This window comes from Streptomyces sp. NPDC059455, from assembly GCF_042750115.1.
Lineage (GTDB): Bacteria > Actinomycetota > Actinomycetes > Streptomycetales > Streptomycetaceae > Streptomyces > Streptomyces endocoffeicus.
Genome location: NZ_JBHYVB010000049.1, coordinates 13,271 through 59,394 on the forward strand (window position 1 = coordinate 13,271; position 46,124 = coordinate 59,394).

32 protein-coding genes are annotated in these 46,124 nt (G+C 68.4%); 26 read left to right on the forward strand and 6 right to left on the reverse strand.

Annotated features, from left to right (window positions below; translation table 11 throughout):
• The first annotated feature begins 57 nt into the window (after positions 1 to 57).
• From ACFXB5_RS19450 to ACFXB5_RS19480, 7 genes are all read left to right on the forward strand, one after another.
• Complete coding sequence (locus tag ACFXB5_RS19450; RefSeq protein ID WP_385209285.1) at positions 58 to 540, forward strand: hypothetical protein; 483 nt, start codon at positions 58 to 60, stop codon at positions 538 to 540.
• A gap of 22 nt (positions 541 to 562) precedes the next feature.
• Positions 563 to 2,095 carry a hypothetical protein gene (locus ACFXB5_RS19455; RefSeq protein ID WP_385209287.1) on the forward strand — a complete coding sequence of 511 codons (1,533 nt, stop codon included), beginning with the start codon at positions 563 to 565 and terminating at the stop codon, positions 2,093 to 2,095.
• Positions 2,096 to 2,147: 52 nt separating this feature from the next.
• Complete coding sequence (gene mycP / locus ACFXB5_RS19460; protein ID WP_385209289.1) at positions 2,148 to 3,392, forward strand: type VII secretion-associated serine protease mycosin; 1,245 nt, start codon at positions 2,148 to 2,150, stop codon at positions 3,390 to 3,392.
• A gap of 258 nt (positions 3,393 to 3,650) precedes the next feature.
• On the forward strand, positions 3,651 to 4,406 hold the full coding sequence (locus ACFXB5_RS19465) for a YbaB/EbfC family nucleoid-associated protein (protein WP_385209292.1): 756 nt from the start codon (positions 3,651 to 3,653) through the stop codon (positions 4,404 to 4,406).
• A gap of 37 nt (positions 4,407 to 4,443) precedes the next feature.
• On the forward strand, positions 4,444 to 4,743 hold the full coding sequence (locus tag ACFXB5_RS19470) for a hypothetical protein (protein WP_385209296.1): 300 nt from the start codon (positions 4,444 to 4,446) through the stop codon (positions 4,741 to 4,743).
• 34 nt (positions 4,744 to 4,777) lie between these two features.
• Positions 4,778 to 5,515, forward strand: a complete 738-nt coding sequence (locus tag ACFXB5_RS19475) for a hypothetical protein (RefSeq protein WP_385209300.1) — start codon at positions 4,778 to 4,780, stop codon at positions 5,513 to 5,515.
• A 31-nt stretch (positions 5,516 to 5,546) separates the two neighbouring features.
• Positions 5,547 to 5,903: a hypothetical protein gene (locus ACFXB5_RS19480; RefSeq protein WP_385209302.1), complete on the forward strand. Its 357-nt coding sequence runs from the start codon at positions 5,547 to 5,549 to the stop codon at positions 5,901 to 5,903.
• Between the two features lie 107 nt (positions 5,904 to 6,010).
• Here ACFXB5_RS19480 and eccCa (ACFXB5_RS19485) read toward each other — a convergent pair whose 3' ends face one another.
• Positions 6,011 to 9,976 carry a type VII secretion protein EccCa gene (gene eccCa, locus ACFXB5_RS19485; RefSeq protein ID WP_385209305.1) on the reverse strand — a complete coding sequence of 1,322 codons (3,966 nt, stop codon included), beginning with the start codon at positions 9,974 to 9,976 and terminating at the stop codon, positions 6,011 to 6,013.
• Positions 9,977 to 10,194: 218 nt separating this feature from the next.
• Between eccCa (ACFXB5_RS19485) and eccD the strand changes: the two genes are divergently transcribed.
• The 6 genes from eccD (at position 10,195) to ACFXB5_RS19515 (ending at position 18,708) form a co-directional block, all read left to right on the forward strand.
• Positions 10,195 to 11,682 (forward strand): type VII secretion integral membrane protein EccD, encoded by a 1,488-nt coding sequence (gene eccD / locus ACFXB5_RS19490; protein WP_385209308.1) that lies wholly within the window; start codon positions 10,195 to 10,197, stop codon positions 11,680 to 11,682.
• Positions 11,683 to 11,976: 294 nt separating this feature from the next.
• A complete protein-coding gene (locus tag ACFXB5_RS19495) occupies positions 11,977 to 12,474 on the forward strand; it encodes a hypothetical protein (RefSeq protein ID WP_385209311.1) in 498 nt (165 codons plus the stop codon).
• A gap of 1,616 nt (positions 12,475 to 14,090) precedes the next feature.
• Positions 14,091 to 15,287: a S8 family serine peptidase gene (locus ACFXB5_RS19500; protein ID WP_385209314.1), complete on the forward strand. Its 1,197-nt coding sequence runs from the start codon at positions 14,091 to 14,093 to the stop codon at positions 15,285 to 15,287.
• A 610-nt stretch (positions 15,288 to 15,897) separates the two neighbouring features.
• Positions 15,898 to 16,458, forward strand: coding sequence for a hypothetical protein (locus ACFXB5_RS19505; protein WP_385209317.1), 561 nt, complete (start codon positions 15,898 to 15,900; stop codon positions 16,456 to 16,458).
• Positions 16,458 to 17,852: a putative T7SS-secreted protein gene (locus tag ACFXB5_RS19510; RefSeq protein ID WP_385209320.1), complete on the forward strand. Its 1,395-nt coding sequence runs from the start codon at positions 16,458 to 16,460 to the stop codon at positions 17,850 to 17,852. The genes ACFXB5_RS19505 and ACFXB5_RS19510 overlap by 1 nt, the downstream gene beginning before the upstream one ends.
• Positions 17,853 to 17,871: 19 nt before the next feature.
• Complete coding sequence (locus ACFXB5_RS19515; RefSeq protein WP_385209323.1) at positions 17,872 to 18,708, forward strand: hypothetical protein; 837 nt, start codon at positions 17,872 to 17,874, stop codon at positions 18,706 to 18,708.
• A 40-nt stretch (positions 18,709 to 18,748) separates the two neighbouring features.
• Here ACFXB5_RS19515 and ACFXB5_RS19520 read toward each other — a convergent pair whose 3' ends face one another.
• Together ACFXB5_RS19520 and eccCa (ACFXB5_RS19525) are read right to left on the reverse strand one after the other, a co-directional pair.
• The gene (locus tag ACFXB5_RS19520) at positions 18,749 to 19,405 is read right to left on the reverse strand and encodes a hypothetical protein (RefSeq protein WP_385209326.1); all 657 of its coding nucleotides are present in this window, start codon (positions 19,403 to 19,405) and stop codon (positions 18,749 to 18,751) included.
• Between the two features lie 67 nt (positions 19,406 to 19,472).
• A complete protein-coding gene (gene eccCa / locus ACFXB5_RS19525; RefSeq protein ID WP_385209330.1) occupies positions 19,473 to 23,582 on the reverse strand; it encodes a type VII secretion protein EccCa in 4,110 nt (1,369 codons plus the stop codon).
• 583 nt (positions 23,583 to 24,165) lie between these two features.
• Between eccCa (ACFXB5_RS19525) and ACFXB5_RS19530 the strand changes: the two genes are divergently transcribed.
• Positions 24,166 to 25,743: a PQQ-binding-like beta-propeller repeat protein gene (locus ACFXB5_RS19530; protein WP_385209333.1), complete on the forward strand. Its 1,578-nt coding sequence runs from the start codon at positions 24,166 to 24,168 to the stop codon at positions 25,741 to 25,743.
• Between the two features lie 87 nt (positions 25,744 to 25,830).
• On the opposite strand, the gene ACFXB5_RS19535 is transcribed toward ACFXB5_RS19530, so the two are convergent.
• Positions 25,831 to 26,061, reverse strand: a complete 231-nt coding sequence (locus tag ACFXB5_RS19535) for a DUF397 domain-containing protein (RefSeq protein WP_059147033.1) — start codon at positions 26,059 to 26,061, stop codon at positions 25,831 to 25,833.
• A gap of 318 nt (positions 26,062 to 26,379) precedes the next feature.
• Between ACFXB5_RS19535 and ACFXB5_RS19540 the strand changes: the two genes are divergently transcribed.
• The 9 genes from ACFXB5_RS19540 to ACFXB5_RS19580 all read left to right on the forward strand — a co-directional run bounded on the left by ACFXB5_RS19540 (position 26,380) and on the right by ACFXB5_RS19580 (position 41,244).
• On the forward strand, positions 26,380 to 28,866 hold the full coding sequence (locus ACFXB5_RS19540) for a PQQ-binding-like beta-propeller repeat protein (protein WP_385209336.1): 2,487 nt from the start codon (positions 26,380 to 26,382) through the stop codon (positions 28,864 to 28,866).
• Positions 28,867 to 28,875: 9 nt separating this feature from the next.
• Entirely contained in the window at positions 28,876 to 31,089 is a 2,214-nt protein-coding gene (locus tag ACFXB5_RS19545) for a PQQ-binding-like beta-propeller repeat protein (protein ID WP_385209339.1), read from the forward strand.
• Between the two features lie 5 nt (positions 31,090 to 31,094).
• A complete protein-coding gene (locus ACFXB5_RS19550) occupies positions 31,095 to 33,275 on the forward strand; it encodes a PQQ-binding-like beta-propeller repeat protein (protein ID WP_385209342.1) in 2,181 nt (726 codons plus the stop codon).
• 53 nt (positions 33,276 to 33,328) lie between these two features.
• Positions 33,329 to 35,386, forward strand: a complete 2,058-nt coding sequence (locus ACFXB5_RS19555; protein ID WP_385209345.1) for a serine/threonine-protein kinase — start codon at positions 33,329 to 33,331, stop codon at positions 35,384 to 35,386.
• Positions 35,387 to 35,593: 207 nt separating this feature from the next.
• The gene (gene rpsO / locus ACFXB5_RS19560; protein WP_014055308.1) at positions 35,594 to 35,881 is read left to right on the forward strand and encodes a 30S ribosomal protein S15; all 288 of its coding nucleotides are present in this window, start codon (positions 35,594 to 35,596) and stop codon (positions 35,879 to 35,881) included.
• A 405-nt stretch (positions 35,882 to 36,286) separates the two neighbouring features.
• Positions 36,287 to 38,536, forward strand: a complete 2,250-nt coding sequence (locus ACFXB5_RS19565) for a polyribonucleotide nucleotidyltransferase (protein ID WP_385209348.1) — start codon at positions 36,287 to 36,289, stop codon at positions 38,534 to 38,536.
• Entirely contained in the window at positions 38,533 to 39,912 is a 1,380-nt protein-coding gene (locus tag ACFXB5_RS19570; RefSeq protein WP_385209350.1) for a M16 family metallopeptidase, read from the forward strand. The genes ACFXB5_RS19565 and ACFXB5_RS19570 overlap by 4 nt, the downstream gene beginning before the upstream one ends.
• A 107-nt stretch (positions 39,913 to 40,019) precedes the next feature.
• Entirely contained in the window at positions 40,020 to 40,772 is a 753-nt protein-coding gene (dapB, locus tag ACFXB5_RS19575) for a 4-hydroxy-tetrahydrodipicolinate reductase (RefSeq protein WP_385209353.1), read from the forward strand.
• Between the two features lie 10 nt (positions 40,773 to 40,782).
• The gene (locus ACFXB5_RS19580; RefSeq protein WP_385209355.1) at positions 40,783 to 41,244 is read left to right on the forward strand and encodes a hypothetical protein; all 462 of its coding nucleotides are present in this window, start codon (positions 40,783 to 40,785) and stop codon (positions 41,242 to 41,244) included.
• 99 nt (positions 41,245 to 41,343) lie between these two features.
• On the opposite strand, the gene ACFXB5_RS19585 is transcribed toward ACFXB5_RS19580, so the two are convergent.
• On the reverse strand, positions 41,344 to 41,895 hold the full coding sequence (locus ACFXB5_RS19585) for a PH domain-containing protein (RefSeq protein ID WP_385209358.1): 552 nt from the start codon (positions 41,893 to 41,895) through the stop codon (positions 41,344 to 41,346).
• A gap of 65 nt (positions 41,896 to 41,960) precedes the next feature.
• Complete coding sequence (locus ACFXB5_RS19590) at positions 41,961 to 42,203, reverse strand: hypothetical protein (RefSeq protein WP_201857904.1); 243 nt, start codon at positions 42,201 to 42,203, stop codon at positions 41,961 to 41,963.
• A gap of 178 nt (positions 42,204 to 42,381) precedes the next feature.
• On the opposite strand from ACFXB5_RS19590, the gene thyX reads away from it, so the two are divergent.
• From thyX to ACFXB5_RS19605, 3 genes are all read left to right on the forward strand, one after another.
• On the forward strand, positions 42,382 to 43,122 hold the full coding sequence (thyX, locus tag ACFXB5_RS19595; RefSeq protein WP_385209361.1) for an FAD-dependent thymidylate synthase: 741 nt from the start codon (positions 42,382 to 42,384) through the stop codon (positions 43,120 to 43,122).
• A 207-nt stretch (positions 43,123 to 43,329) separates the two neighbouring features.
• Positions 43,330 to 44,229: a 4-hydroxy-tetrahydrodipicolinate synthase gene (gene dapA, locus ACFXB5_RS19600; RefSeq protein ID WP_201857906.1), complete on the forward strand. Its 900-nt coding sequence runs from the start codon at positions 43,330 to 43,332 to the stop codon at positions 44,227 to 44,229.
• A gap of 124 nt (positions 44,230 to 44,353) precedes the next feature.
• On the forward strand, positions 44,354 to 46,039 hold the full coding sequence (locus ACFXB5_RS19605; RefSeq protein WP_385209365.1) for a ribonuclease J: 1,686 nt from the start codon (positions 44,354 to 44,356) through the stop codon (positions 46,037 to 46,039).
• Positions 46,040 to 46,124: the final 85 nt, after the last annotated feature.

Below are 46,124 nucleotides of genomic sequence, written 5' to 3' on the forward strand. Positions count from 1 at the left end.
GGCCGAGTGTCCCCGCACCCACAAGCGCTGCCATCCAGGTATTGAAGGAGGTGCTTCATGGCTGAGTTGGCACCGGACGGGGGTGGCTCCGCTAAGTCCCCTTCTTCGCCGGACCTCGACGCTCCCACCGAGTCTCTACAGGAATTCAAGAAGCGTGTTGACAGACTTCTGACCGATCTCGACAAGTCGGACGCGGCGCACGGCAAGATCTCCCAACAGACGGTGACCACCGCCGCCTACGGGCAGAATTTTCCCGAGGCGCTGTCGCTGGCGAGCGCGTACGAGCTGGTGCACGGACGGTTGCAGCTGCTCTCCCGGACCCTGGGCGAGCAACTGGAGGCGATGGGCATGACGGTGGGCGCGGCCGATGGCGACTACCAGACGGTGGACCACGAGCACGCGCAGCGCCTGAAGGCCATTCAGGAGCGCACCCAGAACTACTACGAGCAGTATCAGAAACAGCACGAACCGAAGGGCCACGACAAGCCGGACGCCCCCAAGACGGGCGGCGGTAAGAGCAGTGGCCACGACGGCATGTGACGGGTGAACGGGGGATTGGATCGTGGGCGATTCCAGCAAGCTGCCGCCGCTCAAGATGTGCTACAACGTCACCAGTTTCGAGCATGCCTCATTTGAGGACATGCTCGCCATGGTCGAAGGTACGGATGAGCAGGAGATCATTCGTCGCGGCAATGCCCTGACGAAGGCGCAGTCCGAGATCGAGAAGATCGGCGACGAGCTCAAGAAGCGGGTCGGTCGGGTCACCTGGAAGGGCGAGGGCGGTGACGCGTTCCGGAACTGGGGCGATGACTTCGCCAACCAGGCACTGAAGCTGGCGGGCTTCGCCGGATCCGTCGGTACCGCGATGGAAACCGCGGGCCAGGCGCTGAGCGAGGTCAAGAAGTCGATGCCGGAGCGTCCGGCGGGTTCGCAGGTGTGCTACGCGGACCAGGAGAAGGAAAAGAAGCGCCTGGAAGGTCTGGACAAGGCCCGTGACGAGGCTCTTCCGCAGATGTACAAGCTGGCTTCGTACTACCGGATGTCGCAGGAGACCATCGCGGGGTCCCAGCAGGATGAGCCGGTCTTCAAGCCGCTGCCGGCCTCGGCTCTGCCGAGGACTCAGGACGGGAGCGGGCAGGAGAGCTATAGCTCGTCCAGTGTTTCCACGGGCAGCGTCCACACGACACCCGACTCTGTCAGGACGACGCATCCGGCGGTCGATCCGTCCACGGTGAATCCGGGTTCGCCGGCGCATGTCTCGCCTACGCAGGTCTCACCGGGGCATGTCACCCCTCCGTCGATCCCGGAGAACCCGGGGCATGTCACCGTTCCGGACGCGACGCACACCAACATCGACACGGTGAAGTCGTCGCCGCCCACCACCACCGCACCGCAGCTCCCGACCAGTGGTGGGCCTCCGGTGTCTCCGGTCACTGACGGGCCCGGGCCCGTGGGTCTGCCCGCGTCACCCCCGCCGACGGTCGGGCCCACAACCGGTGTGGGCAAGATCGGTCCCACCGTGGGCAAGGTCAACCCCACTGTGGGGACGGGCGGCACCAAGGGCCCCGTCACCACCCCCAGGCTGCCGAACGGACCGACCGAGCAGATCACTGGCCGGGCCACCAACCCGGTCCGCGCCGACAGGAGCATCGTCGGCGGCATGCAAAACCATCAGGCGGGCACGAACCAGGGCACCCGGCAGAGCCGGGGGACGGTCATCGGCAGGGAGTCGGCCGGGCCTGTGGGCCGCGCAGGTCCCGGCGCGAGTCCTGGCCTCCCCGCGGCCGGGCGGCCCGGAGGTGTCATCGGCGCCGGTCCGAACCGGGGAGCTTCGGCGTCGGCCCGGGGCGAGGGTACGGCGCGTCGCGCAAGCGAGCTGCGGACCGGCGGTGAGTTCACCCCCGGTGGGAGCGGACTGGTCCGGGGGCAGGCCGAAGGGCGGGGCCCCGGCGCGCCGGGAGCGGCGGCATCGGGACGCGGTGAGGGCCAGAAGAGGCAGCGCGAAGAAGACCGGGAGACGCCCGGTCAGCTGACCGAGGACGAAGAGACCTGGAACGAGGGCCGGCGCGGCACCGTGCCTCCCGTGATTGGGTAAAACCCTTCCGCAGAGGCCGCGGATGATGGCGAGCACAGGACGAACAGGCGATATGGAAACAACGCTCAACCAGGTCCGGAGCAGGACGACAGTGATCATCTCGCTGCTCGCGTCCTTGCTCGCCATCATGGGGCTGATCGCCCCTGCCGCCACGGCGGAGTCCATGCGGGAGCGCCAGTGGTATCTGGACCGCATGCAGGCGGAGAGCATGTGGAAGGTCAGCACCGGTAAGGGCATCACGGTCGCGGTCCTCGACGGCGGGGTTGACGCGTCCGCTCCGGAACTGCGGGGGAGGGTCCTCAAGGGCGAGAACTTCAAGGAGCCGGGCAAGGACGCCCGTAAGGATCCGGACGGCCATGGAACGGCCATGGCGATGCTCATCGCGGGAAATGGTCGCGATGGTCAGGGCGTCAAGGGCGTTTCGCCGGATGCGCGCATTCTTCCGATCACCGTCTTCGGGGCCACGAAGGAATCCGGAACCAACAGCGTCCCGGCCCTCGCGAAGGCCATCCGCTATGCGGCCGACAGTGATGCGCAGATCATCAACATGTCGCTCGGTTTCCAGGAATACATGGTCAAAGGCGCTGCGGACAGCCAGCTTCGGCAAGCGGTGGAATACGCGATCAAGCGCGGCAAGCTGCTGTTGGCCAGTACCGGGAACGACGGGGAATCGGGGAACTACGTCTCCTATCCGGCGGCCATCGACGGAGTGGCCGGCGTGGCAGCCGTGGATCAGAGCCTGAGCCGGACCAAGTTCTCGACTTCCGGGCCCGATGTGGCGCTGGCCGCCCCCGGGCAGGACATCCCGATCCGTTGCACCAATGGAAAGCCGGGATATTGCCGCAGTTGGGGCACCAGCCAGGCCACGGCGATCGCCTCCGGCGCCGCCGCGCTCATCTGGGCCAAGCACCCCACATGGAACGGCAATCAGGTGCTCCGCGTGATGATGGACACCGCCGGAAAGCCCACCGAGGGCAAGATTCCCAGTCGCTACATCGGCTACGGCACGATCCGCCCCCGCTACAACGTCCTGGAGAATCGGGGTAAGCCGGGCCCGGCCGACGCCAACCCCCTGGTGCCCGCGCAGGCGGGCGGCTCCCCGCCCCCCTCCTCACCGCAGAGCCAATCCCCGTCCCCGGCCAAGGGGGACTCCCCGGTCGGCGACACCGCCGCCGAGAGCGGCAGCGGCGATGGCGGCAGCGGCGTCCTCCCGTGGATCCTGGGCGCGGCCGGCATCCTCGCCGCAGCCTGTCTCGCGCTGTTTGTGGTCCGCCGCCGGGCGGCTTCGCCGCGATGACGAGCGGCTCCAAGAACCGCGCTTCCCCATGCACCCTGGCCATGGAATCTGTAAAGAAAAGCGTCCGTTTCGGATGTGCTGATGGTGTTCCGAATTCGCCACAGGAACGGTTCACCATCGGTAATTGCCGTTACGGGAGGTACGCCAACTGCACGGCCGTGCTAGCGTGCCAAGCAAAGGGTAGGCAACACACCTGCGCTTCTGGTCATTTGTTCACAAAAGCGCGATGGCTCCGCGATTGGCCAGTAAGGGGGAAGCGTGAGCGAGGACTTCATCCGCGAGCTGCAACAGTTCCAGCAGTATGCGGAGAATCTGCAACACCTGATGTCGGACATGCGCGACCAAGTGCCCCGGAGTTCCGAGGGAACGGACGCGCAGGGGGCCGTCTCCGTGACCTTGGGTGCGGATGGGCTTCCGGAGTCGATCAAGCTCGCGTCCGACTGGCAGCGCCGACGGCCCGCTGAGGACCTCGGCGGCGCCGTCGTCGAGGCGTTCGAGTCCGCCATGAGTGACCGTATGGAGCGCTGGTCACGGTCGCTTGAGTCGTCCGGCTGGGAAGAGCGGGCCGAGCAACTCGGCGACGGCCGCGCATCGTCCGCGTCGACGACGCCGTCCCGTCCGGCCCCTGAAATCTCCGACCACGACGTGCGCCACGTCCTCTACAGGCCCGTGGACGAATCGATCGAGGACGTCCTCACGGCATTCGACGCCGTCGACCAGCTGGACGCAGATTCGTTTCTGCCGCCGCAGGTCAAGGGGGAATCCGCCGCGCGCCGAGTCGCCATCAGCCTCACCGCACATGCCCTGGTCTCCTGCGAAGTGGACCCTCAGTGGGCTGCCGGGCAGTCAGTCGTCCGGCTCAATCAGGCACTGAACGAGGCTTTGAACAACGCTCGCGAAAAGGTGAGCAGCGCCGAGAGCCCCGGGGCGGCCGGCGTCGCGAACCTGCATGTGGGCGGTCTGATGAACGAGTTTCTGGCCATCATCAAGAACCCCCAGCGCTTCGTGGACTGATACGGAAAAGAACTGATACGGAAAAGGAGGGAGGCCCATGAGCAAGCTCAAGGTCATCACAGACGCCATACGCGCTGACGCCAGAACGTGGGATGAGCAGGCGAAAGCGATCGGCGGTGTCGGGACCAATATCAGCGGGTTGCGCCGCGATCGGCTTGAGCTGGGCATGTACCAGATGTTTTTCGGTGCCTACGGGGATGCCATCGATCATCTTTCAGGCCGGTGTTCCGAAGGGCAGAAGCGGATGTCGGAAATCGCTGACGCACTGGTCAAGAACGCCAAAGCATACGACGATCACGAAGTGGAAACCACGAAGTCCGTGGAAGACGCCTACTAGCAACCGGTGGTGCGCCGGAGAGACGGGGAAGGCGATGGCATTCAGTCAGACGCAGTTCGAAACACTCATCGAAAAGATCAATGACAAGCTCGAGAAGCTCACGAAAGATCTCGTTACCTTTGGCAACAAGATCAACGGGGCGGTGGACCATTGGTACGTTCCCGGCCCCGTGGCGAAAGCGGTAGTCGCCGCGGCGAACAAGCTCATCGAGTTCGTGAACTGGATCCTCACCAAGATCGGCCATTTGCTCGAGGGTGTCGTGGCCCCGGTGATCTTGTTCATCGACGCCAACAGCTGGAAGGCAAAAGGCATCCACGGCGACGCGACCACCGCCTCGTCCAGCACCCAGAAGTTCAACCTCCAGGCCCCCAAGGAGTGGAAGGGCGAGGGCGCTGACGCGTACACCAACGCCGTCTTCCCGCAGTCGGGCGCGGCCGCCCAGGTCGCGACCAACGCGAATTCGATCGCGGACATCCTGCTCACCGCCGCTATCGCGGGAGTGGCATTCTACGGAGCGATCGCTGCTTTCTTGATCCAGTTCATTCCCGCCATGGCCGCCGCGATCGCCGCGGGGGCGACCGTCGTCGGTGCCGTTCCGGCCGCGATCGCCGCCTTGGGTGAAGGGGTGGCCGGTTGGCTCGTCATAGCGGGCGCCGTGACCACTCTGCTGGGCGTGCTGGGTGACCAGGCCAAGGCTATGGCCGACCTGAAGAGCAATGCCAACGACAACAGCGCGTTTCCGAAGGGCCATTGGCCGGTGGGCACGGCCTGACGTGCCCGACATGACGATATGAGGAGAGCCTGTGTACGGACCGCGCGTCGCCCTCTGGGCCGTCGGGGTGGCGTCATTCGCGTGGCTGATGCTCCCAGCGGTTACCGACTGGGCCATCGGCCTTCCCCCGCCCCCGGTGATCGCCGTCCTCTGCGCGCTTGCGATCCTCTGTCCCGGAACCGCTGAGTTCCTGGCGAAGCGGCATAAGGAGCAGTCCTGGTACGCCGGGAACTTCGCGTCGTTCGAGGACCTTCGTGGGTCCGTGGACCGCGCGGCCCTGCTGCGAATCCGGGAGACGAAGGGTCCGGCGCAAGCTCTCCGTGAGGTCAGGCGCCAGTACCCTTCGCTCCCGCTCAAGGCGGCCGCTCGGCTGGTCCGGGAGCTGTGAGCGGCTCGAGCGGCGCTCGCTGAGCAGCAGGGCTCGTACGGCCGGGGCAGCCCGGTCCGTACGAGCCCTGTCCTGCTCCAGGCTTGGCCGTAGTCGGCCATTCCGCCTCAGTCCACTGATGGCACCCACGCCGTCTGGACCAGTGACGCTCCGCCGCGCCGTGAGACGAAGACGCCCCGTCCCGGCGGCAACGGACGCGCCTTGACCTGGCCCAGCAGCTCGCCTTCACCCGGTGAACCCGACAGCACGACGCCCTGCGCGCCCAACTCCTTGAACCGCTGCATGAACGGCTCGTACGACGAGCGCCCCGCGCCGGCCGTCGTGCGCGCCACGATGATGTTGACGCCGGCGTCCCGCGCGTACGGCAGGTTGTCCACCAGTTCGGACATGGGGTTGCCGGACGAGGTGGCGACCAGGTCGTAGTCGTCCACCACGATGAAGGCCCGCGGCCCCGACCACCAACTCCGGTTGCGCAGCTGCTGCGGGGTGACATCCGTCCCCGGGATGCGCTGGCTGATGAGGGTGTTCATGTCGGCGATGTACTTCTCGAAGGCGTTCTGCGTCGTGCCGTAGCCGACCAGATGAGGCTGTGGCACGACCTCCAGCAGACTGCGCCGGTAGTCGCCGACCACGAACAGCCCCTCCTCGGGGGCGTAGCGCTCGGTGATCTGCTTGATGAGCAGACGCAGCAGAGCCGTCTTCCCGGACTCCGACTCGCCGTAGACGGCGAAGAAGGGGTCGGTGTCGAAGTCGATGAAGACCGGCTCGAGGTTCATCTCGTCGATGCCGATCGCGATGCCCCGCTCCGGCTGCTCATGACCGGACGGGATCTCCCGCACCGACAGCGTCCGCGGCAGCATCCTCACCTTCGGTGCGTGCGGACCGGGCCAGTTGTCCACCGATGCCCTGACGAACGCGGCGGTCGCTTCGGCCAGGTCGTCGGCGTTGCCCGACGTACCGTCGATACGCGGCAGACCGCCCAGGAAGTGCAGCTTCTCCGGGGTGAGGCCGCGGCCGGGGGTACCCATGGGCACGTTCGCGGCGACCTTACGGTCGAGCTCGGAGTCCATCGGGTCACCGAGCCGCAGCTCCAGCCGGGCGAGGAACTGGTCCTTGAGCGCCGCTCGCATTTCCATATAGCGCGTGACCGTGACGATGAGGTGCACCCCGAGTCCCAGACCGCGCGTGGCGATGTCGGCGACGATCGGCTCGAGCGCCTCGTAGTCCGTCTTGAAGGACTGCCAGCCGTCGATCACCAAGAAGATGTCGCCCCATGGCTCACCCGGCAGCTGTCCGGAGGCACGAAGCTGACGGTAGGTACCGATGGAGTCGATGTTGTTGTCCCGGAAGAACTCCTCGCGCCGGTTCAGTACGCCGGTCACCTCGGCGATCGTGCGGCGGATCTTCTCCGGGTCCAGACGTGAGGCGACTCCGCCGATATGCGGCAGCCCCTCGACCGCGATCATGCCGCCACCGCCGAAGTCCAGGCCGTAGAACTGGACCTCGTGCGGGGTGTGGGTGAGCGCGAAGGATCCGAGCAGGGTGCGCACGGCGGTCGACTTACCGGATCGCGGACCTCCGACGATCAGCATATGGCCCTGTGCGCCGGAGAAGTCCCGGTAGAAGATCTCCCGCCGCTGTTCGAACGGCTTGTCCACCATGCCGATCGGTACGCACAGACCGCCGCTGCGGGCATAGCCGCCGGCGTGCAGACCGCGCTCCGGCGAGACGGCGAGCTGAGGCATCAGCTGGTCCAGGGACGACGCCTCGGTGAGCGGCGGCAGCCACACCTGGTGTGCCGCCGGACCGCGTCCCTCCAGATTGTGCACGACGACGTCCAGCACCGTGTCCGCGAGCGCGTCGTCCACCCGGTCGCGGTCCGCCGTGTAGGCGAAAGCGGGGTCGGGCTCGGCGAAGCGGACCGGCACCGGGGCGGCACTGAACAGCACCGGACGGCGGTCGGTCGGGATGGGACCACTGCCCACGACGGTTGACGTGGACGAACGGTAGGGCCCGGACACGTACGCCGCCTTGAAACGGACCATCTCCTCCGTGCCGAACTTCAGGTACCCCGAGCCGGGCACCGACGGCAGGTGATAGGCGTCCGGAACGCCGAGCGCCGTACGGGACTCGGCGGCGGAGAACGTCCGCAGACCGATGCGGTACGACAGGTAGGTGTCCAGGCCCCGCAGCCGGCCCTCTTCGAGGCGCTGGGAGGCCAGCAGCAGATGCACCCCGAGCGACCGGCCGATGCGGCCGATCTGGATGAACATCTCGATGAAGTCGGGCTTGGCCGTCAGCAGCTCGCTGAACTCGTCGATGACCAGGACCAGGGAGGCCAGCGGCTCCAGCGGGGTGCCCGCGGCGCGCGCCTTCTCGTAGTCGTGCATGTTGGCGTAGTTGCCCGCGGAGCGCAGCAGCTCCTGACGGCGCTGAAGCTCACCGGTGATCGAGTCGCGCATGCGGTCGACCAGCGTCAGATCGTCCGCCAGGTTGGTGATCACCGCGGCGACATGCGGCAGCTCCGCCATGCCCGAGAAGGTCGCGCCGCCCTTGAAGTCCGCGAGGACGAAGTTGAGCGTCTCGGACGAGTGCGTAACCGCCAGGCCCAGCACCAGCGTCCGCAGCAGCTCCGACTTTCCTGAGCCGGTCGCGCCCACGCACAGGCCGTGCGGGCCCATGCCCTCCTGGGCCGCTTCCTTCAGGTCGAGCATGACCGGGGCGCCGCTCTCCCCGACCCCGATCGGAACGCGCAGCCGTTCCGCCGTCGAGCGGGGCCGCCAGGTGACCACGGGGTCGATGGACGCCGCGTCGCCGAGGTTGAGCAGATCGGTGAACTCCAGGTTGGTCAGCAGCGGCTCATCGTCCCCGCCGCCCGCCGAGACCCGCAGCGGGGCGAGCTGCCGCGCCAGCGCCTCGGCGCCGGCCAGCGACAAGGTGTCCGGCACGCCCTCGTACACGGCCGAGGCCGACTCCACCCGCAGCAGGCCCGGCCGCACGATCAGCGACAGGCCGCCGCGCAGCTCGTCCAGGCCGCCACGGATGACCTCCAGCACCGTCACGCCCTGCAACCCCTCCTGGGCGGCCAGAAGCGAGTCGGGCGGCACCAGACCGCCGTCCAGGATCACCACCACATGCGGCGCGTCCAACAGCGGCTGCCCGTCCCGGTTGAACCGCGAACGGCCCTCCAAGCGGCTCTTCAGCAGGTCCTCGACCTCGGCCAGATTGTCGCTGAACAGCCGCTTCGTTCCGGCTCCGTCCACCGACCCCGGTACCTGGGTGTGCGGCAGCCACTTGACCCAGTCCCACTCCTCCGTGGCGCCCGCCGCGGCCACCACCGCGATCACCAGGTCCTCGGGGGAGTGCAGTGCGGCCAGGCTCGCCACCAGCGCCCGGCTCGTCTCCAGGGTCGTCTCCGGCTCGCCGGAGACCGTCATGTGGTAGAAGGCCCTCAGGCTGACGGCCATCGGCATGCCGTCCAGCGACCGGTGGACCGCCAGGAACTGCTGCATGGCGCCCGCCGACAGCGGCTCCAACTCCTCCACCGGAGCGGTTTCCGGCGCCACCAGCGGGGTCCACAGCTCCTGCGGCCCGAGCCCGATCCGCACCTGCACGAAGTCGTCGTCGGTGATCCGCCGCTCCCACAGCCGACCGCCCTCCGCCACCAGCGACCACAGCTGCTCGGGGGAGGGGTGGAGAAAGAACTGCGCATCGCGCTGCGCGCGCGCCGTGCGCTGCACCCTCCGTCGGGTCTTCGCGAGGTATTTGAGATAGTCGCGGCGGCCCTCCACCGCCTCGCCCTGAGCGCCTTTTCGATACCGGATCGCCTGTGCGATGACCATCGATACGGTCGACAGCAACATCATCACGCCCATGATCTTCATGAACGGTGCCGAATTCGGCATGAAGAAGAAGACCACCGACGAGCCCATGCCGAGCATGGGCAGCAATTGCATCGCCATGCCTTCCCGATCGCCGCGAGGCAACTCGGGAGGGGATTCGAGTCGGAGTTCATCCGCGGGCATCTCGGGAGGAGTCTCCCGAGGTGGACGTTTCACGATGATCTGGCTCATCGGCCTGTCTATCCCCCGATGCGGACTGAACAATTGAGGACCTGCTGAGGGCCCGCACGCACGCTTGCCGCGCGTCATTGCGGCACCTACCCGGCAACGAACCGATCCTACGTGTCGGGAAGACAATTGGCGCCCGGTAGGGTGACCTCTCGCACACTGTCAGACATGAACGCGTCGGACGGAAGACGCGGCGAGACGCTAATGAGAGGGCCCCGCAGGTGAGTTCGACCACATCGACCGGTTTCTGCCGAGTGACGGTCGTCGCACCCGACAGCCGCATCGACGTTGCCCTCCCCGACGACATAGCCCTTGCGGACCTGTATCCGGAGATGCTCAGGCTGACCGGCCAGACCCAGCCCACGGGGACGCCGGTCGGCTACCACTTCGTGCGTCGCGACGGCACCGTCCTGGACGGCTCCCGCTCCCTCGCGGCGCAGCGCGTGTTGGACGGGGACGTGCTGTCCATGCGCCCCTTCGCGCAGTCCCTCCCGCCCGTCGTACGCGACGACGTCTCCGACGCCATCGCCTCGACGGTGGCCGGTGACCACGCCCTGTGGAACGCCCGCTACCTGCGGGCCTGTGGACTCTTCGGCGGCGCGCTGCTCTTGATCTTCATGGGATTTGTCCTGTGGTTCGCCGACCCGGTCAAGCACGACATGCACGGACTGCCCGGCGTCATCGCCGGTGGCGTCGGTTTGCTGCTCGCGGTCTTCGCCGGCGTACGGGCCCGGGTCTACGACGACCGGGCCTCCGCCATTGCCCTCGGCCTCGCGGCACTGCCGCACGTGATGATCGGTGGATCCGGGGTCCTGGCACTGGAGGCGGGCGAGGGCATCGGACGGCTGCAGTTCCTGCTCGGCTCTGTCGCCGTCCTGATCGTGTCGGTCGCTCTGGTCGCCGCCATGCCGTCCGGTGACGCTCCGTTCGTCGCCGCCGTCGTCCTCTCGGCCTTCGGCACGCTGGCCACCTTCTGCCAGATCATGACGGACACCGGCGCGGCGGGCACCGCGGCCGTCTGCGCGGCGGTCGCCATCGCCGCCATCGCGTTCCTCCCCGGCCTTTCCGCGCGCGCCGCCCGTCTGCCCATCGGATACATCGCGCCCCGTGACGCCTCCCGCAACGACTACGGCGCTTCCGGTGGCATCGACCTGGACAATCCCTCGTCCGCCGCTGCCCGGCCAGTCGACGGCGAGCGGATCGCGGCCCAGGTCAAGCGTGGCCACGAACTTCTCCTCGGCCTGGTCGGCGGCTGTGCGGCGGTCGTCGTGGGTTCGTCGGCTGTGCTCGGCTTCTCCGACGGCACCTGGGCCCAACTGCTCGCCCTGGCCGCGGGACTGGCGATGCTGCTGCGCGCCCGGCTGTTCCGGTACACCTGGCAGGTCGCCTGTGTCCTGGCGTCCGGCGTCATCTCCCTCGCCCTCCTCATCCTGGGGCTCGCCCTCAACCCGCCGACGAGCGCCGTCATCGACCTCCTCAGCGGCGACAGCGGCCCGCTGAACATCCGTACCGTCTGGCTCACCGCCTCCGTCGCCTTCGGTGCGCTGATCCTCATCGCGATCGCTCTGATCGTCCCGAAGAAGAGCGTCACGCCTTTCTGGGGCCGCTTCGGCGACCTGGTCGAGGGCGCGATGCTGCTGTCGATCACGCCGCTCGTGCTCGCGGTCCTGGACGTCTACGCGACGGCGCGTGGTCTGGTCAGCAAGTGACGCTCCCCGAGCGGTGAGGTAGTGGCCGACTGCCGACTGCCACCTGCCAAGGCCAAAGGCGCCCCGGTCACGTACCCCGTGACCGGGGCGTCTTCGCTCTGGCTTTCACCCGTCGGAAGTACATTGAGCCGCCCGGATCCGAACGACGCGTGGAACGCCTCTCCGATACGTCCCATGCCCGAGCTATGCCCCGGAATCGCCAAGGTCGCCTTCCCCGCAATGAAGTTGGGACGTACACCCTGCGCCACTAAGCTGGTGCCGACCGTCATCATGTACGCCGTAGGGGGGAATCCGATGAGCGAGGGGAGCCAGGTCCCGGCGAACGACGCCAGCGCGAGCAGGGCGCGCGGAGGCGGGTCGGACCTCAAGGTGGAGGCCGAGACGCTGGCGAGCTTCAAGAGCAGGATCGACAAGATCCTCATCGATCTCGAAGAGTCCCCGGCAGCCAAGAGCAAGATCAGCGACCAGACGGTCGCACACGCCGCCTTCGGTGCGGAATTCTCTGCCGCCGCCGACCTGGCGGGCGCTTACGAGAAGCTGCACGACCGACTGGAGAAGTTCTCCAGGACGCTGGGCGACCAGCTCGAAGCCTTGGGCATGGCCGTCCAGATCTCGGACCGCGGCTACGAGAGCATCGACGCCGAACAGGCCGACCGGCTCCGTGCCATCCAGGACCGCACGACCAAGTACTACGGCCAGAACGCGGACAACCGGGGCGCCGGGCACAACGAGAGCCGGGCACGGAAGACCGACACGGGCAAGTCCGGCACCGCCGATTCGAACTTCAAGTAGGGGGAGACATGGGGAACGGGGAGTTCGACGGTCTGTCGGTGGAGAACCTGCGGGCCATGCTGGCCAACGCGGACCCCGACAAACTGACCGCCGCCGGCACCGCCCTGGGCGACGCGGGCCCGAAGATCCTCGACATCGGCTCGGACTTGCGCCGCCATGTGTCCCGAGTGGACTGGACCGGCGAAGGTGGGTCCGCCTTCCGTGAATGGGCCCACGACTTCGCCCTGGAAGTCATGCGCTTCGGTCAGTTCACCTCCACGGTCGGCCAACATGTGGCCCAGGCCGGCCAGGCCCTCTCCGAGACCAAGTCGGCCATGCCCGAGTCCAGGACTCAGGGCCCCAGGGCAGCCCACGAGGACCCGGCAGCACAGGAGGCAGAGCAGCGCGAGGCCGAAGAGGCCAGGCACCAGATGGAGCGCCTCTCCTCGGCCTACCGGGCGGCGCAGGAGACGATGGCGGCGGAGCAGGAGCCGCAGTTCAAGACGCTGCCGGGCCCGTTGAGGGATTCGGTAGAGACTTTGGAACGAAGGTACGCCTCCGAATCGGCAGGAAGCGAAGCATCCGATTCAGCGGCGTTCCAGAGCCGTTCGTCGCGGGAACAAGTCAACGCACCAACAGCGACAGATCGTGCAGAGACGGAACCAAGTCTCCACCAGGCGACGGGCACCCATATTGACTCGACCGCCACCCTCCCCGATCCAGAGGCCAAGGCGCCGCCTCGTACCTCGATGCCGCCTGCGGACCAGCCCAGGCAGCCAGGCCCCGTCGTGATGCCATCACCCCCGATCGGGCCGTCCACAGCGCCCCCTCGACCCACCACACCCGTGACGGGGAAGAGTATGTCTCGCCTTCCCTCGGCCGAACGCGTAACAGGACCTGGGGGCGCGCCTCCGCGTCGCCTGATCACGCCACGAGTGCCGGTCGAGAACGATGTTGTGGGAGGACAGCAGCGGCGCCTCGGCCCTTCCCCTCGCCTTCCGCGTGCAATGGTGGTGGGGGAGGAGAGCGGTCAGATGTCCCGCAGCCCCGGGGGAGGGGTCGGCCACCCCATGGCGCGGACGACCGGTGTGCCAGGGACCGAAGGCACGGTTTCAGGGCGTCGGTTGGCCTCGGAGCCGGGGGGACCGGTGAGTGGTCCGCGCACGCCGAACTCCGGCGTCACCGGCACGCGTCAGCGTGGTGTCGCCATCGGCGAGGAGAACGGATCTCACACGCGTGGGTCCTTGTCGGGGGCGGCACCTTCTGGCGGTTCAAATGCGACAAGTGATCCTTCCAGGGATTCAGGCAGAGGACGCAGGATCGCCTCCGAGTCAGGGGGGTCGATCGCGGATCCTCGTTCGTCCTCCAGAAGAGGGGCCGCGTTCACCCGTGGGGGTACCGGGCTCGTTCGGTCAGGTCAGGCCGAAGGACAAGAGCCTTCCGCCTCAGGGGCCTCTGGCACCAGCCGTCGCGGTCCCGGGCCCGAGAGTAGGCAAGGACATGCGGTTGTTGATCAGGGAGCCTGGGAGCTAGGGCGCCAGGACGCATTGCCTCCCGTCATTGAATAGTCGGCACTTGAAGTCTCAGGAGATTTCGCAGGGATGTCAGTCTTGTCCAGTGGAAACAAGAGGCGCTCAGTGCGTGGTTTGACGCTGCTCGCGGCGCTCATCACATGCATGGGAAGTTTCACATCCCCAGCGATCGCTCAAGATATACGTTCGCGTCAGTGGTACCTCGACGCAATGGGAGCCGACCAGATGTGGCGGACCAGCACAGGCAAAGGTGTCACCGTTGCCGTGCTGGATACCGGGGTAGATGACTCACTCCCTGAACTGCGCGATCAAGTCTTGGAAGGGAGAGACTTCTCCTCCAAGTCGAAGGGGGCGAATGTCGATACGGATGGCCACGGCACCGATATGGCTGCGGTGATCGCAGGCACAGGGCGATCTGGAGGTGTCCAGGGCCTTGCGCCCGGTGTCAAGGTGCTTCCCGTGAAAATCGGTGCAGGGAGGGAGTTTGGAGATTCAACGCCCACTTTCCTCAAGGCGATTCGATACGCGCTGGATCGAGGTGCCCGGGTCATTAACTTTTCTCAAAACTACACGGGTTATCTGACGGAAAGCGCACGAAAGCGGCTGCAGGCGGGTGTTGATGAGGTCAATAAGCGTGGCGCACTCATATTTACAGGCACGGGCAACGATGGCGATTCATCAAACCCCGTGGGCTACCCGTCAAGTCTTCCTGGAGCCATCGGAGTGGCGTCCGTAGACCAGAGCGGTACCGTCTCCAAATTCTCGACCCATGGTTCGCAGGTATCACTCGCGGCTCCTGGGGAGGGAATCCCAGGACATTGTAAGAGCGGGGGCGGTTGGTGTGAGCAGGGAGGCACCAGTCACGCCACAGCCATTACTTCGGCCTCGGCCGCCCTCATCTGGTCTGCCCATCCGAAATGGACGGCCAACCAGGTTCTGCGCGTAATGATGCAAACGACAAGCAAGCCCAAGGGCGGGGTCCCCAGCGAGTACATCGGCTACGGCATCATCCGTCCCGGCCAGGTCTTGCTCGACGGCAAGGGAGACCCGGGGGCAGCGGACGTCAATCCGCTCTTCCCCAAGTACGAGCCGGGGAAGGAGTCCTCCGCATCTCCGTCTTCCTCTCCGAAGTCCGACACCGCCTCGGCCACCCCGAATGCCCAGGCCGACAAACCCGATTCGTCGGCAGAGGGCGATGACGGCAATGACAACACGCTTATCTACGTTGGAGTCGGAGTTGCCGCAATCCTTGCCTTGGGCGGTGGAGGGCTTGCCTGGGCGCGCCAGCGGAGGCAGGTGTAAGGAGTGACTGGATATGGCACGGGTCCAGTCGTGAATCGTAACGCGGCGACAGAGCGGGCGCACCGAGCCCCGGATGGCGATGTGTAATGAGTCCTATGGACCCTCCAGTTTACGAAGCGTACCTTACCCGCACCCCTCTTCAGCTATTGCTGGGGGTGGGTTGGAAGCGCGTGTTGATGCTTCGAGTTGACCAGACGGGTGTAATCCTTGGCGGCATTCCAAAGCACACTGCGTTTGTCCCATGGCAAGACATCATTTCCGTAGTGATTTGGCCTAGGTATCTGCGGGATGTAACCGTTCTGGGTGACGCGCGGCTGTTCACGCCGAAAAGTGAGTGGACCGACTTCATTGGCGTACGCCGACGCCATGGAGCACAGCCGCTTCCCGGAACAAATAGCAAGCTGCGGCCGGAGCAGACATCGAAGCTCGCTCGGCACATCGAACACGATCTTTTCCTCGCAAGTCGTGCGATTCGACTTTGGCGACTTGATCCTGAGCGCCTGCGGGCTGCGGTGAGTTCTTTTTCTCCTAACACTCCTGTCCATGATGAACGGCATCTGCGTTAGGGGACAGTTGACGTTTTCTATGGCACGGGGGAAGGGGGAAGACGGTGGTCAATCAGGGCGAGCTGAAAATCACCAAGGAAGCCGAGGAGCGGATCACCAGAAGTCTGCGATCAGCATTGCAGGGTTTGGAGGGGGCTGGGAACGGCAAAGGTTCTGCTCAGCGCGGCAGCCTGGGCAATATGAGCCTGTCGGCAGCAGAGGCCAGCGGTGATGGACTTGCCAGTACTTTCGCGGACTTCTGCGAGCTCTGGCAGTTGGGCATCAACATGCTGGAGAGCACAGCCAACTCTCTCGGCTCACAGTTGAGTCAGGCGGCAGGTGTCCTGTGGGAAGAGGACCGGAGCCGGGCAGGGGTGCTCAGAGCCGCCCTAGGTGCAGCGAGAGGCGTAGCCGGGGTCGGGGAAAGCGGTATTCTCGGTAGCTTTGGTGGCCCTTCCGGCACATCGGATTACACCACCCAGCCCTATCCGCAGAGTGGCCCGGGAATCGATTCCGGGGATGACATCAAGACCGTGAAGTCGTCGATCTTGGACTACATCGCTACCGACGGCAAGGGGGCTGGCCGAAACGCAGGCCAGGAGAACACTGATGGGGGCGGGAACTGATGCCGGGGAACGACCCTACGTCGACTGCTGTAGACCCCGGCGCAAGGAACGCCGGCCTGGCCAATGCCTGGGTTGAGAAGGCATTGGGGTGGGGTACGGGCGAACTGGAGCTAGGGCAGAGCGAGGAGCCGAAAGAGCTGATTCATGGCGATGCGTCCAAACTTCGGTCGAACGCTTCGCAGTTGAGGGGCCTGGCGAAGGGGCTCGTCGCTGTCGGTGAGGGGCTGCGGAAGCTGAACTCCCACGAGATCAAAGGGGAGACAGCTGATGCCTTCCGCAAGAGAGTCTCTGCCGAGCCGAAGAAGTGGTTTCAGATCGCGCACGCCTGCGAGCGAGCGAGCGGAGCGCTGACCGATGTCGCTCACACCGTGGAATGGGCGCAGCGCCAGGCTCAGGAAGCAATCGACACCTATGGCCGGGGCAAGCGTGCTTCGGAGCGGGCCCGCGAGGCTCACAACGCCAAAGTAGATGCCTACAACAAGGCAGTCGACGCTTACAACAGCAAGCCTTCTTCAAGCGATACCGAGTGTGCGGCGCCCCCCAAGGCACCCGGTGCGTTCCACGACCCCGGTGCCGCGGACATGGAGACGGCCCAAGAGATCTTGGCTGCGGCTCGCCGCCAGCGTAACGCGGCACACGACAGAGCTCAGACGTCAATTCAGGGAACATACGATCAAGGTCACGGGAAAGAGGGTGCCTCGGATCCGGCGACTCTGCTCGACACCCTGGCGGGAATCACGGATAGCGAAGAATACAAGAAGTACGAAGAAATCAAAAAAGACATCATGCGGCCACTCAAGGTCCTTGGGATCGCAAAGGGGATCGAGGCCGTCAATGCTTTGCTTACTGGAACCTCTTCCGAACTGCTGGCTCGCCCATGGAAGACGATGACGGGATTGAAGGGGCTAGCCGAGAAGCTCCGAATTCCCTTCTCGGGGAGAATACCTCTCAATAACCCGGGTACGGGCGCGTTGGATAAAGTGGTCTTGCCGCTGAGTGTCGTGACCGGGCTAAAGCAAGTGATCAAGCCCGATCACGGAGGTACTCAAGGCTGGGTGGACCGAGCCATGGGCGGAGGTCAGGCCGCTGGTGCGGCTAGTGTTCTCCTGGCGACAGAGGCTACCGCCGCTGCTGTGCCAGTTGTTGGTTGGACAGTGTTGGGCGTCACCGGTGCATATTTCTTGGGAAGTTGGGTCGCCGACAAATGGGGTGACGACATCGCAGCGGGAGCGAAGTCGGCCTGGAATGCCACATCACATGCTGTGTCGAACACAGTGAGCAGTACGGTGGATACGACGGTAAATGCCGCACTCCATCCCTCTGGTGCGCTAAAGACGGCGGAGCACGTCGTAGACGGCACGGTTGACTCAGTTAAGAAATTGAAGTTCTGGTGAGGAAAGGGAAGGCCGAATAGTGCAGCAGCAGGATGGACCCGACGTGACGCTGGAGGAAGTGCGCCAGTCTCTCGGTCAAGCGCTAGCCGAGGGCGGTTCGCGCCTGTTGTTGCGGCTCACGGACGAAGAGCTTGCCGTGTTGACGTCCGCAGCCGAGGGCGATCGCTCAATTGCTGCAAGTCCTCACCTAGAGGGTATGTCTGCACAGGAACGGGAGTGGGTGCTCGCGACGGCATTGCGGTCGCTGGTGTCCCGGGACCTAATCGAGATCACTAACACCGCCGAACTCGATACGGCTCTAAAGGGGCTGAATGAATCTGCTCAAGTAGAGATAGATATGCGGACTTCTCCCGACCTGGATCTTGCGTTGACCTTGCGCAAGACAGCCGAGCGGATCCTGACACTGGAGCAAACCACGTCCTCTGGGGCCGCCTACGCTTACGTTTATGTTCACGGCGCTGATCTATTGCTGGTCGAGGAGGTCACCGGTGGCGGTATGCATACATTCACTCTCGTGGTGTCGGCGTCAGAAGCGGCCGAAATGGCTCGGCGCCTAGTCGATCCGAATGGAGTTGCCGACGTTGACGGCCCCCCTATGGAACTCGACCCTCGGGCCCTTGAAGTGGAAGTCGTTGGCCAGCCGCTGAAGAACGTCATCGAGAATGCGCTGGTGGTCGGTCAATTGATACTGGTGGCCAGAGTGCCGGGGTCGCTACTCATGACATACGCCACGGCTGAGGAATTGTGGATGGTGAATGTAGACGCGCCTCACGCTCCGACGGGCGTTACCGCCCGGCGTGTGGGGCAGCAGACGCTCGCTGACCGCATCGCTGAAATGCTGAAATTTTCGGCTTAAAACTTTGGATCGTCGTCTTTTCTCGCGTGTTGAGTGGCCGTCATTGACTGAGCTGTGCGCGGCAAGCGGTGAAGAAGCGTTGGGTCTGTTCCCCTCGCTCAGCCTTTAGGCTGATCCATGACCCGTCGGAAAACTGGAGCCAGAAGCGACGGATGTCATCATCCGCGAACTCTGGGATTCTGCAACGAGCCAGGTCGGTCGGGAATTCAGCGACAATACGTAGACGTTTGGGGCGCCCCCGATACCACCACCGGGAGGGAGCCGCCAGCAGCGTGATCTTATCGTTCATTGGAACAATAAGGCGTTCAGAGTCGGGCGCCTGAGAGTACCACGTGAGGAGAAATTGGCCTGCTGCAGCGTTCCAGTTGCCGTCGAAGGCGCGATCCAAACCCATTTGAGGGAATTCGGCCTTGCGTGCGCGGACGGTTTTCTTCTTGCGTTTGCGCTCTTTGATCTGCTGTGGCGTCATTCCGTCAAGAGCCGCGAGTAGTAGCAGAGGAGAGAACAAGATCGTCGCGCATCCCGTAACGGCATAAGGCAACGGTTTGCTGCGCTGCGTCAGCCGTCTCTTGCCAGACGCTTGATGTGCCTCGCGAGGCGGGGTTGGGATGGGCGCTGCCAGTTGGCACCAGGTAGCCGACGACGAATCGCCGCCGGTCAGCTTGCTAGCCTGCTCCAGGAACTGCTCCATGGCCATCTGACTATGTTAATCAGGAAGTTGTCCCGGCCATAAGGAACCCTCGATCTGGCTTCCGAGGCACCGTTCACCCAGGCAGCCAGCCCAGCTGAACCAGCCGGGTACCACCCTTGCGGGTGATCAGGGTGCCGCGCCCCTGGGGAAGGCGGCGGGGACGGGTGTTGCCGAGGAGGTCGCCTTCGGCTGGGTCGCCCGAGAGGATGATGCCCTGGGCGCCGAGTTCCTTGATGCGCTGCATGAAGGGCTCGTACGAGGAGCGTGAGGCGCCGGCCGTGTTGCGAGCGATGATCAGGCGGACACCGACGTCGCGGGCGTAGGGCAGCCCTCTCGTCAGGAAGTCGAGAGGGCTGCCGGCGCTCGTTGCGACCAACTCGTAGTCATCGATGATGACGAAGAACTGCGGACCGCTCCACCAACTGCGCTCGCGAAGTTGCCGCGGGGTGACCTCCGGGCCGGGGGCTCGGTGTTCCATGAGGGTGCTCAGGGCGTCCATGTGCATTTCGAGCGCTGGGGCGGCAGGGGCGTACTCCAGGAGGTGGGAGTCCGGTACGGCTTCCAGAAGCGTACGGCGGTAGTCGCCGACGATGATCCGCGCCTCGTCGGGGGTGTAGCGCTGGCTGATCTGCTGGGCAAGCAGGCGTAGCAGAGAGGTTTTGCCCGATTCGCTCTCGCCGAAGACCACGAAGAACGGATCGGAATCGAAATCGATGAAGACCGGCTCCATATGGTCTTCGTCGATACCGATCGGCAGACCGAGGTGCGGGTTCTCAAAGCTCTTGGGGAGGCGGTCGGAGGGGAGTTCGCGGGGGAGGACGCGGACCTCGGGGGCGCGGGGGCCGGTCCAGTGGGCGTTGACGGCGCGAACCAGGGCCGCTGTCGATTCGGCGGGGCTGGTCGGTGTCGGTCCGGTCGGCGTCGGTCCGGTCGATGCCGGGCCTGCTGGCGTCGGTACCGACGCCGACGACGCTGTCGTGCCGGTCGTCGTCGGCTCTGTCAATGACCGGTCCGCCGTCCGTTCGTCCGCCTCCGGCCGCAGGGCGCCGCCGATCCGCGGTTGCGCGGCCAAGAAGTGCAGCCGCTCGGGGATCTGGCCGCGACCCGGCGCGCCGATCGGGACGTTGGCCGCCACCTTACGATCGAAGTCGGAGTCCAACGGATCGCCGAGACGCAGCTCCAGACGGTTCATGAACTGGTCTTTCAGCGCGGCCCGCACCTCCATGTACCGGGTGGCCGACAAGACCACATGGACGCCGTAACCCAGCCCCCGTGTCGCGAGGTCCATGACGATGCCCTCGAACTGCTCGTACTCCTGCTTGAAGGTGCCCCAGCCGTCAATGACCAAGAAGACGTCCCCCCAGACCTCGTCGGGGAGCTCACCAGCCGCCCGCCGCTTGCGGTAGCCGGCGATGGAGTCGATGCCGTGCGTGCGGAAGAACTCTTCGCGGTGGCTCAGCACTCCGGTGGCCTCGGACACGGTACGGCGCACCCGGTCCGGATCGAGACGTGACGCCACTCCGCCGACGTGCGGCAGCTCCGAGATCCCGCTCAGGCCTCCGCCGCCGAAGTCCAGGCAGTAGAACTGAACCTCGTGCGGGGTGTGGGTCAGAGCGAAGGACGCGATGAGCGTACGCAGCAGGGTGGATTTACCGGACTGCGGGCCGCCCACCACCAGCAGATGGCCCGCGGCGTCCGAGAAGTCGCGGTAAAGGATCTCGCGCCGCTGCTCGAAGGGCTTGTCGACCAGTCCGACCGGGACCACCAGCCCGCCCGACCCCGCATAGTCCGGTGGATGCAGACCACGCGCCGGCGAGACGGCCAGCGAGGGCAGCAGTTCGTCGAGTGCGGGGGAGGTGTCCAGGGGCGGGGGCCATACCTCGTGCGCAGCCGGCCCTTGATCCTCGAGACGCCGGACGATGACGTCCAGGACCGTGTCCGACAGCGCGTCGCTCGGGTGAGCCGTGGTGGCGGCCGGTGCGGGCGCGGCATAGGAGATCGGCACCGGGGCGGCCGTGAACAGCGTCGGCCGGCGGTCCATTCGCCGTGAGCCGCCCGCTCCGTCGTCCGCCAGCGTCTCCTCGGTGCGGTAGGGGCCGGAGACATAGGCGGCCTTGAAGCGCACCATCTCGTCCGTACCGAACTTCAGATAGCCGGAACCGGGCAGCGACGGCAAATGGTGGGCGTCCGGCACGCCCAGCACGGCCCGGGACTCGGTGGCGGAGAAGGTACGCAGGCCGAGTCGGTACGACAGGTAGGTGTCCAGACCGCGCAGCCGTCCCTCCTCCAGCCGCTGGGTGGCCAGCAGCAGATGGACGCCGAGTGACCGGCCGATGCGGCCGATCTGAATGAACATCTCGATGAAGTCCGGTTTGGCGCTGAGTAGTTCACTGAACTCATCGATGATCAGGACGAGCGATGGGACAGGTTCCAGCGGCGCACCCGCGACCCGCGCCCGTTCGTAGTCGTGGACATTGGCGTAGTTGCCGGAGGCACGCAGCAGCTCCTGGCGGCGCTGCAGTTCGCCTCGGATCGAGGCCTCCATACGGTCCACGAGCGTCAGGTCGTCCGCGAGGTTGGTGATGACCGACGAGACGTGCGGCAGGTCGGTCATGCCGGTGAATGTCGCACCGCCCTTGAAGTCCGCCAGGACGAAGTTGAGATGTGCGGAGGAGTGGGTGACGGCGAGCGCCAGGACCAGTGTGCGCAGCAGCTCGGACTTCCCGGAGCCGGTCGCGCCCACGCACAGACCGTGCGGGCCCATACCGCCCTGCGCCGCTTCCTTCAGGTCCAGCATCACCGGTTCACCGTCATCGCCGACCCCGATGGGGACCCGCAGGCGTTCGCTCATCGTCCGGGGCCGCCAGGTCCGGGCCACGTCCACGGAGGACGCGTCGCCGAGGTCCAGCAGATCGGTGAAGTCAAGCTCGTCCAGGAGCGGCTCGTCGTTGCCTCCGGCGCCGACGCGCAGTGGCGCGAGCTGGCGAGCCAGGGCTTCGGCCGCCTCCAGGGGGAGCACGTCCGGCTCGCCTTCGTAGACCAGTCCGGCGGCGGACTCCAGGAACAGCTTTCCGGGGCGTACGTCGAGCGACAGGCTGCCGCGTGGCTCGTCCAGTTCTCCCGACACCACTTCGGCGACGGTGACGCCCTGGATGCCATCCGCGCTCGCCAGCAGGGAGTCCGGCGGGACGGTGCCACCGTCCAGCACGATGAGGAGGTGAGGCGCGTCCAGGATGGGCGATCCGTTCGGGGCGAATCGGGGGCGCTCGGAGAGCGGGCTGCCCTGGCCGTCCCCACCGTGCGCCGCCAGGAGCTCCTCCAGTTCGAGCGCGTCCCGGCAGAACAGCCGCCGGGTACCCGCCCCGTCCAGCGTCCCGGGGATCTGGGAGTGCGGCAGCCACTTGGTCCATTCCCAGCGTGCGACCGCTTCCCGCCCGTCGGCCAGGACCGCCACCGCCAGGTCCTCCGGCGAGTGAAGGGTGACCAGCTGGCACACCAGCGCGCGTGCGGTGCCCTGGGCCGTGGCCGGGTCCCCGGACACCGTGAAGTGGTAGAAGCGGCGCAACGACACCGCGACCGGTAGGCCGTCCACCGCGCCGTACAGCATCAGGAACCGCTGCATCGCGCCCGCTGTGAGCGGCTCCAGCTCCTCGATCAGCGCCGTGGTCGGGGCCACCAGAGGTGTCGACAACTGCTGGGGACCGACCCCGATACGGGCCTGCCCGAAGTCCTCGTCGCCGACCCTGCGTTCCCACACCCGGCTGCCCTCGGCGGCCACCGCCCAGAGCTGGTCGGGCGCGGGGTGCAGATAGAGCAGCACCTCGAGTTGTGCGCGGGCCGTACGGCGGACGCCGCGGCGCATCTGCGCGAGGTACCTCAGATAGTCGCGGCGTACGCCCGCCGCCCGGCCCTCCGTCCCGCGCCGGAAACGCACGATCTGGGCGGCGACGGTCGCGAGGGCTGATGCCAGCATCAGCCAGCCCATGACACGCATGAACGGACCCGCGCCCGAGTTGAAGAAGTAGACCATCGATCCGCCCATGCCGAGCAGGGGCATCAACTGCGTCAGCAGTCCTTGCTGCTCGCCGCGCGGCAGTTCGGGGGGAGAGCTGAGCTCGACTTCGTCCGTGGGCACGGTCGGCGGCAGCGCCCGGGGCGGACGCTTGACGAGAATCTGGCTCACCGGGTGGTCAGTCCCCCTTCTGTGGTCTCCCGTGCAAGGAGCGAGATCCGTGATGGCGTCGCACCTGCACTCCGGCGACGCGGTTCCCCCGAACCCGGTGAGCCTATCGACACGGGGTGTCACCATGTGGTGGCACCCCGGCGTGTCGTGCGTATGAACAGGAAATCTCCACGGCTTCGAGAGGAAGGAGACGATCGTGCGCCGTGCACGGTGGCTCCCGCGCCGTCCATCCATGAAACTGGGGGCCGAGAACTGAGTGTCCGGTGATACAAAGATTTCCCGCTCCCGAAATGTCATCGCAGAGCGGGATCGTCCAGTGGACTCGCCGAAGAGGTAAGCGCTGATGTCGCAGCCGCCCCAGCCCCCCGACCAGCCACCGTCCGGCGGTTTCGGCGCGCCGCAGGATCCCCGTCAGGGCGGCGAGCCGTCCAAGGACGGCTCCGGCACATCACCGCGGCATCCGGTCCCGCCTCGTCCGCCCGCGCCGCCGGCCGTCCCTCCGGCGCCTCCGGTGGGTCCCCCGACGGGTCATACTCCGCCCCAGATATGGGATACGGGCGCGTTGCCGTCGAGCCCTCCCGCAGTGCCCGGAGTCCCGGGCCCTCCCCGGGCCGACCCCGCCAACCCGTACGCACAGAACCCGTACACCTCCGCCCAGGGAGGGCCCGGGTACGGCGGTATGTACGCCCCACCGCCCGGTCAGCCCTACGGCACGCATTCCTCCGGGGGCGGAGGCGGCGGCCGGAACACGAGACGCAAGGCCGTCGTCATCGGCGCGGCCGTGGCGGTGCTGCTCGCGGCGGGCGGCGGGGTGTACGCGGCGGTGAGCGGTGGTGATGACGACAAGAAGCCCACCGCTACCTCGACGACCACCCCCGCTGGTCAGGACCGGCAGGGCCCCACCCCCGAGCCGACCGGAAATGGTGAGAGCACCGGCGGTCGTGACCGTGGCGAAAGCGAGAGCGATCCCAACGATGTGCGCCGGGCCGGCGAGGCGAAGGTCCTCTACCAAACACCCGCGCCCGAGGTCTCCAAGAAGGGCCTCGATGTGCCCGGCTTCTGGGTGATGAAGGGATATGTGGTCAAGGCGGTCGAAGACAAGATCGTCGCGTACAAGGACGACGGCACGAGGAAGTGGACACTTTCCCTGCCCAAGGCCGTCTGCGCCGCGCCCAACTCCACGACCGACGGCGAGGTCGTGGTCGCCTACGAGGGGCACGGAAAGGACTCGTGCAGCCAACTCGCCCTGATCGACCTGGACAAGGGGGTCAAGGTCTGGGACCACGACGCTCCCGAGGCGGGCTCCTTCGGTGGCGGCCACACCAACATGGGCATGGCCCAGAGCGGCGATCTCGTCGGCATGTCCTGGTTCGGCGGTTCGGCCGTCATCAAAGTCCGCGACGGTAAGGAGGTCGCCCTCGAAAAGCCGAGCCCGGGTTGCTCCGTCGACGGTTACGCGGGAGGGAAAGCGCTGCTGCGCGCCTACTCCTGCACCAATGGCACCGCCAAGCTGCAAAAGGTGGCGCCGAACGGCACGATCACATGGACCTATGTCGTCCGTAAGGGCTACAAGGTCGACAAGATCTTCTCCACCAGCCCCGTTGTGATCGCTCTGAGCGACCAGGACCGCAAGGCCGGCGACATTCTGGCCATATCGGACAGTGGTAAGGAGCGGTCGACCTTGGCCGTGGGGAAGCAGTCCTACCAGCCGCTGTGCGGAACGGACCTCTTCGGCACCAATTTGGGCAGCTGTCAGGGCGTCGCCGCCTCCATGGACACTTTCTATCTGCCGACCGAGATGACCCAGGACAGCGCCGGGGGCTCGACGAGTCAGATCCACGCCTTCGACCTGGACAGCGGGAAGAGGAAGTGGGCGGCCAAGGTGGCCGGTCGGATGCTGCTTCCGTTGAGCATGGACGGCAAGAATCTGATCGCCTATGAGGAGCCCTCATACGACAAGGCCGGCCTGGTCGTCAGCATCGGCCCGGACGGCGGCAAGCCGAAAACCGTGCTGAGGTTGCCCCACGCCACCCGCGAGGCGGAGAACGCTTTCTACTCCGCCACACACGACTACCGGAACGGCATTTTCTACATCGCCTCGAACCGCATCACGGGGACTGAGGGCACCAGCGAGAAGCTCATCATGGCCTTCGGCTCCTGAAGGTGTGCCGAGCGCCGACCACTGCCGGAGAGGGCGGTCACCGACCGGCGACCACCCTCTCGTTCACTCATCGGCCCCTTGTGCTCCTCAGCTCAAGTCGAATTCGCCGTCCCGTGCGCCCAGCACAAAGGCGCGCCATTCGGCCTCCGTGTAGCGCAGCACGGTCTCGGGGTCAGCGGAATTCCGCATGGCCACTGCCCCGTTCGGCAGATAGGCGATCTCCACCCGGTCTTCGGAGGTGCTGCCAGGTGCGCTGAGCCACTCGACACCGGAAATGTCGAGGGCGTACAGCTCTTCCTTCTCTTTGGCGTCGGCCACTGGTGGAGAACCCCTTCGGATACCGCGGATCACATCCCGCCCGGCCTTTGGGCGGAAGGCGAGGGCGGGCCACTGTGCCCGACTCCCGCCACGTCTCACAGTGTTGTCCACAGCGCGTGACGCGGCAATCGAACATGGTGACAAGGGCCCCGGTAGGGTGGCGCCGCGCGGGTAACGCGGGCGGAGCGACGGGATGGATCGTAGGCGGGGGGCCTTCCGCATGAGTACGGACTACAGCACGCAGAGAACCGGAGCCATGACTGTGTCGGTACGCCGTCCTGGCCGCCTGGATCGTCCCCGCGGCCACAGGGGGCGTTTGTGGAGCCGCTGAGTCAGGGCGATCCGCGGCGGCTCGGCCCGTATCACGTCATCGCGCGGCTGGGGCCGGGCGCGGGTGAAGTTCCCGCTGTGGAAAGCCACTTCATCGCGCGCAGTGCGGCGGGGGACCGTACGGTCGTCGTCACCGCACCGTCGCAAGAGCTGGTGGACGACATCGCGTACCGGGAGCGCTTCCGCGTGGAGGCGGAGAACGCGCGGCTTCTGGGCGGCGGGCGGCCTCCGTTGTGGCTCGCTCCCGTTGTCGAGGTCTCAGGCGGGGGCGCCGGGCGGCCCTGGAGCGCCACGCCGTTCCTGCCGATGCTGTCGCTGCCCGCCGTGCTGGAGGCGAACGGGGAGCCGCTTCCCGTGCGCACCGTAAGGGCGTTGGGAGCGGCGCTGGCCGAGACGCTCGCGGAGGTGCACACCGCGGGCTTCGCTCACGCGGGTGTCGCAGCGGGCACGGTCTTCCTGGCGGGGGACGGGCCGCGGTTGGTGGGCTACGGCGCGGTGCGCGCCGCGGCTCCGGACGGTGAGGCGCGGATGGGGCTCCCGGGGCTGGAGGACGACGCCCTGCCGCCGGAACAGGCCGCGGGCGGGAGGCCGCGACCTCTGGGTGACGTCTTCGCGCTGGGCTCGGTGCTGGCCTACGTGGCGACCGGGCGACGGCGGCCGGACGCCGAGGATCTGCCGGAGGAGTTGCGGGGCGCCGTGTTCCGGTGTCTGGCCCAGGATCCGGCCGACCGGCCGACGGCGCGGGCGCTGCTGGACGAGTTGATGCGCGGCGTAAGTATCCCCCTTCCCCCAAGCGCGGTAAGGGCGCCCACGGGTGCCCCGTCGACGGTTGTCGACGCGGGATCCGCGGGTCCGAACGATGGCGTGGGGTGGGGAGCGGGCCCGGGAGCTACCGCCCTGGACGGCTCCGGTGACATCAGCCGGGCCGTGGGCGCGCTGGGGCCGGGATGGCTGCCGGGGCGGGTGATCGCCGCGCTGTCCGAGCTGTCCTCGGCGGTGCTGGCGGCGGAGATCGAGTCGGCTGAGGCGCCGTCCCCGGCGGCGGACGTGCCAGTGGGGCCGTCGGGCACCGCCGTGCACCGGGCGTGGCCGGAGAGCGGCGCCGCGCCTTCGGTAGTCCCCGGGACCGGGTCCGGGACCGGGACCGGGCCGGTGCATGGGGCCGGGACCGCCGCCAGGACCGAGGGTGCCTCGTTCGGGAAGACCTTCGCCCCGTCCCTCAGTCCTTCCCGGCGCCGCCTCCTGCTGGGCGTCGCCGGCGGTACGGCCGGAGTCGCCGTCGGCGGCGGTGCCACCTGGCTGGCGACGGCCCCGGACGCGCCCGTACCGCTCACGCCGGCCCAGCGCCTCGCCGCCCACCGCCCCAGGCGTCGGCTTCCGGGCGCGCCGCCCACCCCCCTGTGGCGCTACGACGTCAAAGGGGTGGCGTCGGCGTACGCCCCGCTCATCTGGCGCGACGCGGTCGCCGTCCTCACGGGGAAGCGGGCGGTCGTCGGGATCGATCTCCGTACGGGCAAGCGGCTGTGGACGCGGGACGGACTGCGCCCGGCGGGCCAGCCCTGGGTGGCCGATGGGGACGCGCTGGTCGTCCCGGGGGACGGGCTGGTGGCGCTGGAGCCGCGGACCGGTCGGGTCCGCTGGCGCTCGAGCGACTTCCGGCAGGGTGCGCGGAGCTCCTTCACGGGGCTGCTCGCGGTGGACGGGAGCACGGTCTGGTTCACGGCGACCGTAAGGGGCGAGCGCGCGAACGGAGACCGCGTGGTGGTCGCCTATGACATCCATGAGCGCGCGGAGTTGTGGCGCGAACCCCTCGCGTCGGGTTTGAACGAGGGACATCTGCTGAAGGACGCGCTGGTGGTGATGGCCGGCGGTGACCGGGAGAGGGCGGGCACCAAGAAGGCCGTCGCGCTCAGCCGCGACCGCGGCAAGGAGCTGTGGCAGCGGGCCTATCCGGGCATGACCACGAAGGGGCTCGTCACCACCGACGCCCGTCACACGCTCATCGCGGCCCTCGGAACCACCCTGCGGGGCTTCGACGCGGCCCAGGACAAGGCCGCCCTGTGGTCCGTCGGTTCCAAGGGGAAGGGGCCCAAGGGCCGTCCCGCCGACTTCGGGCTGCCGCTCGTCCATGGGAAGACCGCGTATGTCGCCGACGGTGGTTTCGCCCTCCACGCCATTGAGGCGGCCACCGGCGAGATCAGGTGGCAGCGCGTCTACGGCTTTGTGATGAAGGCGCTCGCGGCGCCGCGCACGCCCGACACCCTGGTCAGCCCGGCCGGGCGCAGGGTGCTGATGGCCGGTGACGCCGAGGTGGACGCGTTCGACGCCGAGGACGGCTCCTTGCTGTGGCGCTTCACCGACGCCGGTGCCGATCCGGGCCCGCGCTCCCAATCGTCCCGCCGTAAGGTCGCGTTGACGGACAGCAGGGTCGTCGTCGCCGGGAGCGGAAGCGTCTACGCGCTGCCGCTCGATTAGGAAGGACGCATGGAACCGCCGATTCTGGACCGTCGGACGGGACGGGCCGATCACGACACTCCACAGCGCACCGACCACGACGGGGGACAGCGGATCGGCCCGTATCAGATCCTCGCCACCCTGGATGTGCCCGGGCACGCCGATGACGCGCGCCGCTGCCTCGCCCGCGACGCGCGAACGGGCCGTACCGTCATCCTGACGCTGCCGCCCGCGGCGTCGGCCGACGACGCCGGATACCGGGTGCGGTTCCGGGCCGAGGCCGAGAACTCCCGTCGGCTGCGGGGTCCTTGGGTGGCTCCGGTCGTCGACGTCGCCCCGCCCGACGCGGAGCTTCCCTGGGTCGCCCACGACTGCTTCCCCGCCCTGACGCTGCCCGCGGCGCTGGCCGCGCACGGCGGGCCGCTCCCCGAGGACACCGTGCGCGCGCTGGGCGCGGCTCTCGCGGAAACCCTCGCGGTCGCGCACGCCAACGGCCTCGTCCACGCCGGGATATCGCCACAGGCGGTGCTCCTGACGCGGGACGGCCCCCGGCTGGCCGGCTACGGGCTCGTCCGGGCCGCCACCGGCATCCGCCCCGCCGCACCCCATGGAGCCCGCCCGGCGACCTCGCACCCCAGCCACCCGGCCACGGCCCACGGCAGCCCGGCCACGGCCCACGGCAGCCCGGCCACGCTGCCGCCCGAGCAGCGGGCCGGTGAACCGCCGCGCCCTTACGGTGACGTCTACGCACTGGGTGCCGTGCTGGCGTACGCCGCCACCGGCCGTAAGGCCACCGGGCCCGCCGCCCTGCCGCCGGGGCTGCGCGAGCCCATCGCCGCCTGCCTCTCCCCGGACCCGGCACATCGCCCCCAACCCGACACGCTCGCCCGGGAGTTCCGCTCGACTCCGGCGCCCGCCACCCTGGCCCGCGTGCCCGACGCCGTCGAGGCGGCCCTCGCCGAGCAGGCCGCACACCACCCCACCGACATCCCGCCACCCGACCTCACGGAGGCCGCAGGCCGCCCGCCTGCCGCGGGTCGACGGCCGTCCCGGCGCTCCGTGGCCGTCACCGCCCTCACCGGCGCCGCCGGACTGGCCCTGGGGATCGGCGGAACGGCCCTGTGGCGGGCCGTGACGGACGATCCGCCCGCCCCGCCCGGACCCCTCGCCCTGCGCGGGGTCGCCCCCGCTCCGCTGTGGCGTCGCCGCATCGAGACCGAGATCGACGGCCCGCCACTGCTCTGGGAAAACAGCCACCTGCTTCTGCCGGGTGCGGGCGAGGTGACGGCGGTGAGGGTCCGCGACGGGAAGAAGATGTGGACCCGTGACAACGTGTGGGGCGTCGGCGACCTCAGCTCGCTCGGCGGTGACCTTGTGCTGAAGCCGGGAATCAGGGAACTCATCGCCCTGTCGGCGCGCACCGGGCAGGTCAAGTGGGTGGAGCGGGCCTACGACGGCGAGAAGCGCCGGCGCTTCCGCTATCCGCTGGCGGCCGACGGCAGGACCCTCTGGTTCCTGGCCCAGGACGAGGAGAAGACCGCCACCGTCGTCGCCTATGACCTCAAGACCCGCAAGGAGCGGTGGCGCACCTCGGTCCCCGGCGGATTCGGTGGCTCCGAGGAACACTCGGCGGTGCTCCGCGAGGACTCCCTCCTGCTGTCGAACCGCAGCGAGTCCGCGGCCGATAACCCATGGACGTATCTGGCCCTCGGCCGGCGTGACGGTGCCAAGCTGTGGACGCGGACCTACAAAGGCGTCCACACCGTCGCGGACGATCCGACGGAGATCGTCTCGGGGGACCTTCTGATCACCTTCACCTCGGACGTCATTTCCGCCCACGAGATATCGACGGGCAGCAGGCGATGGCGCTTCGGCTGCGAGGACTTCGTGTACACCGATGGTGCGCTGCATGGCCGGGCGCTCTACGTGACCGACGGCGACGCCGTCACCTACGCCATCGACGTGACCCACGGCAGGCTTCTCTGGCGCCGCCGGGCGGCCGTCGACGCGGCCTCCCCCATGTCGGAGAGCGAAACGGCGCTGAGCCACTCCGGCCGGACCGTGTTCCAGGTCAACGCCTCGGAGGTGGAGGCGCTGGACGCGGCGGACGGCTCACTTCGCTGGCGCTTCGCCCCCGCGGCCGAGGGAGCGTCGGCCGGGGCCCTCAGCGGTTCCGTTCTCACCGCGCCCGGTGTGGCCCTCGTCAGGAACGACCAGGCCTTCTACGCACTGCCGGTGGACTGATACCGATGGCCCATCCCCTCACCCATGACGACCCCCAGCGCCTCGGTCCGTACGCCCTTGTAGCCCGGCTCGGCAGTGGCGGCATGGGCACGGTGTACCTGGGACGCTCATCCGGTGGCCGTACGGTCGCGCTGAAGACCATGCACGCGCGGTTCGCGGCGGAGGCGGAGTTCCGCACCCGCTTCCGGCTGGAGACCGACGCCGCGCGGGTCATCGGTGGACGGCACGGAGCGCAGGTCATCGACGCGGACACGCATGCCCCGACCCCCTGGCTCGCCACCGAATACGTCCTCGGCCCGCCACTGGACGACGCGGTCGCGCTCTGTGGCGCCCTGCCCGAACGAGCCGTACGGGCGCTGGGAGCCGCCCTGTGCGACGCGCTCGCGCAACTGCACCGGTCCGATGTGGTCCACCGCGACCTCAAGCCCTCCAACATCCTGCTGACCGCACTCGGCCCCAAGGTCATCGACTTCGGCATCGCGCGCGCGGTGGGCGACGACCGGCTCACCCGTACGGGCGCGGCGGCCGGAACGCCCGCCTATATGTCGCCCGAACAGGTCTCCGGTGGTGAACACACCGCCGCGGGCGATGTGTTCGCCCTCGCCGGGGTGCTCGTCTTCGTGGCCACCGGCCGCCCGCCCTTCGGCGGCGGACAGCCCGCCGATCTGCTCTACCGGGTGCGGTACACCGACCCCGACCTGTCCGGGCTGCCGCGGGGATTGCGCACCGTACTGGAGCCGTGCTTCGCCAAGGACCCCCGGCGGCGGCCCGGCACGGCCGAGCTCGGGCCACTGCTGCACGTCGGGGGAGGCCACTTCGCCGATCATCTGCCGGACCCCGTCCTGGCGGAGATAGCCCGGCTGGGGACGGCCGTATGGGAGATCCAGCCGTCCAGGACCCCCGCGCCCGTGGACGAGGAGACCACGGGCGGTGCGGACCGGCCGCGCGGGCTGTCCGGGATCTCCCGCCGTAAGGCCGTCACGATCGGAGGTGGCGGAGCCGTCGCGGCCGTCGCGGCTGCCGCCACTTGGGCCTGGCTCCGCCCCGACGACGGTGCGAGCGGTACCGCGGCCCCCGCGCCCGCGTCCCCCACCCGTCCGCCCGGCACCCCGCCGCGCATGTCCTGGAAGTTCACCCCGCCCTCCACCACATCCATGGCCGAATGCGCGGTCCTCCTCGCCGGGGACCACACCGCGATCATCGCCGACACCGGGCTGTACTGGATCGACCCCGAAACCGGAGCCAGACGCGGCGCCAACGACCTGGTGACGAAGGCACAGCACGCCGTCTCCGACGGCCGGCGGCTGCTCGCCTGCGACTCCAACGCCGATCATGTACGGATCGCCCCGGTGGATCCTGGGACGGGCAACTTCCGGACGCCGCTCGCCACGGTCAAGGACCTGGAGGTCGACGACGTACGGCTGCTCGCCGCCACCTCGGACGCGCTCTTCCTGGAAGGGACGGGCCGTAAGGGCCTTGTGCGTGTGGCCATCGACGCGCGCACGGGGGAGGAGCGGTGGCGCCGGGCCAGTGACACCCCCGAGTTCCAGGACCCCCTCGCGACCCCAGCGGGCTCCTCGCTCGTGCTCTCCTTCCGTGAGCGGGTCACCGTGGTCGGCGCCGCCGACGGCAGGCGCCGCTGGTCGAAGATGCTGGCCAAGGAGAGCTACCGCATCCTTCCGGGAACGCAGCGCCACACCTTCTCGGGCGGGTTCCTGTACACCGGAGGGAAAGACCTCTTCGCCGTGCGGCTCTCCGACGGCGAGGTCGCCTGGCGGTTCGGCGAGGGCCGTAAGGCCGGCGACAAGGACGAGCCGGACTCCGCGCGATACGGACCGCCCCTGCTCAGGGACGGCGTGGTCTACAGCCTGGAGACGGGCACCGGCCTGGTCGCCGTGGACGCCAGGAGCGGAAAGCTGCTGTGGGAGCAGAAGAAGGGCACGGGCCCCGCGCTCAACTTCCAGCCTCCGCCCGCCCTCGGCAAGAGGTACCTCTACGCCTTCCCCGACGTCGGCACCGACCAATGGGCGGCGGCGATCGATCTCAGCGGCCACAAGGCGGCCTGGACGTTCCAGGGCCCTGGCACCGCCATGGGCTCGCTCAACCCCACCATGACCGTCCATCGGGGTGCCGGTCGGCTGATCATCGCGGGCGGCTCCACCGTGTGCGCCATCCCCCTCGAATGACCGGGACCCGGACTCGTCCCATCGCACCGTCGCACCCCTAGGAGCCTCCCTCCATGAACCCTCTCGGCACCGGCGATCCGCTGCGCCTCGGCCCGTACCGCCTCACCGGCGTGCTCGGCGCGGGCGGCATGGGCCAGGTCTACCTGGGGCGGGATTCCGAGGGCCGGATCGCGGCGATCAAGGTGCTGCGGCCCGAAGTGGCCCACGACCCCCATATGGCCCAGCGTTTCGTGCGCGAGGCGCACGCGGCCCAGGCCGTGCGGGGCGACGGGGTGGCGCGGGTGCTCGCGGCGCGGACCGAGGGCGGGCGGCCGTGGATCGCCACGGAGTTCCTCGCCGGACCCACGCTCGACCAGGCCGTGGAGCGGTACGGCGCCCTGGAGGAGCCCGCCGTAAGGGCGTTGGGAGCCGCGCTCGTCCGTACGCTCCACGACATCCACGGTGCCGGGCTGGTCCACCGGGACCTCAAACCGTCCAACATCGTGCTGACCTCCCGCGGCCCGAGGATCATCGACTTCGGGATCGCCCGGCCCGAGCACGGGCTGACGCTGACCACCACCGGGCAGACCGTCGCCACCCCCGGCTACGCCCCGCCCGAGCAGGTCCTGGGGCAGCGGACCGGCGCCGCGGGCGATGTGTTCTCCCTCGGAGTGGTCCTCGCCTACGCGGCGGGCGGGCGGCCGGTCTACGAGGGCGGCCATGTGGCCGCCGTGCAGTACCAGGTGGTGCACGGCGAGCCGGAGTTGGGCGCGGTGCCCGGGGCGCTGCGGCCCCTGGTCGAGCCCTGTCTGGCCAAGGACCCCGGGGCCCGGCCCGGTCTCGACTGGATCGGCCGGGCACTGGCGCCGCCCCGGGGCGGCGACCGGGTCTGGAAGAGCGGACCGCTCGCGCAGGACATCGCGCGGCGCGAGGCGGACGCCCGGCGCATGGCCGCCCTGCCCGGCGACCGGCCGGGCCCCTCCAGGCGGCGGCTCATCGGCACGGCCGCCGCGGGCGGCGCCGTGCTCGCGGCGGGTGGGGGAGGCGTCGCGTGGTGGCTGCTGCGCGGCGACGCGGCGGAGGCCGGCGGGCGGCCCTGGGAGGCCGAGCCGCTGGCCCACTACAACGAGGGGACGGCCCCGTCGCCCCTGTGGGGCCCCGTGAGCCTCGGATCCATCGGCGTCGCCGATGCGCGGACCCCCGCCCCGCTTCCCGTTCATGACGTCGTCGTGGCCCCGGCCGAGGGCGGCCGGCTGCGGGCCTACGCTGTCCGCACCGGACGGGTCCGCTGGACCTCCCGGGCAGCCGGACTGACCGGACGCCTCCTCGCCGTATCCGATGACACCGTCCTTACGGTCGACGGCAAGGGCGCGCTGCACGCGTTGGACGCCCGGAACGGCGAGGAGCGGTGGAAGGCGCCGGCCGCGGACGCGGCGACGCTGCTCGCGGTGGACGACAAGGTCGTCTACGTCGCCACCCGTGGCGGTGAATTGCGCGCCGTCGCGCTGACGTCGCACACGACCCTGTGGACGGTGCCCTCGCCCGTGAAGACCTCCGAGAAGAGCCCGGCGGCGGCCGCGGCGGCCGACGGCCATCTGGTGATCTGCGGTGGAGATGGCCAGGTCGTGGCGCTCGACGCCGCCCGTGGGAAGACCGTCTGGGGGCCCGTACGGTACGGAACCACGGCCCTCGCCCCCGCCGTCGCCGACGGCACCGTCTACCTGGGCGGCCGCACCCTTACCGCGCTCACGCTGTCCACGGGCGAGAAGAAATGGGCCCAGCCCAGTGGCGGCGGGAGCGGCTGGAGCGCACCCGTCGTCGCGAAGGACGTCGTCTACGCCGTGGACGCCACCGATCTCTCGGCCCGCCGTACGGACGACGGAACGGACGCCTGGACGCTCACGTTCGCCTCCGAGGACAGCTCGCGGGAAACCCCGGTGATCGCGCGGAACAGCGTCTGGGCGGGCGCCGGGGAGGCCGGCTCACGAGGTGTCGCGGCGGTGGACATCCGCGGCGGAAGCCTCGCCTGGCCCTACACTCAGGGCACCGAGGGCCGCTGGGCGCTGGCCGCGGCCGGCAACCGCGTCTTCATGCTGCACAACGGCACGCTCACCGCCATGCCCGTCTTCTAGCCCCGGACACTCCCCGCCGGCCCACCCCCGCACGCCCCCCACCAAGACGCTGGTACCCTGTGTCCTGGTCGTTTGCGTACGCGTCCCCGGAGGCTTCGAGTCTCGGGAGACAGCGCCCAGCGGACCCCGCCTCCCGAGTCACGGAAGATCCCCTGAGACATCGACCAGGGGCACTCGGCGGCTGATGACGAAAGCAAGGAGTACCGAGTGTCGCTCGACGCCGTTACCAAGAAGCAGATCATGACCGAGTTCGCCACCAAGGAGGGCGACACCGGCTCCCCCGAGGTCCAGGTCGCGCTGCTCACGCGCCGCATCTCCGACCTCACCGAGCACCTCAAGACCCACAAGCACGACCACCACTCCCGCCGGGGTCTGCTGCTCCTGGTCGGCCAGCGCCGCCGCCTGCTGCAGTACCTGGCGAAGAAGGACATCACGCGCTTCCGTGCGCTGGTCGAGCGCCTGGGTATCCGCCGCGGTGCGGCGGGCGCCAAGTAAGACGCCAAGGGAGGGAGCGGTTCCCGCGACGGGGGCCGCTCCCTTTGCCATACGCGGCGCCGTACGGTTTCGGCCAAAGGTGAGCCAATGGTGACCCGTACGGTCTTCGCGCCGGTGCGTAGCGTCATCGCTACGTACCGTAGGGGCCGGACAGTACAGCCGTCGTGATGACGGCCGAAGCTTTGTAGTCTGGTCCCAACAACGTCATAACGAACGAGGAGGAGCGCCTCATTCCCGCCGCACCGGCGCCACAGGAGCCGGTCCTCGGTAGTGGCTCCCGGAACTGGCAATTCCGGTGGCTTCGATCGAAGACCGGCCCGGCTGCCGGCCAGTAAGGCCCGGGGCGCTGCTCCACCACCGTCCCCCGTCACACGGACGAGGGACGCAGAAGAGGAGATTTTCCTGGTGGAGAACGAGACCCACTACGCCGAAGCGGTCATCGACAACGGCACCTTCGGCACCCGCACCATCCGTTTTGAGACGGGCCGCCTGGCCCGTCAGGCCGCCGGTTCGGCCGTGGCCTACCTGGACGACGACACCATGGTGCTGTCGGCCACCACCGTTTCCAAGAACCCCAAGGACCAGCTCGACTTCTTCCCGCTCACGGTCGATGTCGAGGAGCGGATGTACGCGGCGGGGCGCATCCCCGGCTCGTTCTTCCGCCGTGAGGGCCGCCCCTCCGAGGACGCGATCCTCACCTGCCGTCTGATCGACCGCCCGCTGCGCCCGTCCTTCAAGAAGGGCCTGCGCAACGAGATCCAGGTCGTCGAGACGATCATGGCGCTCAACCCCGACCACCTCTACGACGTGGTCGCGATCAACGCCGCCTCCTGCTCCACCCAGCTCGCCGGGCTGCCCTTCTCCGGCCCCATCGGTGGCACCCGCGTCGCCCTGATCAAGGGCCAGTGGGTGGCCTTCCCGACCCACTCCGAGCTGGAGGAGGCCGTCTTCGACATGGTCGTCGCCGGCCGGGTGCTCGAGGACGGCGATGTCGCGATCATGATGGTCGAGGCGGAGGCCACCGACAAGACCATCCAGCTGGTCAAGGACGGCGCCGAGGCTCCCACCGAGGAGATCGTCGCCGCCGGCCTGGAGGCGTCGAAGCCCTTCATCAAGGTCCTGTGCAAGGCGCAGGCCGACCTCGCCGCCAAGGCCGCCAAGCCGACCGCCGAGTTCCCGATCTTCCTCGACTACCAGGACGACGTCCTGGAGGCGCTCACCGCCGCCGTCCGCGACGAGCTGGCCCAGGCGCTGACCATCGCGGGCAAGCAGGAGCGCGAGACCGAGCTGGACCGCGTCAAGGGCGTGGCCGCCGAGAAGCTGCTGCCGCAGTTCGAGGGACGCGAGAAGGAGATCTCCGCGGCGTACCGCGCGCTGACCAAGACCGTGGTGCGCGAGCGCGTCATCAAGGAGAAGAAGCGCATCGACGGCCGCGGCGTCACGGACATCCGTACGCTCGCCGCCGAGGTCGAGGCGATTCCGCGGGTCCACGGCTCGGCGCTGTTCGAGCGTGGCGAGACCCAGATCCTGGGCGTCACCACGCTGAACATGCTCCGCATGGAGCAGCAGCTGGACACGCTCGCGCCCGAGACCCGCAAGCGCTACATGCACAACTACAACTTCCCGCCGTACTCCACCGGTGAGACCGGCCGCGTCGGCTCCCCCAAGCGCCGCGAGATCGGCCACGGCGCCCTGGCCGAGCGGGCGCTGCTGCCGGTGCTGCCGACGCGCGAGGAGTTCCCGTACGCCATCCGCCAGGTCTCCGAGGCGCTGAGTTCCAACGGCTCGACCTCCATGGGGTCGGTCTGCGCCTCGACGATGTCGCTGCTCAACGCCGGTGTGCCGCTGAAGGCCCCGGTCGCGGGCATCGCCATGGGCCTGATCTCCCAGGAGATCGACGGCGAGACCCACTACGTCACCCTCACCGACATCCTCGGTGCGGAGGACGCGTTCGGCGACATGGACTTCAAGGTCGCCGGCACCAAGCAGTTCGTCACCGCGCTGCAGCTGGACACCAAGCTGGACGGCATTCCGGCGTCCGTGCTGGCCGCGGCCCTCAAGCAGGCCCGCGACGCCCGGCTGCACATCCTCGATGTGATGAACGAGGCCATCGACGTCCCGGACGAGATGTCCCCCAACGCGCCGCGGATCATCACCGTGAAGATCCCGGTCGACAAGATCGGTGAGGTCATCGGCCCCAAGGGCAAGATGATCAACCAGATCCAGGAGGACACCGGCGCCGACATCACCATCGAGGACGACGGCACCATCTACATCGGTGCCGCCGACGGCCCGGCCGCCGAGGCCGCCCGCGCGACCATCAACGGCATCGCCAACCCGACCATGCCGGAGGTCGGCGAGCGCTACCTGGGCACGGTCGTGAAGACCACCACCTTCGGTGCGTTCGTCTCCCTGCTCCCGGGCAAGGACGGCCTGCTGCACATCTCGCAGATCCGCAAGCTCGCCGGCGGCAAGCGCGTGGAGAACGTCGAGGACGTGCTGAAGGTCGGCGCCAAGGTCCAGGTCGAGATCGCCGAGATCGACCAGCGCGGCAAGCTCTCCCTCATCCCGGTCCTCGAGGACGAGGAGAGCGGGGACGCGGACGAGGTCAACGCCGAGGCCCAGCCCCAGACGAAGGACGAAGCCGCCAAGTGACGTCCCGCGACGACGGCACGACGGCCCGCACCTCCTCGGAGGCGCGGGCCGTCGCCCGTACCCAAACGCTTCTCGAGGGCGAGAACGGCATCGGCACGGTCCGCAGGACGACCCTCCCCGGGGGCCTGCGCGTCGTCACCGAGACCCTCCCCTCCGTGCGCTCGGCCACCTTCGGCATCTGGGCGCACGTCGGCTCGCGCGACGAGACCCGTACGCTCGGCGGAGCCACCCACTATCTGGAGCATCTGCTCTTCAAGGGCACCCGGCGGCGCACCGCGCTGGACATCTCCGCCGCCATCGACGCGGTCGGCGGCGAGATGAACGCCTTCACCGCCAAGGAGTACACCTGCTACTACGCGCGGGTGCTCGACACCGATCTGCCGCTGGCCATCGACGTCGTCTGCGACATGCTGACCGGCTCGGTGATCAACGCGGCGGACGTGGACGCGGAGCGCGGTGTCGTCCTGGAAGAGATCGCGATGACCGAGGACGACCCGGGCGACTGTGTGCACGACCTGTTCGCCCACACCATGCTCGGCGACACCCCGCTCGGCCGCCCGGTCCTGGGCACCGTCGACACCGTCAACGCCCTGGGCCGCGACCAGATCGCCCGCTTCTACCGGAAGCACTACGACCCCACGCACCTGGTCGTCGCCGCCGCGGGCAACGTGGACCACGACGACGTCGTACGCCAGGTGCACGCCGCGTTCGACAGGGCGGGCGCCCTTTCGAACGCGGACGCGGCCCCGGTCGCCCCGCGCGCCGGTACCCGTGCGATCCGTACGGCGGGCAAGGTCGGGCTGCTGAACCGCAAGACCGAGCAGGCCCATGTCGTCCTCGGCATGCCCGGCATCCCGCGCACCGACGACCGCCGCTGGGCGCTCGGGGTGCTGAACACCGCGCTCGGCGGCGGGATGAGCTCCCGGCTCTTCCAGGAGGTCCGGGAGAAGCGCGGCCTCGCCTACAGCGTCTACTCCTACACCTCCAGCTTCGCCGACTGCGGGCTCTTCGGCGTCTACGCCGGCTGCCGCCCGAGCCAGGTGCACGACGTCCTCAAGATCTGCCGCGACGAGCTCGTCCAGGTCGCGGAGAACGGCCTGAGCGACGAGGAGCTGCGGCGCGCCGTCGGCCAGCTCTCCGGCTCCACCGTGCTGGGCCTGGAGGACACCGGCGCGCTGATGAACCGGATCGGCAAGAGCGAGCTGTGCTGGGGCGAGCAGATGTCGGTGGACGACATGCTCGAGCGGATCGCGGAGGTCACCCCGGACGAGGTGCGCGAGGTGGCGCGCGATGTACTGGGGCGGCGTCCTTCGCTGTCCGTCATCGGCCCGCTGAAGGACAAGCAGGCGGCGCGTCTCGACGAGGCCGTCGCCTAGCCCGTCAGTCGGCGTAGTCCGTCAGCTGGCGTAGTCCGTACGTCGGCGTAGTCCGTACGTCGGTTGAGTCCGTGCCAGAGCCTCCCGGATCGAAGGAAACAGGATCGATGAGCAAGCTGCGTGTGGCCGTCCTCGGCGCCAACGGCCGGATCGGCTCCGAGGCCGTACGAGCCGTGGAGGCCGCCGAGGACCTGGAACTGGTCGCCGCGCTGGGCCGGGGCGACCAGCTCCAGGCCCTGGTCGAGGCGGGCGCCGAGGTGGCGGTCGAGCTGACCGAACCGGCCTCGGTGATGGACAACCTCGAGTTCTGCGTCCGCCACGGCATCCACGGCGTCGTCGGCACCACCGGCTGGACGGACGAGCGCCTGGCGCTGCTGCGCGGCTGGCTCGACGCCTCGCCGACCACCGGTGTGCTCATCGCGCCGAACTTCTCCATCGGTGCCGTGCTCACCATGCGGTTCGCCCGCCAGGCCGCCCGGTTCTTCGAGTCGGTCGAGGTCATCGAGCTGCACCACCCCAACAAGGTGGACGCCCCCTCCGGCACGGCCGCGCGCACCGCACAGCTGATCGCCGAGGCCCGGCGGGAGGCCGGCTGCGCCCCGCAGCCGGACGCCACCGCCACGGCCCTCGACGGGGCGCGGGGCGCGGACGTGGACGGGGTGCCGGTGCACTCGGTGCGGCTGCGCGGGCTCCTGGCCCATCAGGAGGTCCTGCTGGGCGGCGAGGGCGAGACGCTCACCATCCGCCATGACTCCACCCACCACAGCAGCTTCATGCCCGGCATCCTGCTCGGCGTCCGCCGAGTGGCGGCCACCCCCGGCCTGACCTTCGGCCTGGAACACTTCCTCGATCTGGACTGAGGGCACAGCGGTGCGCGCAAAGATCACATATTTCGTTCTCGCGGCCGTTCTGGTCGTCTACTTCGTGCTGGTCGGCGACCGCGGGGTGCTGCTGATCCGGGAGGGCACCCCGATCACCGTCGTCTTCGGCGCGGCGGTGCTGGTGATGCCCCTCATCGGTGCCTGGTTCCTGTGGCAGACCACGCAGTTCGCGCGGAGCGCGGACCGGCTGGCCCGGGAGCTGGAGGCGGAGGGCGGCCTCCCGGTCGACGAGCTGGTGCGGACGCCCGGCGGGCGGATCGACCGGGACTCGGCGGACGCCGTCTTCGCCAAACGGCGGGCCGAGACGGAGCAGTCGCCGGACGACTGGCGGTCCTGGTTCCGGCTCGCCGTGGCGTACCACGACGCCCGGGACACCGCGCGCGCCCGTAAGGCGATGCAGCGCGCCATCGCCCTGCACGACGGGAAACCGGTGCGGGCGGCCGGGGGCTGACCCCGGCCGCCCGGGGCGGCACGGATACGGATCGGATATGGATCAGGGGGGCTCAGCGGCGCCGCCCCGCGGCCGTACGGCTCGGCGGTGCGCGCTGGCTCAGCGGTGGGAGGCGGCCCAGCCCTCGAGCGCGTCGGCGGCCCTGTTGAAGTTCTCCGCCTGGCCCAGGAAGTCGGCGTCATGGCTGGTGATCAGGGCGTCCGGCGCTCCGCCGCGCACCGACTGGAGCAGCAGCGCCTGCCCCTGGACGGTGCGGGGCAGGCCCAGCCACCGGACCGGCTGCTGGGCCGTGCGTATCGCGGCGACGTCCTGCCAGCGCACGGTGGTGCTGCGCAGGAGGCCGATCCGGCGCAGCCCCTGGGCGCTCACCACGACACCGCTGCGCACCAGCCTTACGGCTGTCACGATCATCAGCGCCGCGACGCCGACGCAGACGCCCGCCGCGGACAGCGATCCCGCCATCGCGATGATCAAGGCGGAGAACAGGATGTACGAGGCGAGCAGCAGCAGAAGAGCGGCGCCCCCGACCCTCCAGGGCCCCGGCCGGTAGGGACGGCGCCAGCGGTCCGGGTCCTCGTAGCCGAGCGGGTCCGCTCCGGCCGCCGCGTCGTCGTCATGGGCGCGGTCGGCGGTCAGGAAGGGCAGGGGCACGGGAGTTCCTCACTCACACACATGTCCGGATGGGCCTGTGCTGGGTGAGGCTATCCCAGCGCCGGTCAGCGTCCGTCGGACGCCTCTGGCTGCTGGATCTGTTGGGTGGGGTGCGACTGGCTGTCGAGGGCGGGTATCCCGAACATCAACGAGCCGATGAACCCCGCGACGATCGTGAGCCCGATCAGGGTCCGTCCGGCGATCTGGGACGGTGTGGCGCGGGGGCGGGGTGGTGGGGTGACATTGCTACGGAAACGGTCGGCTTCGGCGACGAAGGCGAACGGCACGGGCTCTCGCCGGCGGAACATCTGCGGGCTCTCCTTGGAACCTCGAACGTGAGTACTTCAGTGTGTAGGACGTGTGAATGAGCGATTGGGTGCCCGGATCCGACGACTTCAGTCAAAAATTTCGGCTGAGCGGGACTGTCGGTGGTGACCCGTAAGCTGGGCGCCGCCCTGAGCGACGCACCATGGAAGGACCCGCCCGGTGACCGAGATCCCCGCCGAGATCGAGAAGGCCAGTTTCCGCAGCGATGTGACCGTCGAGCTGGTCAAGCACAGCGCTGCCGACTCCGACGTGTTGTGGGCCGCGCGGGTGTCCACCGCGGGCGAGCAGTCCCTCGAGGAGATCACCAAGGACCCGGAGCGGTCCAAGGGGCTGATCAACTTCCTGATGCGGGACCGCCACGGCAGCCCGTTCGAGCACAACTCGATGACCTTCTTCATCAGCGCCCCGATCTTCGTCTTCCGCGAGTTCATGCGGCACCGCGTGGGCTGGTCGTACAACGAGGAGTCCGGTCGCTACCGCCGCCTGGAGCCGGTGTTCTACGTCCCGGGGGAGGCCCGCAAGCTGATCCAGCAGGGCCGCCCGGGGAAGTACGAGTTCGTCGAGGGCACCCCGGCGCTGCATGAGCTGACCGGCCGGGTCATGGAGGACGCGTACCGCCACGCCTATGAGGCGTACCAAGAGATGCTGGCCACCGGAGTGGCCCGCGAGGTGGCCAGGGCCGTGCTCCCGGTCGGCCTGTTCTCCTCGATGTACGCCACCTGCAACGCCCGCTCGCTGATGCACTTTCTGGGGCTGCGCACCCAGCATGAGCAGGCCGCTGTGCCCTCGTTCCCGCAGCGGGAGATCGAGATGGTGGGGGAGAAGATGGAGGCGCACTGGGCGGGGCTGATGCCGCTCACCCACGCCGCCTTCAACGCCAACGGCCGAGTGGCTCCGTAGCCGACCCCCGTAGCCCGGGGCCCGCTCCTCGGACGGATCACCGGGCGAAGTGTCCGTATTGCGGCGTTTCGAGAAGTTCATCTAGGCTGAACAAACGGGCCCGGCACTGCTTGAACCCCCGAGCAGGCAGTGCCGGGTCCCATCTCTTCGCTCCGTCCGCAGCCCCGAGCGAGCGCCGTGGGGCGCGCTACGAGTAGCGTGGAGCCCATGGCACCGACATCCACATCGCAGACCCCTTTCGGGCGGGTGCTGACCGCCATGGTCACGCCATTCACCACTGACGGCGCGCTCGACCTCGACGGCGCCCAGCGACTCGCTGTTCATCTGGTGGACGCCGGCAATGACGGACTGATCGTCAACGGCACCACTGGCGAGTCCCCCACCACCAGCGATGCGGAGAAAGCCCAGCTTGTACGCGCCGTGGTGGAGGCGGTCGGCGACCGCGCCCACGTCGTGGCCGGAGCGGGTACCAATGACACCCGGCACAGTGTGGAGCTCGCCCGCGCCGCCGAGCAGGCCGGTGCCCACGGGCTGCTGGCCGTCACGCCGTACTACAGCAAGCCGCCGCAGGAAGGCCTCCTCCGGCACTTCACCGCCATCGCCGACGCCACCGGCCTGCCGGTCATGCTCTACGACATCCCGGGCCGCAGCGGTGTCCCGATCGGCACCGAGACCATGGTCCGGCTGGCCGAGCACCCGCGCATCGTCGCCAACAAGGACGCCAAGGGCGACCTCGGACGCGCCAGCTGGGCCATCGCCCGCTCCCGCCTCGCCTGGTACTCCGGCGACGACATGCTGAACCTGCCGCTGCTGTCGGTCGGCGCGGTCGGCTTCGTCTCCGTGGTCGGCCATCTGGTCAGCCCCGAACTGCGGGCCATGCTCGAGGCCCATCTCGCGGGCGACGTCGCGAAGGCAACGGAGATCCACCAGAAGCTGCTGCCGGTCTTCACCGGCATGTTCCGCACCCAGGGTGTGATCACGACCAAGGCCGCGCTCACCCTCCAGGGTCAGCCCGCGGGGCCGCTGCGCCTGCCGTTGGTCGAGCTGACCGCCGAGGAAACCGAACAGCTCAAGCGCGATCTCGCCGCCGGCGGGGTACAGCTCTAAGCAAAGAGGCGATTTCTCGCACCTTCATACTTCACAACTGCATACAGACACATCAGCAAGTGCACAAATGTCACGCGCGCCATGTGCCCAGGGGGCATGTGGCGTGCGTGGTGAGGAGAGTCTTTTGAGTCATCCGCATCCTGAGCTCGGCCCTCCGCCGAAGCTCCCCGAGGGCGGTCTGCGCGTCACCCCGCTCGGCGGCCTCGGTGAGATCGGCCGGAACATGACGGTCTTCGAGTACGGCGGCCGGCTGCTGATCGTCGACTGCGGGGTGCTCTTCCCCGAGGAGGAGCAGCCCGGAGTCGACCTGATCCTGCCGGACTTCACATCCATCCGGGACCGTCTCGACGACATCGACGGCATCGTCCTCACTCACGGCCATGAGGACCACATCGGCGGTGTCCCCTTCCTGCTCCGCGAGAAGCCCGACATCCCGCTGATCGGCTCCAAGCTGACGCTCGCCCTGATCGAGGCGAAGCTTCAGGAGCACCGGATCCGTCCGTACACCCTCGAGGTCGAGGAGGGGCACCGCGAGCGGATCGGCCCCTTCGAGTGCGAGTTCGTCGCGGTCAACCACTCCATCCCGGACGCCCTGGCGGTCGCCATCCGCACCCCGGCCGGCATGGCCGTGCACACCGGCGACTTCAAGATGGACCAGCTGCCGCTCGACGGCCGGCTCACGGATCTGCCCGCGTTCGCCAAGCTCGGCGAGGAGGGCATCGATCTGCTCCTGGCGGACTCCACCAACGCCGAGGTCCCCGGGTTCGTACCGCCCGAGCGCGATATCTCCGGTGTACTGCGCCAGGTCTTCGGCAACGCGCAGAAGCGCATCATCGTCGCCAGCTTCGCCAGCCATGTGCACCGCATCCAGCAGATCCTCGACGCGGCGCATGAGTACGGACGCAAGGTCGCCTTCGTCGGCCGGTCGATGGTCCGCAACATGGGCATCGCCCGTGACCTCGGCTATCTGCGGGTGCCGGCCGGTCTCGTGGTGGATGTGAAGACCCTCGACGACCTTCGGGACGACGAGGTGGTGCTGGTCTGCACGGGCTCCCAGGGCGAGCCGATGGCGGCGCTGTCCCGAATGGCCAACCGCGATCACCAGATCCGGATCGTCGCGGGCGACACGGTGATCCTGGCCTCCTCGCTGATCCCCGGCAATGAGAACGCGGTCTACCGGGTGATCAACGGACTGACGCGCTGGGGCGCCACGGTCGTCCACAAGGGGAACGCCAAGGTCCATGTCTCCGGCCATGCCTCGGCCGGCGAGCTGCTGTACTTCTACAACATCTGCAAGCCCAAGAACCTGATGCCGGTGCACGGCGAATGGCGCCATTTGCGCGCCAACGCCGAGTTGGGCGCGTTGACCGGGGTTCCGAAGAACCGTTGCGTCATCGCCGAGGACGGTGTCGTGGTGGACCTGGTCGACGGCATTGCCAAGATCGTCGGCAAGGTGCAGGCGGGATACGTGTACGTGGACGGCCTCTCGGTCGGCGATGTCACGGAGACCTCGCTCAAGGACCGCCGCATCCTCGGCGACGAGGGCATCATCTCGATCTTCGTGGTCGTCGACAGCACGACCGGCAAGATCGTGGGCGGTCCGCATATCCAGGCGAGGGGCTCCGGTATCGAGGACTCCGCCTTCTCCGCGGTCATCCCGAAGATCGAGGATGCCCTGGTCAAGTCGGCCTCCGACGGGGTTGTGGACCCGCACCAGCTCCAGCAGCTGGCGCGCCGCGCGGTCGGTAAGTGGGTCTCCGACAGCTACCGCCGCCGTCCGATGATCCTTCCCGTGGTCGTCGAGGTCTGACGTCACGTCTGACACCCCCTCAGCACCACACCGGCGCTGAACACCCGGCGGGGGGGGGGCGGGGCGTGGCGAAGTTCAAGCCCGC

Excerpts from the sequence above, each read along its gene's own strand:
- ACFXB5_RS19450 (WP_385209285.1), top strand. The coding sequence starts at position 58 with ATGGCTGAGTTGGCACCGGACGGGGGTGGCTCCGCTAAGTCCCCTTCT.
- mycP (WP_385209289.1), top strand. The coding sequence starts at position 2,148 with ATGGAAACAACGCTCAACCAGGTCCGGAGCAGGACGACAGTGATCATC.
- ACFXB5_RS19470 (WP_385209296.1), top strand. The coding sequence starts at position 4,444 with ATGAGCAAGCTCAAGGTCATCACAGACGCCATACGCGCTGACGCCAGA.
- ACFXB5_RS19475 (WP_385209300.1), top strand. The coding sequence starts at position 4,778 with ATGGCATTCAGTCAGACGCAGTTCGAAACACTCATCGAAAAGATCAAT.
- eccCa (WP_385209305.1), bottom strand. The coding sequence starts at position 9,976 with ATGAGCCAGATCATCGTGAAACGTCCACCTCGGGAGACTCCTCCCGAG.
- ACFXB5_RS19495 (WP_385209311.1), top strand. The coding sequence starts at position 11,977 with ATGAGCGAGGGGAGCCAGGTCCCGGCGAACGACGCCAGCGCGAGCAGG.
- ACFXB5_RS19510 (WP_385209320.1), top strand. The coding sequence starts at position 16,458 with ATGCCGGGGAACGACCCTACGTCGACTGCTGTAGACCCCGGCGCAAGG.
- ACFXB5_RS19520 (WP_385209326.1), bottom strand. The coding sequence starts at position 19,405 with ATGGCCATGGAGCAGTTCCTGGAGCAGGCTAGCAAGCTGACCGGCGGC.
- ACFXB5_RS19545 (WP_385209339.1), top strand. The coding sequence starts at position 28,876 with ATGGAACCGCCGATTCTGGACCGTCGGACGGGACGGGCCGATCACGAC.
- ACFXB5_RS19550 (WP_385209342.1), top strand. The coding sequence starts at position 31,095 with ATGGCCCATCCCCTCACCCATGACGACCCCCAGCGCCTCGGTCCGTAC.
- ACFXB5_RS19555 (WP_385209345.1), top strand. The coding sequence starts at position 33,329 with ATGAACCCTCTCGGCACCGGCGATCCGCTGCGCCTCGGCCCGTACCGC.
- dapB (WP_385209353.1), top strand. The coding sequence starts at position 40,020 with ATGAGCAAGCTGCGTGTGGCCGTCCTCGGCGCCAACGGCCGGATCGGC.
- ACFXB5_RS19590 (WP_201857904.1), bottom strand. The coding sequence starts at position 42,203 with ATGTTCCGCCGGCGAGAGCCCGTGCCGTTCGCCTTCGTCGCCGAAGCC.
- dapA (WP_201857906.1), top strand. The coding sequence starts at position 43,330 with ATGGCACCGACATCCACATCGCAGACCCCTTTCGGGCGGGTGCTGACC.